Origin of the sequence: Vibrio sp. PID23_8, from assembly GCF_003584965.1 — a bacterium.
GTDB lineage: Bacteria > Pseudomonadota > Gammaproteobacteria > Enterobacterales > Vibrionaceae > Vibrio.
The window spans coordinates 1-57,671 of the sequence record NZ_LIXE01000014.1; the positions used below are offsets into that span (position 1 = coordinate 1).

Below are 57,671 nucleotides of genomic sequence, written 5' to 3' on the forward strand. Positions count from 1 at the left end.
CAACAAATCCCCCGAAGGTTCAATGTTGTCGCTGCCGCTCGACTTGCATGTGTTAGGCCTGCCGCCAGCGTTCAATCTGAGCCATGATCAAACTCTTCAATTTAAGATTTTGTTCGGCTCAATGAATACTGACTTCAAAACTACTAATGTAATTTTAAAGCTATTATCGTTCCAACAGAACGATAATGAATTGACTGTGCCAAGTCTTGCGACTTGATTGGTCACTCAGTTCATTGAAACCTAATTTGATACCAAGGTATCTAATTGGATTATCATCAACGAGTGCCCACACAGATTGATAGGTCTATATTGTTAAAGAGCTTTCCTATTGAGCTTTGCTCAAATCGGACGGCCATTTTAGCGAGTTAAAGTTTAGTGTCAACCACTTTTTTCAAACTTTTTTCAAGCGTTTCCACTTGGCTAATTGGCTTACCAACTCAACTCCGCCTCTTTCGAAGACGTTGCCGTGTCAGCGAGGTGGCATTATAGAGATTGCGATCACATTGGCAAGCCCTTTTTCACGTTTTTTTTGATTTTTTTATCGTTTGAGTGTTTTTTATTCCAAACGGCTAGTTTTTACTACTCTTCTCACCAGATATCACCATTATTAACACTTTGTAAGGAGTAAACATGAGTTCTATTAGAAGTTATAAAGGTATGAGTCCCAGACTGGGTGAGCGCGTATACGTCGACTCAACCTCTGTTTTAGTTGGTGATATACGAGTTGGTGACGACTCGAGTGTTTGGCCCTTAGTTGTTGCACGAGGGGATGTAAACCATATTCACATTGGCAAACGAACTAATATCCAAGATGGCAGTGTTTTACATGTCACACACAAGAACGCCGAAAACCCTAATGGCTACCCACTTATTATAGGCAATGATGTCACCGTTGGGCACAAAGTGATGCTGCATGGTTGTGAGATTCACGATCGTGTACTAGTCGGTATGGGCGCAATTGTGTTAGATGCCGTTGTAATTGAATCAGATGTAATGATTGGTGCTGGCAGTTTAGTACCACCAGGGAAGAGATTAGAAAGCGGCTATCTATATGTAGGCAGTCCGGCAAAACAAGCTCGTCCGCTATCGGAGAAAGAACGAACTTTCTTACAGAAGTCTGCCAATAACTATGTACAAAACAAAAATGACTACTTAAATGAAGTCGAAGACATCATCAACGAGTTAACTAGTCGATGACGATATGGCCTTCTTCATCGAAGGCTTCATCTTTTATTAGCTCTTCTGCCATTTCTTCTATATCAAATCGATAATCGACAAACGCTTCAATTGCAGCTTGCTCGGTTTTAATAACAGAACCCGTTAACTTTTCTAGTTTTGGCTTTGTTATGTAGCACTCAATCAGCGCACCCGCTTGCTGCGCTGCAAAATTAACTGATTGTGATGCTTCGTCCCACAACTGCATGTCTGGGAATAAGATGGATTGATTCATTGTTTACTAACCTTCAAGGTTCTTTCTTAATTCTCTGAGAATTTGTTTTGCGCCGGGACGTAAACCACGCCATAACATAAAACTTTCAGCCGCCTGTCCAACCAACATTCCAAGACCATCGTAAGCATGGGCCGCACCGTGCTCTTTCGCCCATAGATTAAAACTAGTCAAGCCCCTGCCATACATCATGTCGTAGCTAGTACTGTTACTGGAAAAGATAGCAGAAGAGATAGCGGGCAACTCGCCGCTTAAGGAAGCAGAAGTGGAGTTAATAATCACATCGTATCCCTCTTCTATCGTAGCCATCTCTTTGGCTACAATAGTACCGTGTGAGACAAATAGCTCTGCAAGCTCTTGTGCTTTACTAAAGGTACGGTTGGTTATAGTTAAAGAAGCAGGCTTCTGATCAAGAAGTGGTTTAATCACTCCTCGCGCCGCACCACCAGCACCAATGACTAAGATGCGAACCCCTTCTAATACCACCTGATGCTGGAGTAAGTCTTGCACTAAACCCGCACCATCGGTGTTATCACCTATGATTTCACCGTCATCGAGCTTCTTAAGCGTATTTACCGCACCAGCTAACTCTGCTCGCTCGGTAAGACGGCTAGCAAATTGACAAGCGTCTTCTTTAAAAGGTAATGTCACATTACACCCTTTCCCGCCGTCAGCGAAAAAAGCTTTCGCCGCTTCAACAAAGCCATCAACAGGAGCGGTTTCTGCAGTGTACACCAAAGACTGATTGGTTTGACGAGCAAACAAGGTGTGAATGAATGGCGACTTGCTGTGTCCAATCGGATTACCAAACACAGCATAACGATCAATTTGCGGAGTCATTTCCTTACCTTTATTCCTTAGCTATATAGAGAAAAACAGGGCCACCTGATTACAGATGACCCTATCACTATCTATCTATATAGAAAAGGAGATTCAACGCTTACCACTCTCGTGGCGTTAGGTATCGCTCGTAAAGCTCGGCTTCTGGAGAACCAGCTTGTGGCTCGTAGCTGTATTCCCATCGCGCAAGCGGCGGCATTGACATAAGAATCGACTCTGTACGACCACCACTTTGAAGACCAAATAGCGTACCACGGTCATACACTAGGTTGAACTCAACGTAGCGGCCACGACGGTAAAGTTGAAACTCGCGCTCGCGCTCGCCGTATTCGATATTTTTACGACGAGAGACAATAGGTAGGTAAGCTTGGCAATAACCCTCACCCACCGCTTTGATGTAGTCAAAACACCTGTCGAACTCCCATTGGTTTAGATCATCAAAGAACAAACCGCCAATACCACGAGTTTCATTGCGATGAGGTAGGAAGAAGTATTTGTCACACCACGCTTTATGTTCTGCGTAAACGTCGTCACCAAATGGCGCGCAAAGCTGCTTTGCGGTGTCGTGCCATGATTGGCAATCTTCTTCAAATGGGTAGAAAGGAGTTAGGTCAAAGCCACCACCAAACCACCAGATAGGGTCTTCACCATCTTTCTCGGCAATAAAGAAGCGGACGTTGGCGTGAGACGTTGGCACATAGGGGTTTTTAGGGTGAATAACCAGAGAAACGCCCATCGCCTCAAAACGGCGACCAGCTAACTCTGGACGATGCGCCGTCGCAGATGCAGGCATTTTCTTACCTTCCACATGAGAGAAGTTCACTCCCCCCTGTTCAAAGATGTCACCATCACGTAATACGCGGGTGCGACCACCGCCACCAAGGCGCTCTCCTTTTTCACGTTGCCATGCATCTTCGACAAAGACGGCCTTTCCATCTTCTTGTTCTAATTGCTGACAAATGGAATCCTGAAGCGACATCAGGAACTGCTTTACCGCGTGCTTATCGATTGCTGACATACGTGTATTACCTATTGATTGCTGACTAGCAGGGTTAGCCCTGTCTTAATATTTGCGAGGTTTTAGCATCACGAATTTCACTTGGTTTATCACGACCGCAGGTCTCACCACGTAAGATAGCCACCAATCGGTCACCCAATTGCTCTTCAACTTCTTGCGTCGTCATGCAGGGAGGAAAACCGGTAAGATTCGCGCTAGTAGAGGTTAACGGCTTTCCAAATGCATTACACATCTTTTGAACTAAAGGATGATCGGTCACACGTACAGCAATCGAATCAAATTGACCCGAGACCCAACTTGAAACTTTATCACTCGCTGGCATGATCCAAGTGTATGGACCCGGCCACGTTGCGTGTACTTTATCTAACTGTTCTTGAGTCAGTTGCGATTCATCAATGTAAGGCAGAAGCTGCTCATAACTCGCCGCAATAAGGATCAAACCTTTTTCTACCGGACGCTGCTTTAGCTCTAACAATTTCTGAATCGCCTCTGGGCTATCTGGATCACAGCCAACACCAAATACGCCTTCTGTTGGATAGGCAATCACTTCACCTTTTTGTAGTGCTTCGAGCACCTGTTCAAAGTTCTCCACCGATTACTTCCTGATAGTCTTGTCTGTTGTGTTTGCACTAAGTGTACAAATATTCATTCTCAGAGACTAAAGCAATTTGTTTATAAAATGTATCAGGAGCAGTCACAAATGCACGCAAACGTTTGCTTGGGGTAAAAATCCCCGTATAATGCGCACAAATAAATCAGCTCACCTAATTTTGCAGCTTGAAGGAGTTTGAGATGAAAGTCGGTATCATCATGGGTTCTAAATCAGATTGGCCAACCATGAAACTAGCAGCGGAGATGCTGGATCAATTTGGCGTGTCTTACGAAACGAAGGTGGTATCAGCTCACCGTACTCCTCAACTATTGGCTGAATACGCAAGCTGCGCCAAAGAGCGCGGTATTAAGGTCATCATCGCCGGTGCCGGTGGTGCTGCTCACCTACCAGGCATGGCTGCCGCATTTACCAGCGTTCCGGTACTTGGCGTTCCGGTGCAGTCTCGTGCACTGAAAGGCATGGACTCATTGCTTTCTATTGTGCAAATGCCAAAAGGTATTGCAGTCGGCACACTGGCTATCGGTGAAGCAGGCGCAGCAAATGCTGGCATTTTAGCCGCTCAAATCCTTGGTACACATGATGAAGCAATCATGGCAAAAGTCGAGGCGTTCCGTAACGAACAGACGGAAACCGTATTGGCGAATCCAAACCCTGCAGAGGATTAATCAGATGCATGTACTGGTTCTTGGTGCGGGTCAGTTGGCGCGTATGATGTCTCTGGCTGGTGCGCCACTGAATATCCAAATCTCAGCTTACGATGTGGGTAGCGGCAATATTGTTCATCCTCTGACTCAACATGTGCTAGGCCATGGTCTAGAGAACGCGATTAAGCAAGTGGACGTGATCACCGCTGAGTTCGAGCACATTCCACATGATGTGCTCGATATGTGCGAAGCGAGTGGTAAGTTCCTTCCAAGTACACAAGCGATCAAGGCGGGTGGTGATCGTCGTATTGAAAAGGCATTGCTTGATGACGCTGGCGTGCGTAACGCGAAGTACTATGTGATAGAAACTCGCGAAGACTTCGACCGCGCAATTGAACACGTTGGCATGCCTATGGTACTGAAAAGTGCGCTAGGTGGTTACGATGGTAAAGGCCAGTGGCGCTTAAAAGAAGCCTCTCAAGTCGACGCAATTTGGGCAGAAATGGCCGAGTGCATCGCAACAACGCCTACTCAGGCTATTGTCGCTGAAGAGTTTGTCCCTTTTAACCGTGAAGTCTCATTAATCGGTGCACGCAGCAAAGATGGCAGTGTTGAAGTTTACCCACTTGCAGAAAACGTCCACACCAATGGTGTGCTGAGCCTATCGACTGCGATTGATGCGCCTGAACTGCAAGAACAAGCGAAGCAAATGTTCACGGCAGTCGCCAACAGCCTTAACTATGTTGGTGTATTAGCCTTGGAGTTCTTCGATGTTGATGGCACTTTGCTCGTCAATGAGATCGCGCCGCGCGTGCACAACTCTGGTCACTGGACCCAACAAGGCGCTGAAACCTGTCAGTTTGAAAACCACTTACGCGCAGTGTGCGGCATCCCTTTAGGCAGTACTAAGTTGGTTCGTGAAACCTCGATGATTAACATCCTAGGTGAAGATACCTTGCCAGAAGCATTATTTGCGATAGATGGTTGCCATATTCATTGGTACGGCAAAGAGAAGCGTGTCGGTCGTAAGATGGGCCACATCAACGTTTGCGGTGATTACACCGGTGAGCTCAACCGTAAGCTGTGTGCATTGGCAGACGTTCTTGATGAGCAAACCTTCCCTGCCGTGCATGAGTTTGCAAAGCAGTGGCAAGTGTAAAATCCATCTGAATAAATAGTAAAAGGGTCGTCATGTGCGACCCTTTTTAATTTGTACTTAACCTTACTGTGATGGGGTGTGCTGACATTTACGGCTCGCGCATTGCAACTTCACACCGCTGGCGAGCTTCTTTTCTACCAATAAGGTGAAGCCGCAAGCTTCACAGCGCCCTTTTACTGGTGGTAGATTCACCGCAAACTTGCACTTGGGGTAGTTATCGCACGCATAGAAGGTTTTACCAAAACGCGTTTTACGTTCGACCAAGTGCCCTTTTCCACATTCTGGGCAAGCATGTTGCTCTTTCGATTGCTGTTCCGATTCAGGCTGATTGATCGATTCAATATGATGACAAGCAGGGTAATGACTGCAACCAACGAACATGCCGTAGCGTCCTTGACGCAACACCAATTCATTGCCGCACTCAGGGCAAGGCACACCCAGCTCTTTAACGATGTGACCATCATTGTTGTGCAGCGGCTTAATATAATCGCAACTTGGGTATTGGCTACAACCTAAGAAAGGGCCATGTTTGCCGTGCTTAAGCGTGACTTCCCCGCCGCATTTTGGGCAAAGTTCGCGCTCGAGTGCATGCTCATGGGCCGAGAAAAGGTTGTGATCGATTTTACTACTCATAGTCACCACTAGATACTTAGTGCAAAATACCTTGTTCCTTGGTGTACAGCAGCTCTTCCATCAGCGTGTAGGCATTTTCGTTGCCCGGAACATTAAACAGCACCATCAGAATGATCCATTTAAGGTCCTCAAGCTCAAACTCATTGGTTTCTAGCCCCATCACACGGTCGATAACCATCTCTCGCGTTTCTGTGGTTAGGACGTTAATTTGCTCTAGGAACAACAAGAAACCACGACTTTCAATATCCAAACGCTGCATCTCTGACGATGTATAGATACGTGTCGATGCCGATGCAATGCTGGTTGAAATCGCCGAATGTGCATCGCTTTGTTGCAACGCGGCCAGCTCTTCTAACCAGACAAGGGCTTTGTAGATGTCTTTTTGCTGGAAGCCCGCACGAAGCAGCTCATCTTCCAACTCGTCTTGATCGACCTGTAAATCTGCATCGCTATGGATGTAGGTTTCGAATAGATACATAAGTATATCCATCATCATAGCTAGCCCCTCCCCTTTCGAATATAGCCACCGGATACTGCAACAACATGCCCTGAAAGCTCAAGCTCTAAGAGCTGCATCATGACTTCTTGGACAGGTATATTGGTCATGTTTGCAAGAATGTCAACTGGTGTAGCCTTATTTCCTACGTTAGCGAACAGCTGAGGAAATGGCAATTCTTCTTCATCAATTGCAACAGAAAATAAATCCATACTCTGATTAATAGACCAATCGAGCAATGACTGTATTTCATTTAACACATCTTGAGTATTTTGTACGAGGCAAGCTCCGTTACGAATCAATTGATTGCCGCCACTGGCATTCGGCGTACTAATCGAAGCCGGCAGAGCGAAAACTTCTCGCCCTTGTTCAAGAGCATAACGCGCAGTAATCAGAGAACCACTCTTTTCTGCCGCTTCTACGACTAAAACACCGAGCGACAAACCACTAATAATCCGATTACGACGCGGAAAGTTCTCTGCGCGCGGTTTGGCATCAGGGCGAAACTCCGAGACTAATGCGCCGTTTTCCATCACTCGCTGCGCTAACCCTCGATGCCTTGCTGGATACACTTGATCTAATCCAGATCCCAACACCGCAACAGTTTTACCGCCTGCGTGGAGAGCACCATCATGAGCATGTCCGTCAATACCCAAAGCCAAGCCACTGGTCACAATCAGATCATGCTGTACGAGTTCTGAAGCAAAGCTGCGAGCATGTTGCAAACCATCCACACTAGCATTGCGACTGCCAACCATGGCGATTTGCGGTTGAGACAAAAAACTCGGCTCTCCTTTTACAAATAACAAAGGAGGTGGCGCGACCGTTTGTTTAAGAAGTGGCGGATAAAGCGGATTCGCCAAGGTGAGAATAGAGTGATGGGAAGATAATGCTAACCAAGTTAAACAAGCCTCGACTTCTTTATCGACCTTAGACCATGCTTGTAACTGTTTCGTCGTAAACCCAAGGCTGAGAAGCTGCTCAGTCGAGTACTGGACAATGTTATTCGGCGTGTCTTTGCTCAGCAGCTTATTCATCTTAACCCCACCAATGCCTGGTAAGCAGCTTAGTTTTAACCAGGCAGCGAGGTCGGTATCATTGTGTGATTTCATTGGTGGTCGATTCCTCTGCCAGAGGAGAAACCACAGAGACCTCTTTATTGATAGGTTTAGTGCTATTGGTGATCAAAGCAAGACTGAAATACTCATACGGGCGGATCACTAACAACTCCCCGACCTTGCTTTGTGGCAAGGTTATTTTCGTATCAAGCACACCATTATCTTTGGCAAAGTCATCACCATATTTGAATACTGGGTGTGCGTCTTCTTTCAAATCAAACACACTACCTTGGCGAAGCGCATCCGATGTGCCTTTATCTATCACCACAACTTGGTTGGTCGAGCTATAACGAATGCCTTCAATATTCCCCAATAATTTTGCAGAAGAGCCTTGTGGTGATGGCAACGGAGAGAATGTCGCGGTGAAATCACCGTTATCAAGAACTTGAACTGGCAAAGCAATGTCGTTACGGACAATCTCTTGCAGTTGTGTGGTGATTTTCAAACCAGAAAACTGACTTGATGCTTCAACAAGTTCTCCTTTAGCAATCAAACGCAGCGCCGTGATTTGTTGTGATACATCATCACGTGAAAAGGTCCCCACAGGCCGATAGATTGCCCATCCAGTCGAAGTTTGCTCGCCACTGATGTACAGTGTGTCTTCTGTAGTCAGAAATTTATTGCCTTTGCTACTGCCCATCACTTTCGCGGCATTATCTAGTGTCTCATCATCGACTAAACGATCAGATTTCATATATGGCACCACCAACCCTTCCGCAACGCTCGGTACCGCTTTCTTCTCGGTGATACGCGCTTTTGGACTGAGCTTTTTGACTGGCTTTAAGCTTAAAACTGGCTGACCGTTAATCCACACCAGTGATAACTTATCGCCTGGGTAAATCAGATGTGGGTTATCAATTTCTGGGTTTACCTGCCATAGACGAGGCCACAGCCAAGGGCTATCCAGATACATCGCCGAAATATCCCAAAGCGTGTCACCTTTGACCACAACGTAAGTTTTGGGTGCATCATCTTTAACGGTAAGTGGTTGGGAGTCCGTGTTTGCTACGGCACTGAAAGAGAAAAGTAACGGCAACGTATTACGAGAAACGTTGCGGAAAATTCGATTCATGACCCTCGTCCTTGGCCTGTTAGACAGTTACCAGAATGGAAATTGGTATCAGGATGCTGTCATTTAGGTCATAAAATGTCTAGAATTGAGCCAACAAGGTTTGTGCTGTTACGGCACAGTTCAATATTTCGAGTGAATATGTCTGTATTACAAGTATTAACATTCCCAGATGATCGCCTGCGTACCGTTGCAAAGCCTGTAGAAGCGGTGACACCTGAGATTCAAAAAATTGTCGATGACATGATTGAAACCATGTACGACGAAGAAGGTATTGGTCTGGCTGCAACGCAGGTTGATATCCACCAACGTATCGTAGTGATTGATATTTCAGAAACTCGCGATGAGCCAATGGTGCTTATCAACCCAGAGATTCTGGAAAAGCGTGGCGAAGATGGCATCGAAGAAGGCTGTCTATCGGTACCAGGTGCTCGTGCACTTGTACCTCGCGCTGCTGAAGTGTCGGTTAAAGCCCTAGATCGCGATGGCAAAGAATACACCTTTGAAGCCGACGATCTGCTAGCAATTTGTGTTCAACACGAACTAGACCATCTCATGGGCAAACTGTTCGTTGATTACCTATCGCCACTGAAGCGTAAGCGTATCCAAGACAAGTTAGCAAAAATCAAACGCTTTAACGAGAAACAGCAAAGCGCGTAATCTCGATACAATTTAATTAGAAGGAAGCCTACCTTGAGTCAGTCTTTACGTATTGTCTTTGCAGGTACTCCGGATTTCGCCGCCCGTCACTTGGCGGCGTTGTTGTCTTCGGAGCACGAAGTAATTGCGGTTTACACTCAACCAGACCGCCCGGCAGGTCGTGGTAAGAAGCTTACTGCTAGCCCAGTAAAAACCATCGCGCTTGAGCACGACATTCCGGTTTACCAACCAGAAAACTTCAAATCAGACGAAGCCAAGCAAGAGCTTGCCGATCTGAACGCCGACATCATGGTGGTCGTGGCTTACGGTCTATTACTTCCGCAAGCCGTGCTAGACACACCTAAGCTAGGTTGTATCAACGTTCACGGTTCAATTCTTCCTCGCTGGCGCGGCGCGGCACCTATCCAGCGCTCTATTTGGTCCGGTGACGCTGAAACTGGCGTCACCATTATGCAAATGGACATCGGTCTAGATACTGGCGACATGCTAAAAATCGCAACACTGCCGATTGAAGCAACCGACACCAGCGCGTCAATGTACGAGAAGCTCGCAGGCTTAGGTCCTGATGCTTTGATTGACTGCCTATTAGACATCGCAGCAGGCAAAGCAGAACCAGTGAAGCAAGAGGATGAGCTAGCAAACTACGCGAAGAAGCTAAGCAAAGAAGAAGCGCGCATCGATTGGAATAACGACGCCGCGCACATCGAACGTTGCGTTCGCGCATTCAACCCATGGCCAATGAGCCACTTTGAAACGGCTGAAAACAGCATCAAAGTATGGCAAAGCCGTGTTGCTGAACAAATCAGTAACAAGCCTGCTGGCACCATTGTGCAGGCAGATAAAACTGGTATTTATGTTGCGACTGGCAACGGCGTACTGGTATTAGAACAATTGCAAGTTCCAGGTAAAAAAGCCATGTCAGTTCAAGATATTCTGAACTCACGTGCATCTTGGTTTGAAGTTGGCACTCAATTGGTTTAAAACCAAACAATAGTGTCAAAGACCAATAATACGAACTTTTAGAGGGCAGAGATGCCCTCCTTTACTTTAAGGTACTCATCATGAATGTTCGCGCTGCGGCTGCCAACGTCTTGTATCTTGTCGTCGACAAGGGTCACTCACTTTCAAGCGCTCTTCCAGCGGCTCAACAAAACGTACGACCTCGTGATCACGCTCTGCTGCAAGAGATCTGTTACGGCGCTCTACGTTACCTCCCTCGCCTAGAAATCATTGCTAACCAACTGATGGACAAGCCACTCAAAGGCAAGCAACGCGTATTCCACCACTTGATTCTGGTTGGTATTTACCAACTGAGTTTTATGCGTATTCCTGCGCACGCGGCTGTAGGTGAAACGGTTGAAGGTACGAAAGAGCTGAAAGGCCCTCGTCTACGTGGTCTGATCAACGCGGTATTGCGTAACTACCAACGCAACCAAGAAGAATTAGACCAAATGGCAGTCAGCAATAATGCGGGCAAATATGGCCACCCAAGCTGGCTGCTAAAATTGCTGCAAGACGCTTACCCTGAGCAATGGGAAAGCATTGTTGAAGCCAACAACCAGAAAGCGCCAATGTGGCTACGAGTCAACCACCAGCACCATACCCGTGATGAGTATCAAGCGCTGCTCAATAATGAAAACATTGATAACACGCCACACACACAAGCAATGGACGCCCTAAAATTGGCGGCGCCATGCGATGTGATGAAACTACCAGGCTTTGAAAAAGGTTGGGTATCGGTGCAAGATGCGGCGGCGCAGCTGTCGATTAATTATCTTGAGCCAAAAGATGGCGAGCTAATCCTAGACTGCTGTGCAGCACCTGGTGGTAAGACGGCGCACATTCTTGAACGTACGTCCGGCAGTGAAGTCGTTGCCATTGACTGCGATGACACTCGCCTTAAACGTGTGCACGAAAACCTGAAGCGTCTCAACCTTCAGGCAAAAGTGGTTTGCGGCGATGCGCGTCATCCTCAAGAATGGTGGCAAGGCGAACAATTTGATCGCATATTGCTGGATGCACCGTGTTCTGCGACGGGCGTCATTCGTCGTCACCCAGACATCAAATGGCTACGTCGTGCTGATGATATTACCGCCCTTGCTGAGCTACAAAGCGAAATTTTTGACGCTATGTGGGCACAATTAAAACCTGGCGGCACCATGGTTTACGCGACTTGCTCAATCACACCACAAGAAAACGTGGAACAAGTAAAAGCGTTCTTGGTACGTACTGCGGATGCGCAATTGGTGGACTCCGATCCAAAACAACCTGGTCGTCAGATTCTGCCAGGCGAAGAAGATATGGATGGTTTCTACTACGCAGTGCTAACAAAAAAACACGCATAACAGCATGCTAAATAGGGCGATTGAAATGAATTCAATCGCCTTTTTCAGATAACGAGTAAAGAGTATGAAAATCATTATTCTTGGTGCTGGTCAGGTTGGCGGCACGCTGGCGGAAAACCTAGTTGGTGAAAACAACGACATCACCATCGTCGACAAAAATGGCGACCGACTGCGTGAGTTACAAGACAAATACGACCTACGTGTTGTCAATGGTCACGCAAGCCACCCAGACGTTCTGCATGAAGCGGGTGCGCAAGACGCCGACATGCTCGTCGCAGTAACCAACACCGATGAGACCAACATGGCCGCCTGTCAGGTTGCGTTCACTCTATTCAATACACCAAACCGCGTTGCGCGTATTCGCTCTCCAGAGTATTTGGCAGAAAAAGAAGCCCTGTTTAAATCAGGTGCCATTCCTGTTGATCACCTTATCGCACCAGAAGAGTTGGTAACCAGCTACATCGAGCGTCTTATCCAATACCCAGGCGCCCTGCAAGTAGTGAGCTTTGCCGAACAAAAAGTCAGCTTAGTTGCGGTAAAAGCCTACTATGGCGGCCCATTGGTTGGTAACGCACTGTCTGCTCTGCGTGAGCACATGCCGCACATTGATACCCGTGTTGCGGCGATTTTCCGTCAAGGCCGCCCAATTCGCCCGCAAGGCACCACCATTATTGAAGCCGATGATGAAGTGTTCTTCGTTGCGGCAAGTAACCACATTCGGTCGGTAATGAGTGAGCTTCAGCGCCTTGAAAAGCCTTACCGTCGTATCATGATTGTTGGTGGTGGTAACATTGGTGCCAGCTTAGCGAAGCGCTTAGAGCAAACTTACAGTGTAAAGCTGATTGAGCGTAACTATCAACGTGCAGAGCAACTGTCTGAGCAGCTTGAGAACACCATCGTCTTCTGTGGTGATGCGGCTGACCAAGAGTTGCTGACCGAAGAAAACATCGATCAAGTTGACGTATTCATCGCACTGACTAACGAAGATGAAACCAACATCATGTCTGCAATGTTGGCAAAACGCATGGGCGCGAAAAAGGTCATGGTACTGATCCAACGTGGCGCTTATGTCGACCTCGTACAAGGTGGCGTGATTGATGTGGCAATCTCACCACAGCAAGCGACAATTTCCGCTCTACTGACGCACGTTCGTCGTGCTGACATCGTGAATGTTTCTTCTCTGCGTCGTGGCGCAGCAGAAGCTATCGAAGCCATTGCGCATGGTGACGAAACCACATCCAAAGTGGTTGGCCGCGCGATTGGCGATATCAAACTCCCACCAGGAACCACCATTGGTGCCATTGTTCGTGGCGAAGAAGTGCTTATCGCACACGACCGTACTGTTATAGAACAAGATGACCACGTTGTGATGTTCCTAGTCGACAAAAAGTACGTACCAGACGTCGAAGCGCTGTTCCAGCCGAGTCCATTCTTCCTTTAGGCCTTTCCTATGGTCAATTTACGTCCCGTACTGTTTGTTATCGGGCTAGTTTTATCCAAACTGGCCCTTTTTATGTACGTACCGACGATTGTCGCATTCGTCACTGGCACAGGTGGATTCCTTGATTTCGCTCAAGCGGTGGTGATCACCCACCTTGCCGCATTTATCTGCTTAACAATTGGTCGAACCGCAAATTTCAAACTCAGCGTACGCGATATGTTCCTTATCACGAGTTTGGTATGGACCATCGCCAGTGCCTTCGCCGCGCTGCCGTTTATTTTCATCAACCATATCAGCTTTACCGACGCCTACTTCGAAACCATGTCAGGTCTAACGACCACGGGATCCACCGTACTGAGTGGTTTGGATGACATAGCACCAAGCATCTTGCTATGGCGTTCGATCTTGCAATGGCTGGGGGGCATTGGCTTTATCGTGATGGCGGTAGCAATTCTACCGATGCTAAACGTGGGTGGTATGAAGCTATTCCAAACCGAATCCTCCGATTGGCCAGACAAAAGTAGCCCAAGAGCCAAAACCGTCGCCAAGAACATTGTATTGGTGTACTTAATGCTGACTGGGCTGTGCATCATCGGTTACTTACTAACAGGCATGAATCTGTTTGAAGCGATCAACCATGCTTTCACCACCTTATCAACAGGGGGGTACTCCACCTCGGATAGCTCAATGAACTGCTTCTCCCATGGCGCACATTGGGTAGCGACGGTATTCATGTTCTTGGGCGGTTTGCCTTTCTTACTGTTTGTCGCGGCTTTGCGCAAACGCAGCCTCGATGCTTTGCTAAAAGACGCACAAGTGCGTGGGTTTGGTTATCTATTTTTATTCTCAAGTTTAACCGTAGCCGCTTGGTTGGTCATACATAACGGCTACACTGTTCTTGACGCACTGCGCGTCTCGATGTTCAACGTTGTCTCTGTGGTTACCACTACCGGTTTTGGTCTCGACGACTTTACCGCTTGGGGAGCATTACCTGCGACGCTATTTGCTTTCCTATTAATGGCAGGGGCATGTTCCGGCTCTACCTCTGGCGGCATAAAAATCTTCCGTTTCCAAATCGCGATGACACTGCTCAACAAGCAGATCATGAAGCTGATTCACCCCTCTGGAATATTCGTTCAACGCTATAACCAGCGCTCTGTGAATGACGATATCGTACGCTCTGTGATGGCATTTGGGTTAATGTTCTTTATCATCATCATCGCTATCGCTGGTAGTTTAAGTGCGCTTGGTCTTGATCCTGTAACCAGTATCTCGGGGGCCATCACGGCTGTCGCAAACGTTGGACCAGGTATGGGCACTAGGATTGGCCCGACAGGCAACTTCGCCTCACTGCCAGACACCGCAAAATGGCTGTTGAGCTTTGGTATGTTGATGGGTCGCCTGGAAATTCTGACGATTCTTGTTCTGTTCTTCCCTGCGTTCTGGCGCCGTTAAACCGACTCAGTTAAAAAGGTATCACAATGAAACTATGGATAACTCTAGCCACCCTACTGGCCGCTTCTTCAGTCTACGCGGAAGAAGTAGTGAAACTGGCGGATGGTCGCGAAGTGAAACTAAACGATGATTTCACCTGGGAATACGTTATTAAAAAAGCGACACCAAAAGCTACAGAAACGACATTGGAGAAAGTCGAAGCGGTTGCAGCACCAGCAATTGCGGCCATTCCTGTGATAAACAAAAAAGTAGGTACGACAGTGGTCGTTAATGCTAAGAAACCAACCATGCAGCTATCGGATTCTGGCGTAGATATCTTGATTGGGTCAGCCAGCTATGAAGATGGTGAATTGGCTTTAACAACCTCTATCACCAACCAAAGCTCACAATCGGTGATTCAGGTTGAAGTGGAAGTACAGGTATTCGATATGTCTGGCAAACCGTTAGCAAAAGAGAATGTCACCGTTTGGCAATCTATCAAACGCATGGCAGACACTTACTTACGTCCACAGCAAGCAGAGCAAGGTAAAGCTATCAAACTGGCAGTGCCACAATCTCAGCAATACCAATTCTCTGCAGAAATCTTAGAAGTGAAAACTCGCTAATACGATAGCGCGCACTTTGTCGAGTTTATTTCTATCAATTAGATAGGCTCGACAAAGTAGTAAATCGCGAAGAAGTGACACACACAGCCAGCCAATACAAAACCATGCCAAATCGCATGGTTAAATGGAACCCGTTTAGCAACGTAGAAAATCACCCCTATCGAATACACCAACCCACCCGCAGCCAATAGCGTCAAGCCGCCGATATCTAAATTTATCGCGAGCTGATAAATCACAATCAGCGACAGCCACCCCATCACCAGATACGTCATCAATGACAACTTCTTAAACCGGTACACAAACGCGATTTTCATTATAATGCCAGCCAGTGCAATGGACCAAATCACGATCATTAATCCTATCGCCAATGGTGTGCGCAAACTCACTAGCAAAAATGGCGTGTAGCTACCTGCAATTAAAAGATAGATAGCACAGTGGTCGAAGGTTTTTAGCCAACGCTTGGCTTTTGGATAGGAGATTGCGTGGTAGAGCGTGGATGCCAGAAACAGCACAATCATGCTCGAGCCATAGATCGCCATGCTGGTAATGGTCAGAGTGTCCGCTTGGTGATCAACCGCTTTAATCAAGAGCAGTACTAGACCAACAATGCCAAAGATCATCCCAATTCCATGGGTAATGGCATTAGCGAATTCTTCGCCCTGACTGTATTGTGCTTTCTGTTGTGAGGACATCAATGCGCCTATACTAGAGTGTTTGAATATTCGCTCTAGTATGGCATATTAGGCTTACACGCGTAAGCTTAAATTAAGCTTCACGAGCAGCAGTAGTTTGTTCAAGGTAATTAAGCACCAGTGAACCCACTTCTTCCAGTTTAGTATTCACCGGAATGCTCAGCTCACGCTTGAGTTTACCGCTTCCTAGTAAGCTCGCCAGCATCCCACCAGCACCAGTGCGGGTACGGTCAAGTTCAAACCATAAGTGAAGGTTTTGTTCATCACGATGAGCAACAAACTCTAGCTCACGCCATACACCATGGTATGGGCCGTCAATTGGCACCATTTCAAACTCTTGTACAAATGGTAGACCGAAGCCTTTCACTTCTTCACACTCCACTTGGCGAATGCGTAAGCCTTGCGCTTCAAAAGCAGACAAAATGGCATCCATCAGCGGGTCGGGTCTAACGGTGAGAATATCTTTGTCGGTTGGGTCGAGCGCCATGGCAATATCTAAGCCCGTCTCTAGCCAAACTTTCGCATCACCGATGGTAACAGGCGTGTTCCACGGCACATCAAGTTTGGCCTTAAAGATGCGGTCTTCGCCAGGGTGGATACTAAATGCGTATGGGAGGTTCCACTTCGCCAGTACGTGCGTTTGTGGTACGCGACGCATGCTGTGACCTTCACGCGCACCTCGATCGTTTGGCGCTTCAGCGATATAACGACAGCAAAGCTTAAGATCGATGTTATCGATCACTTGTTCCGTTGCTCCGCCGTAGACATGGATAGAGACATCCACACTCTGACCAGGATAGAGCACATCCTGGTTCAGAACCGAATCCACGTTGGCACTGCCTATGCCAAAACTCGCAAGTGTCTTCTTAAAAAATGACATATGCACCTCCTTCTGTCGAAATCTCATACTACTACTGCTGATCATGGGATCAAAACAAATTTTTACGTCGATCTAGGTGCCAAATTGACAAATACGAGATAATTCAATTGCTCAACTATCGACCACTTATAGCAACAGTGCTAACCTATAGATGATATGTATGCATATCGTTATTCCTGATTCTCTATTTGGATTGGCGAAAGCCAGAAGAGCCACCCTTCAAGTTGTTGAAGCTCAACTCATAGTGATTCAGGCCATTACATTGGCAATGGATATGCCTGACAGTTAGGTACCTTAATGCGCCCAACAACCGTCAGGTTCGCACATACAAATCGTAGTGCAATGCGCCGCCGCAGTGGTTTCACTTCTGCGTTTAAGGCGAAACAAGTTGCGTCAACTATGACTCTGGTTGAGAAGACAGCGGCCGAACCAAGTGTTCCAACCAAAGTAGTTAAAGCGGCTTAATTAAAAAGCGCAGCGATTGCTGCGCTTTTATCTTTACTCTCCCCCCTTTTCCCATTTGGTGTTCGCCAAGCAATTTGATACCTTTAGTAGCAAATAACACCTATAAATTCTGTGGAGAAAGAAATGAAGTGTCATCGTATTGAAGAACTACTTGAACTGCTTGAACCTGAGTGGCACAAAGATCAAGAAATGAATCTACTGCAGTTCATTGTAAAACTAGCAAATGAAGCGGGTTATGAAGGTAAGTTGGAAGATTTAACCGATGACGTGCTGATCTACCACCTTAAAATGCGTAACAGCAGCAAAGACGAGATGATCCCTGGTCTCAAGAAAGACCAAGAAGATGACTTCAAAACCGCAATCCTACGTGCGCGTGGCATCATCGAATAAACAGCTCAATACCCCCCTTCTAAGCGGCTCATCCGAGTCGCTTTTTTATAACAACATCAAGTAGATTCAAGTAACTACTATCACTGTTCACTCATTTATCAAGTTAACTGCACTGACTTTTGTTGTTAAACGTTGACTGCGTTAAAGAAACGCAATTGTTATTAATTGTATAATCCTCCGTTCATCAGTGTTTACTAAAATAATTTGTCCTGTCATGGTTCATGACATGGGTATAGCAACGATGTTATCGAGTGGCATCAACAGAAGTGTCGCCGCACATGATAAAAAGCCTAAAGAAGGAAATGTCCATGAGTCAGGATAAAATCGATATCAAAGATGTGACTCCCAAAAGCTATAATCCGAAAACCCACAAAGGGAAAGGCGATCGGTTCAATCCTAGCAATCGAATTTATGTTCGTGAAAGTAAAGGAACCTACCAAAAACTGCGCCGCTACGGTGGTTGGTTCTTGCTACTGCTGTTCGCGATTACGCCATGGATTCCTTATGGCGAACGTCAGGCCATTTTACTTGATATTGGCAACCAGCAATTTAACTTTGTCGGTACCACCCTTTACCCTCAAGACCTAACCTTACTCGCTTTACTGTTTGTCATCGCGGCATTTGGATTGTTCTTCATTACTACCTTTTTAGGTCGGGTTTGGTGTGGGTATCTGTGTCCACAAACCGTATGGACCTTTATGTACATCTGGTTTGAAGAAAAGTTAGAGGGCAGCGCAAATAAACGCCGCAAGCAAGACGCCAATAAAATAACTGCCAATTTAGCGATGCGCAAAATGCTCAAACACATCGCTTGGTTTGCTATTGCGCTCGCGACTGGCTTCACTTTTGTTGGGTACTTTGTCCCCATTAAACAACTGGTACTGGGCTTTTTCACGTTAAGTTCCAGCTTTTGGCCTGTTTTTTGGGTGATGTTTTTTGCCATCTGCACCTACGCCAATGCAGGTTGGATGCGATCCATCGTCTGCTTACACATGTGTCCATATGCGCGCTTCCAATCAGCAATGTTTGATAAAGACACTTTTATTGTGGGCTACGACACCACACGTGGTGAGCAACGCGGACCTCGCTCTCGTAAAGCCGATCCAACACAGCTTGGTTTAGGTGACTGTATCGACTGTGATCTGTGTGTTCAGGTGTGCCCAACAGGTATAGACATTCGTGACGGCTTACAGTACGAATGCATCAACTGTGGGGCCTGTATTGATGCATGTGACCAAACCATGGAGCGTATGGGCTATGAGAAAGGCCTGATCAATTACACCACCGAGCACCGCTTATCCGGTAAACAAACCAAGGTTCTGCGTCCGAAACTACTTGGCTATGGCGCAGTGTTGTTGGTGATGATTGGCTTGTTCTTCCTTCAAGTCACCTCCGTTGACCCAGCCGGCATGAGCGTACTGCGTGATCGTAACCAGTTGTTCCGCGTGAACAGCTCTGGCGAAGTGGAAAACACCTACACCCTGAAAATCATCAACAAAACCCAACAAGTTCAAGAATACAACTTGGATGTGGAAGGGTTGAGCAACGTCAGTTGGTACGGCAAACAGACCATTGAGGTACAGCCGGGCGAAGTCTTCAACTTACCAATGAGCCTAGGCGCAGATCCTGACAAGCTAAACTCTGCGATCACGACAATTCAGTTTATACTCAGCGATAAGAGCAACGAATTCACTATCGAAGTGGAAAGCCGATTTATCAAGAAGCTATAACTTCGATAACTAATGGAACAAGGCTCAGCAATGAGCCTTTTTATTTATATGTCCCAAGGTACTTTCAACTTTGATGCCCTAACGCCCGACTTTATGTGGTATGCACTAGAGAGCATCGGTATTCGTGCAGAATCTGGTTTTCTTCCTCTCAACAGTTACGAAAACCGCGTTTACCAATTCACTGACGAAGAGCGCCAACGCTACGTGGTGAAGTTTTATCGCCCTGAGCGTTGGAGAAACGAGCAGATTCAGGAAGAGCACAACTTCACGCTTGAACTGATCGACAACGAAATCCCCGTCGCTCCCCCTATATGCATCAATGGCCAAACCCTACATCATTACCAAGGTTATGGCTTTGCTCTATTTGAAAGCGTGGGTGGTCGTCAGTTTGAAGTCGACAACCTTGAACAACTGGAAGGCGTTGGCCGTTTTCTTGGACGTATCCACAAAGTGGGCAGCAAAAAAGCATTTCAGCATCGTCCGACAATTAGCTTGCAAGAATACCTCTACCAACCCCGTGAGATTCTGCAAAGTTCAGACATGATCCCAATGCATTTAGAAAACAGCTTCTTCAATGATTTGGACATACTTATCAAAGCGATCGAAAGTCACTGGCAAGAAGGCTTTAACACTATTCGCCTGCACGGTGACTGCCACCCAGGTAATATTCTATGGCGCGATGGCCCGATGTTTGTCGATTTGGATGACTCACGTAATGGCCCTGCCGTGCAAGATTTGTGGATGTTACTGAATGGTGAACGCCAAGATAAGTTAATGCAGCTCGATATTATCCTCGAGGGATATCAAGAGTTTTGCGATTTTAACGCGACAGAATTGAAACTAATTGAGCCACTACGCGGTCTACGAATGGTCCACTATATGGCATGGCTAACAAAACGCTGGCATGACCCCGCATTTCCGCTCGCTTTTCCATGGTTTAATGAGCCAAAATACTGGGAAGGTCAGGTACTTGGATTTAAAGAGCAGATTGCCAGTTTAGAAGAAGCACCACTGTCTTTAATGCCCCAATGGTAAGTTAGGCCAAACAATAAAAAAATGGAGATATTTAGATGAAAAAGCTGTTCGCACTGTTTTCTATGCTCATGCTAAGCCTATCGGCACATGCTGCACAATTTAAAGAAGGGGAGCATTACAAGGTATTGGATCTGGAGGCATCTAAAAAGCCACTCGTGACCGAGTTCTTCTCTTTCTACTGCCCTGCCTGTAATCGATTTGAGCCGATCATTCAGCAACTGAAAAAGCAGCTGCCAGAAAACGTAAAACTACAAAAGAACCACGTGTCATTCATGGGTGGCAACATGGGGATCTCAATGAATAAAGCATACGCCACGATAGTTGTGCTGAACGTCGAAGACAAAATGGTGCCAGTGCTCTTTAACCGCATTCATAACATGGGTAAAGCTCCTCGTGACGAAGTAGAACTGCGCCAAATCTTCATTGATGAAGGTATTGATGCAAAGAAATTCGACGCGGCATTTAAAGGCTTCGCGGTCGACTCTATGGCTCGCCGTATGGATAAGCAATTTGAAAACAGCGGCATCACTGGCGTTCCAGCGGTTGTCGTTAACAACAAGTACCTGATTCAAGCGCAAAGTATCAAATCAACCGATGAATACTTTGCTCTAGTGAATTACTTGCTTACGCTAAAGTAATTCACACCAAACGCCAAAAGGGGAGCTGGTGTTCCCCTTTGTTATTTATGAATGCCTTGCAACAACTGGTCTTTCTCTTGCCACACATCACCAAGCCACTGCTGGAACTGACGCTTGTAAAGCTTGTCGTTGAAGTAATCCCCCAGAACACGCTCATCCACGGGTAGTACACTGACCCGCACGACAATCTTGTTCATCCGTCCCATCAATATGTCTTTAAATGGCTTATCGGTGTTTTCTGGGTACGCCAAGGTCACATCAATGATGTTCTCAAACTGATCGCCCATCGCCGCTAGCGTGTAAGCAATACCCCCAGATTTTGGCTGCAACAAATGTTGATAACCCACACGGCTCTTGCGTTGCTTTTCCTCGGTGAAACGAGTGCCTTCGACGTAATTTACCACCGTAGTTGGCGTGTGTTTGAACTTGGCACATGAGCTGCGCGTGGTTTGCAAATCTTGACCACGCTTGTGCGGATTGCGGATCAAATACTCTCGAGAATAGCGACGCATAAATGGCATATCCAGCGCCCAACAGGCCATACCAATAAAAGGCACATACAATAATTGCTGTTTTAAGAAAAATTTTGGCATTGGAATGCGATCTTTAAATACACAACACAGTACAACAATATCAGTCCAACTAAGATGATTACTGATCAGCAGGTACCAACCGTCCTTCTTTAGATTGTCGCCACCTTGAATATCCCACTCAACGCGGTTGAACAAGGCAAGAATGCCAGCATTGACAGTGGCCCAAACCCACATCATTTTGTTGGCAGCCTCTGTGCCTTTGGCTTTAAGCTTCGCAGTTGGAAGCAACCGCTTAAAAATAGCGATGATACAAATTGCGATAGAGCAAAGAGCAGAGTTTAAAATCACGAAAAAAACGGTAAAAATAAATATTAGGTATGCCAACATCTTCATCAAACAATAGCTTAAAGTGCGTGAGTAATAAAACAGCGTGTAATTATACAAGTCCATGGTCACATTGAAACATTTGTAACAATGGTCAGATTTGTTTTCACAATAAAAAAGTGAACTCATGCTCAAAAACACTCTTCATTCGACAAACAAGGAGAAAGCGAATGAATCCAAGGATCACCTTATTGCCTTTGGCCTTTATCGTCAGTTCAGCACAAGCTCAACTTGCAGAAACCGCCGGTTTTAGCGGCGAGATTTCATTGAATACTGGCTTCGTCTCATCAGAGTCCAACTTCAACACCGATGGCAATAGCACAATTACGTCACTCAACCAGCGTGCCGAAAGTGATGAATCTTTTATCGTAGCTCCTTTGGGCAGCGCCGCGTATACCTTGGGTAACAAACTCAATCACCAAGTGTACGCTGGTACTACGCGCTCCGATATCGCGATCGGTACTCTCGCCTTCCAGCTTGGTTATAAATACCAACTCGCTTCGGACACTGTGCTCGACTTTTCCTATCTACCGACCATCTTGAAAGGAGAGACATGGCAAGACCCATACCTAACTGGGCAATCGAGAAAAACCACCGATGAAGGCGGCAATGCGTTTCGTCTCCAAATCAACCGCTTCTTAGACAACAACTTTAATCTTGATTTGGCTTACGCAGAGAAAAACGTAGAGAAAGATACCGTGACCGATTCTTCCCTGCTGCGTGATGCAAAGATCTACTATATCAAAGGTGACTACCGCATTCCACTTAGCCGCACGTCGATACTGCAACCCGCACTTACCTACGTCTACCAAGATGCGGATGGCGATGCTGAATCCTTCGACTCCTACCGATTCGAACTCAGTTGGTTCAAGTTCGTTAATCGCCATCGTTTTGCGGTTACGGCAGGCTACACATTGAAAAACTACGAAGCAGCAAGTGACACGTTCGATAAAATACGTGATGACGGCAAACTCAGTTTATTCGCCGCCTACGAGTATAAGAATGTGTTCGATTGGCAAAATTGGTCGCTCATTTCTCTGGCAGGTTATGGGCACAACGACTCCAACATCACCTTCTACGATGAAAAAGAGTCCCTACTGACTGTCGGTTTGAACTACGCTTTCTAATCGCTTTAATCGCAGCAAGTGACGTTTTCTCGCTGCGATTTTCTACTCATCTACACGGCTTGCGCGGTCAACTGTTTGAGCAATCTATCCATCGCTCGATAACCTAATGCTTCGGCAAGATGGGGACGCTCAATTTGTGGCGATCCTTCAAGGTCAGCAATGGTACGCGCCACTTTGATGATCCGGTGATAAGCCCGAATAGAAAGCCCAAGGCGATGAAGTGCATTTTCCAAAAACTCCGCATCGCTTTTCTGCAGCGGGCAGAAAGCTTCTATCTCACGACTCCCCAGCAGTGCATTTACTTTACCACTGCGATTGAGCATGCAGCCACGCGCTTTATTCACCCGCTCTTTAACGACAGCTGTCGGCTCTCCCCTATCTCCCCCTTCAGCCAGTGTGCCTTTGGGTAGTGCTGGAATTTCTAGCGACATGTCAAAGCGATCGAGCAAGGGCCCGGATAAGCGACCAAGATAACGCAATATCGCCTGTGGGTTGGTTCGCGCTTGGTTGCCTTCGTAATAACCTGTTGGACTTGGATTGAGTGCACCGACCAATTGAAAGCGGGCTGGAAAGCGAGTTTTACCTTGTGCGCGTGAGATAATAATCTCCCCAGACTCTAAAGGCTCACGCAAAGAATCAAGCACTTTTCGGTCAAACTCTGGCATCTCATCTAAGAACAATAAGCCGTTATGAGCTAACGAGATCTCTCCCGGCCTTGGGATGGAGCCTCCGCCAACCAATGCCGCCATGGAGCTAGAGTGATGCGGCGCGCGAAGTGGCCTTGTCTTCCAGTTGTGTTCATTGATTTCACTTTGAGTTAGCGATGCAACAGCGGCCGTTTCCATCGCTTCTTCATCGCTCATTTCAGGTAATAAGTCACACAAGCGAGAAGCCAACATGGTCTTGCCGGTACCTGGAGGGCCAAGAAAAAGGAGATTGTGATTCCCTGCAGCTGCAATCTCCAGCGCTCGCTTACCCTGCTGCTGACCAATAATGTCCTGCAAGTCACGACGGTGTGTCTTAACCTCTTTTTTCTTAAGTGTTTGGTACAAATTTAATTGATGTTGGCCACAAAGCTCAGCACAGACTTCCAATAATGATTGGGCTGATTTGTGCTGATCTTTACCGACTAACGCCGCCTGATCGCCATTGGCATGGGGCACCACTAAACAGCGCTGTTTCTTATTCGCAGCAAGCGCCGCTGGCAACACACCTTTTACCGCTCTCAATCCACCAGAAAGCGCTAATTCACCGACAAACTCATAACTTTTGAGCTTATCTGTCGCGATCTGCTCTGAAGCAGCCAAAATCCCTAATGCAATCGGCAGATCAAAGCGCCCCCCTTCTTTAGGCAAATCCGCTGGTGCCAGATTGACCGTAATACGCTTGGCAGGAAACTGAAAATTTGAATTGACGATCGCACTGCGAACGCGATCTTTCGATTCTTTTACTGTGGTTTCTGGTAATCCAACCAGCGTAAAGCCTGGCATCCCATTACTGATGTGAACTTCCACGCTAACTGACGGCGCTTGCACACCCACACTTGCCCGACTATGAATGATTGCCAGCCCCATAAATTCCTCAATTTTGTATACGTTATATGATCATAGATTACCTATCTGGATAGGTTATATAGCGCGTACAGATTGGAACTAAATGTGAAAAAAGAATGAGTTTTTGCTTGTCATGCAGCAGATTTGTGTGTTACCACTAGTGACGCAAACATTTTCGTAGAACATTACACAATACTTTTTAACGAAAACAGAACGACAGACAGATGAACTTAATCGCTCACATCAACTCACTGCTAGCCCTGATTATCGTGGTCATTATTGGCACCGCACGGGGTATTGTGGGCGAAAGATAACCACAAATTACAAAAAACCCCCGCACTGAGAAGTCCGGGGGTTTTTTTACAACTACACGTTGTCATCTGTCTAACCCTCAGACAGCTTAACGGGAAGAATGGGAGTGCACATGAAGTGCAAAACGCATGGCGATAGCTACGAGCCACAACGTAGCAAAGGAGGTTTACGATGACCGGTGCAGAACTAGTCGTAGCCGCTTTAAGGCAGCAAGGTATCAAGACGGTGTTTGGGTATCCGGGGGGAGCCATCATGCCAATCTACGATGCGTTGTATGACGGAGGTGTCGAGCACATCTTATGCCGTCATGAGCAAGGGGCTGCGATGGCCGCTATCGGGATGGCTCGCGCGACACAAGACGTTGCGGTTTGTATGGCCACTTCCGGCCCAGGCGCCACCAACCTTGTTACTGGCCTTGCCGATGCCTTCCTCGATTCCGTTCCTCTCGTCGCCATCACAGGTCAGGTTGCTAGCTCTCATATCGGTACCGACGCATTCCAAGAAATAGATGTGATCGGAATATCCCTAGCTTGTACCAAACACAGCTATCTAGTGACCGACATTAAAGACCTTGCCCCAACACTCGCCGAAGCGTTCGAAGTGGCAAAAGCCGGTCGCCCGGGCCCTGTGATTGTCGATATAGCCAAAGACGTTCAGCTTGCACAGGCGCCAACCGAGCTCCTGCCTCCATATATTCCACCAGCTATCCCTCAAGTGAGCGATAAAGACATCAAACGCGCACAACAAGTACTGGCCGCTTCTACCCGCCCTGTATTATACGTCGGCGGTGGTGTTCAGCTAGCGAAAGCAACAGGAGCAGTACGTGAGTTCCTACGTTTAAACCCAATGCCAGCGGTAAGCACGCTAAAAGGCTTAGGGACAATTGAACGCCATGACCCGCACTACCTGGGTATGTTGGGTATGCACGGCACCAAAGCGGCTAACCTTGTAGTTCAAGAATGTGACCTTTTGATTGTGGTTGGGGCTCGTTTTGATGACCGCGTGACAGGTAAGCTTGATACCTTTGCCCCACATGCGAAAGTGATTCATATCGATATCGATGCGGCAGAAATCCATAAGCTGCGCCACGCCAATGCACCACTGCGCGGCGATATCAATACCATTCTTCCTCAGTTAGAATTAACCCAAGATATTTCACCTTGGGTGCATCACAGTGAAAGCCTACGTAGCGGATTCAAATGGCGCTACGACCACCCAGGCGAACTTATCTACGCACCGTTATTACTTAAGCAACTGTCAGATATGATGCCGGATAGCTCAATTGTCTCAACCGACGTAGGTCAGCATCAGATGTGGGCTGCACAGCATATCCAACCGCGAGCTCCACAAAACTTCATAACCTCTGCAGGTCTTGGCACCATGGGGTTTGGCTTACCAGCTGCGATGGGCGCAGCTGTCGCTCGAGCGGATGATCAGTCTATTCTTATTTCTGGTGACGGCTCATTCATGATGAACGTGCAAGAACTCGGCACGCTGAAACGTCGTCAGATCCCCGTGAAGATTGTTCTCCTCAACAACCAGCGTCTTGGCATGGTTCGTCAGTGGCAGTCATTGTTCTTTGATGGTCGCCACAGTGAAACCATTCTTGATGACAACCCAGACTTCGTCATGCTGGCAAAAGCGTTCGATATTCCGGGGAAAACCATCACCAAGAAAGAAGAAGTCGAACCGGCGCTCAAAGAGATGCTGGAAAGCAAAACTTCATACCTGCTTCACGTTTTGATCGATGAAGAAGAGAACGTGTGGCCACTTGTACCACCTGGCGCATCAAACAGTGATATGTTGGAAAACACCTAGGAGACCATCACATGGACAGATATTTACTCGACATCAAAGCCGATGACAAACCGGTACTGTTAGAGCGCGTTCTTCGTGTGATTCGTCACCGAGGCTTTGTGATCAAACAAGTGGCTGCAACGCAAAACCACGCAAGCAGAGTCGCCAGCGTAGAGATCATCGTCGACAGCGATCGACCGATCTCTTTTTTGGTCAATCAAATTGAGAAGTTGTGGGATATCCGTACTGTTGAAGTACTTAAGATCTGCAACGATGAACTCCCAAATCACAACTTACAACAACACGTGAGTGCATAAGGAAGGCAATAAATGGCAATGAACACTGCAGATTTTATTTGGTTTAATGGTGAGATGGTTCCGTGGGCAGAGGCGAACGTTCACGTTCTTACTCATGCGATGCATTACGGCACCTCTGTTTTTGAAGGCGTACGCTGCTACAACACGCCAAAAGGGCCAATTGTCTTCCGTCACCGTGAACACGCACAACGTTTAAAAGACTCTGCCAAGATCTACCGCTTCCCGATCCCATACTCCGTAGAAGAAATCATGGAAGCAACACGCGAAACACTACGCCAGAACAAACTCGATAGCGCTTACATTCGCCCATTGGGTTTTGTCGGTAATGTCGGTTTGGGTGTGTGCCCACCTGTTGGTACAGAGATGGACCTAATCATTGCAGCGTTCCCTTGGGGTTCATACCTAGGCGAAGAAGCGTTAGAAGCAGGCGTTGATGCAATGATTTCTAGCTGGAACCGCGCCGCACCAAATACCATCCCTACCGCAGCAAAAGCAGGCGGCAACTACCTTTCCTCACTGTTGGTTGGTGGTGAAGCGCGTCGCCACGGTTACGATGAAGGCATTGCTCTAAGCGTTGATGGTTATCTATCGGAAGGTGCCGGTGAAAATATCTTTGTCATCAAAGATGGCGTGATCACCACACCACCAGCAACCAGCGCGATTCTCCCGGGCATCACTCGTGACTCGATCATGACCATTGCACGCGATAAAGGTTATGAAGTACGTGAAGCGAATATTGCTCGTGAAGCACTTTACCTTGCCGATGAAGTATTTATGACAGGTACCGCGGCCGAAGTTGTGCCAGTGGCAACCATCGACAAAATTGAAGTGGGCACTGGCAAACGCGGCCCAATTACTAAAGAACTGCAAACGGCCTACTTTGGCCTATTTAACGGCACCACCGAAGATAAGTGGGGTTGGTTAGACTATGTGTACCCAGAGCAAAAGTAAGAAGGATTAGGAAATGCCAAAATATAGATCAGCTACCACCACACATGGTCGCAACATGGCGGGGGCGCGTGCATTATGGCGTGCAACAGGCGTAAAAGATGAAGACTTCGGTAAGCCAATCATTGCCGTCGTAAACTCGTTTACTCAATTTGTTCCGGGTCACGTACATCTCAAAGACATGGGTCAACTTGTTGCCCGTGAAATCGAAAAAGCAGGCGGTATCGCCAAAGAATTCAACACCATCGCGGTAGATGATGGTATCGCTATGGGTCACGGCGGCATGCTCTACTCGCTGCCATCTCGCGAACTGATCGCAGACTCTGTGGAGTACATGGTTAACGCGCATTGTGCCGATGCAATGGTGTGTATCTCTAACTGTGACAAAATCACTCCGGGAATGTTAATGGCATCCATGCGCCTCAACATCCCTGTCATCTTCGTGTCTGGTGGTCCAATGGAAGCGGGTAAAACCAAGCTTTCTGATCAGATCATCAAGCTAGACCTTGTTGATGCAATGATCCAAGGCGCGGATCCAAAAGTGTCTGATGAACAAAGCGAGCAGATCGAACGCAGCGCATGTCCAACCTGTGGATCGTGTTCAGGAATGTTCACGGCAAACTCAATGAACTGCCTAACTGAAGCGCTGGGTCTATCTCAACCAGGTAATGGTTCAATGCTAGCAACTCACGCTGACCGTGAGCAGCTATTCCTTAATGCAGGTCGTCGCATTGTTGAACTGACTCGTCGTTACTACGAGCAAGATGACGAATCGGCATTGCCACGCAACATCGCAACCTTTGATGCCTTTGAAAACGCAATGGCACTGGATATCGCGATGGGTGGCTCAACTAACACCATTTTGCACCTATTGGCAGCCGCACAAGAAGGTGAAGTGGATTTCGATATGGAAGATATCGATCGTCTGTCTCGCCAAGTACCACACCTATGTAAAGTAGCACCATCCACGCAAAAATATCACATGGAAGACGTACACCGCGCTGGTGGTGTCATGGCTATCCTTGGTGAACTAGACCGTGCAGGTCTACTACACAATCAAGCTCGCACTGTACTTGGTCTTTCAATGAAGGAGCAGTTAGCGAAATACGACATCATCCAAACGGAAGATGAAGACGTACTAAAGTTCTTCCGAGCAGGTCCTGCTGGCATTCGTACCACTCAAGCTTTCTCACAAGATTGTCGCTGGGATCGCCTTGACGACGATCGTGTAGAAGGTTGTATTCGTGCCATCGATCATGCCTTTAGCCAAGAAGGCGGTCTAGCGGTTCTATCAGGCAACATCGCATTAGACGGCTGTATCGTTAAAACCGCAGGCGTTGATGAGAGCATTCTTAAATTCACTGGCCCTGCAGTGGTATTTGAAAGCCAAGAAGATGCGGTAGAAGGCATCTTGGGCGGTAAAGTCAAAGCTGGCGACGTGGTTGTTATCCGTTACGAAGGCCCTAAAGGTGGTCCGGGCATGCAAGAGATGCTTTACCCAACCACTTACCTAAAATCGATGGGACTTGGTAAAGAGTGTGCGCTTCTGACTGACGGTCGTTTCTCTGGTGGTACATCTGGTCTGTCTATCGGCCACGCCTCTCCTGAGGCTGCCAACGGCGGAGCTATTGGCTTGGTTAAACAAGGCGACATGATCGCAATTGATATCCCAAACCGTTCGATTTCACTCGAAGTGTCGGAACAAGAACTTGCTGAGCGCCGTGCAAAACAAGACGAATTAGGCTGGAAGCCAGTTGACCGTCAACGTGAAGTTTCATTTGCACTCAAAGCGTACGCAAGTATGGCGACCAGTGCTGACAAAGGTGCAGTACGAGACAAATCTAAGCTAGAGGGCTAGCTTATGACCGACTCTCTATTTTCAGGGCAAGAGCCTCAAACTGGCGCAGACTATCTGCGCCAAATCCTCCGTGCGCCTGTGTATGAAGTCGCGACGGTGACACCACTACAAGATATGCCTCGCCTTACTGAGCGTATCGGCAACCATGTGCAAATCAAACGAGAAGATCGTCAGCCCGTGCACTCATTCAAGTTGCGCGGCGCATACAACATGGTGGCAAGTTTATCTGAAGCGCAAAAAACCGCGGGCGTGATTGCTGCATCCGCTGGCAACCACGCACAGGGCATGGCACTTTCAGGCACTAAGCTTGGCATCAAAACCACCATTGTGATGCCAAAGACAACACCTGACATTAAAGTCGATGCGGTGCGCAGTTTTGGTGGCAATGTGGTGCTGCACGGCAGCAACTTTGATGAAGCAAAAGCCGAAGCCGAACGCCTTTCAGGGCTACATGGTTACACCTTTGTTCCGCCATTCGACCATCCACTAGTGATTGCAGGTCAAGGCACCATCGGCATGGAAATGCTGCAGCAAAATGGTCACCTTGATTACATCTTCGTTCCTGTCGGTGGCGGTGGTTTAGCCGCTGGTGTTGCAGTACTGGTGAAACAACTAATGCCGGAAATCAAAGTGATTGCCGTAGAACCGGAAGACTCATCATGCCTAAAAGCGGCACTGGATGCCGGAGAGCCTGTCGTGCTTGACCAAGTCAGCATGTTTGCCGATGGTGTGGCAGTAAAGCGTATTGGTGAAGAGACATTCCGTTTATGCCAAAAGTACATTGATGGCCATATTGCGGTCTCCAGTGATGAAATCTGCGCGGCAGTCAAAGACATCTTTGAAGACACCCGTGCGATTGCAGAGCCTTCGGGAGCACTTGCTCTGGCGGGTTTGAAGAAGTTTGCAGAACAGAACAAACTGGAAGGCAAGAATCTAGGCACTGTGCTGTCTGGTGCCAACACCAACTTCCATGGTCTGCGTTATGTTTCTGAGCGTTGTGAACTTGGTGAGAAACGTGAAGGTCTGCTTGCGGTCACCATCCCTGAGCGTCAAGGCGCATTCTTTGAGTTCTGTAATCTCATTGGCGGCCGCGCGGTGACGGAGTTTAACTATCGCTACAACGATGACGCATTAGCAAATATCTTTGTCGGTGTGCGTTTGCAAGGCGGTCAGGAAGAGCTAGAAAACATCATTCATGATTTACGTGATGGTGGCTACCCTGTGGTTGACCTGTCTGAAGATGAAATGGCGAAGCTGCACGTACGCTACATGATTGGTGGTAAGCCATCTAAGCCACTCAAAGAACGCCTCTACAGCTTTGAGTTCCCGGAGTACCCAGGAGCACTGCTTAAGTTCTTAAGTACACTCGGAACCCATTGGAATATCAGCTTGTTCAACTACCGCAACCACGGTGCGGACTACGGACGCGTTTTATGTGGTTTCGAGTTAGATGAAAGCGATTTAGCTCAGTTTTCTGCGCATTTACGCGAACTTGGCTATCAATGTAAAGACGAAACAGACAACCCGTCTTACAAGTTCTTCTTGTCCTAGAACCAACAAAGCCACTTTCCTTGAAAGTGGCTTTTTATTAGTACTGTAACCAATCTTGATGTAACTGGTTTGGAGCACCTAAGTAATCCACCATCCATTGGATCAACTTATGGTTGTCATCTTTACGCCATACCAAACAACACTGGCTTAGTGGCTTGTCATCCTGCAGCACCTTTTCCACCAGCACACCCTCATGGATAAGAGGCATAGCAATAAGACGTGGCATATAACCGACCCCGACCCCATTTTTTAAACATCCAATCGTAGTAAACCGTGCATTAGCGAGTGCGAAGCAAAGTGCAGCAAGCGCTGCAGTGATGGCACCTTATATAGACAACAAAGCCGCTCATAATGAGCGGCTTTGGTTTATATTGTTAAAAACTTACTTCTGTTTTACTGGTCGCTGCCAACCCGTAATTTTGCGCTCTTTCACGCGAGTGATCACAAGCTCACCTTCTCCCACGTCTTTGGTCAACGTGGTGCCAGCACCAATGGTTGCGCCATCAGAGATAGTAACAGGAGCCACTAACTGGCTATCAGAGCCGACAAACACATCGTTACCAATGATGGTTTTAAACTTGTTTGCACCATCGTAGTTACAAGTGATGGTACCCGCACCAATGTTAGTACGTTGACCGATCTCTGCATCCCCGAGATAAGTGAGGTGATTGGCTTTAGAACCTTCGCCGATACGTGCATTTTTCACTTCAACAAAGTTACCCACGTGAGAGTCATTGCGCATCTCAGCCCCTGGACGAAGGCGCGTAAATGGACCAACGGTACACTCTTCACCGACGGTCGCCCCTTCAATCACACTGTAAGGGCGAACGATGGTATTGTCATCGATTTCGCAATCTTTCAATACACAACCAGTACCGATGACGACGTTATCACCTAAGGTTACTTTGCCTTCAATAATAACATTGACATCAATTTCACAATCCATACCGCATTGCAGTTCACCACGCAAATCAAAGCGAGCTGGATCACGCAGCATCACGCCTTGCTCTAACAGTTTTTGCGCTTGCATTGACTGGAATGCACGCTCTAGACGAGCCAATTGTGCACGGTCGTTCACACCTTCCACTTCAATTGGATTGACTGGATGTACCGCCTCGACAGCACGGCCTTCATCATGCGCAGCGGCAATGACGTCCGTTAAGTAATATTCGCCCTGTGCGTTTTGGTTGTTTAAGCCTGACAACCAACGCTTCAGATCGCCACCTGTCGCAACCATCACGCCCGTGTTGATCTCTTTAATTAATTTCTGCTCATCTGTCGCGTCTTTTTGCTCGACGATTGCAATCACAGGCCCATTTTTACGCACGATGCGGCCATAGCCCATCGGGTTGTCTAATACCACCGTCAATAAGGCAATGCCACCCGTTGGCTGTGCATCCAGTAGCCCCTCAAGTGTCTCTTCGGAGATCAATGGCACATCACCGTAAAGTACTAAGATCTTTTCATCATCTTCAAATTGAGGTGATGCTTGATCAACGGCATGACCCGTACCCAGTTGCTCAGCTTGCAGTACCCAGTTTACCGACTCTTCTGCCAGTGTTTCCTGCATCTGATTCCCACCGTGACCGTAGACCAAATGAATATTTTGCGCGCCTAATCCATTGCAGGTATCAATTACGTGTTTCACCATTGGCTTGCCAGCTAAAGTGTGCAACACCTTCGGTTTATTGGAATACATGCGAGTCCCTTTGCCCGCTGCGAGGATAACCGCACTAAATTTCATTAAGTAACCTATACGTTGTATAAAAACTGGGGCTATTTTAGACACTAATCGTCAATTAGTTAATTGCAGAGGAAAAATTTCCGTCAAAAAAAAAGCAAAAAGGCGGTCATATGACCGCCTTTATCACTATTGAAACAACGCTGTTGATTAACGACGCTGTTTTGTCAGCTCGATAACTCGTAGCTGAGCAATGGCTTTAGCCAGTTCGCTGGCCACTTGTGCGAAGTCCATGTCACCATGCTGATTCTGGATTTGCTCCTCAGCGCGGCGCTTGGCTTCTTCAGCCTTAGCTGCGTCTAGATCTTCACCACGAATCGCTGTATCAGCCAGTACTGTCGCAGTACCAGGCTGAACTTCGACCATACCACCAGAGACATAAATGAACTCTTCGTGGCCGTGCTGTTTCACAATACGCACCATACCAGGCTTAATAGCGGACAACAGCGGAGTGTGGCCATGGAAAATACCCAGCTCACCCTCGCTACCGGTCACCTGGAACGTTTCAACGCGACCAGAGAAAATTTGTTTCTCTGCGCTTACCACGTCTAGGTGAAAGGTTATTGGTGCCATATCGCCTCCTAGTTAGCCTTATAGCTTCTTCGCATTCTCGATAGCATCGTCAATCGTACCGCAGTACATGAACGCTTGCTCTGGAATGTCATCGTATTCACCAGCTAGTAGACCTTTAAAGCCACGTAGAGTCTCTTTAAGAGGTACGTAAATGCCTGGGTCACCAGTAAATACTTCCGCTACGTGGTAAGGCTGAGTTAGGAAACGCTCAATCTTACGTGCACGAGATACGACTTGCTTATCTTCTTCAGAAAGCTCGTCCATACCTAGGATCGCGATGATGTCTTTCAGCTCTTTGTAGCGCTGAAGCGTCTGCTGAACACCGCGAGCCACGTCGTAGTGCTCTTGACCTACAACCAATGGATCTAGCATACGAGATGTAGAATCTAGTGGGTCGATCGCTGGGTATAGACCCATCGCTGCGATGTTACGGTTAAGTACAACCGTTGCATCCAAGTGCGCGAACGTGGTTGCTGGAGACGGGTCAGTCAAGTCATCCGCAGGTACGTATACCGCCTGTACAGACGTGATAGAACCTTGCTTAGTTGACGTGATACGCTCCTGAAGTACACCCATCTCTTCTGCTAGCGTTGGCTGGTAACCTACCGCAGAAGGCATACGACCTAGCAGTGCTGATACCTCAGTACCTGCAAGCGTGTAACGGTAGATGTTATCAATGAACAGAAGTACGTCACGACCTTCGTCACGGAACTTCTCTGCCATTGTTAGACCCGTCAGTGCAACACGTAGACGGTTGCCTGGTGGCTCGTTCATCTGACCGTAAACCATCGCTACTTTTGATTCTTCAGGCTTCTCAACGTTTACAACGCCCGCTTCCTGCATTTCAAAGTAGAAGTCGTTACCCTCACGAGTACGCTCACCAACACCAGCAAATACTGATAGACCAGAGTGTTGAAGTGCGATGTTGTTGATAAGTTCCATCATGTTAACGGTCTTACCTACACCTGCACCACCGAATAGACCGATTTTACCACCCTTAGCGAATGGACAAACCAAGTCGATTACTTTAACACCGGTTTCTAGAAGTGCTGTTTCGTTTGATTGCTCTTCGTAGCTTGGCGCTTCACGGTGAATAGAGTAAGTCTCTTCTGCACCGATCTCACCACACTCATCAATCGCGTCACCTAGGACGTTCATGATACGACCTAAAGTTTTAGTACCTACTGGTACTGAAATTGGAGCGCCAGTGTTAACCACTTCAACTCCACGACGTAAACCATCAGAGCTACCCATTACGATACAACGAACTACGCCACCGCCTAGCTGTTGTTGAACTTCAAGAACAAGACGCTCTTTTGAGTCCGTTACGTTTAGAGCGTCATATACACTTGGTACATCGCTCTGTGGGAACTCTACGTCGACTACCGCACCGATGATCTGTACGATCTTACCTGTAGCCATCGTTAATCCTCTAAACTGTTTCGTTTTACCTAAGCTTAAACCGCAGATGCACCACCAACGATTTCCGATAGTTCTTGTGTGATCGCAGCCTGACGGGCTTTGTTGTACACAAGTTCTAGATCTTCAATCAAGTTGGTTGCGTTATCCGTTGCAGCCTTCATCGCAATCATTCGAGCCGCTTGCTCACAAGCAAGATTCTCTACCACACCTTGGTATACCTGAGACTCTACGTAACGCACTAGTAGCGTATCCAGTAGAGGTTTTGGCTCAGGCTCATAGATGTAGTCCCATGAGTGCTCACGCTGCATCTCTTCGCTGTCCGATTTAGGCAAAGGTAGCAATTGATCGATCGTTGGTTGCTGAACCATGGTATTTACAAATTTGTTGAATACCACGTATAGACGGTCCAGTTCACCTTCATCGTATTTCTTAAGCATTACGCCAACAGAACCAATGAGGTCTTCTAAGCTTGGGTTGTCGCCAAGACCAGAGACCTGTGCCGCAATTTTTGCGCCACCATGTCGGAAGAAGCCAGTTGCTTTAGAGCCAATCACTGCTAACTCAACTTCAGCACCTTTCTCTTTCCATGCTTGCATGTCTGTTACGGCTTTTTTGAACACGTTAATGTTCAAACCACCACACAGACCGCGGTCTGTTGAAACGATGATGTAACCAACACGTTTAGCTTCACGCTCTTCTAGGTACGGATGACGGTACTCTAGATTTGCGTTCGCCACATGACCGATCACTTTACGCATTGTTTCAGCGTATGGACGAGAAGCTTGCATTGCGTCTTGAGAACGACGCATTTTTGAAGCTGCTACCATTTCCATCGCTTTCGTAATTTTCTGCGTGCTTTTAACACTACCGATTTTATTACGTATCTCTTTTGCGCCGGCCATCGTTACTCTCCGTTAGTTGGTGGCAGAACCTGCCACCGACCTAATTACCAAGTTTGGGTTGCTACAAAATCGTCGGTCAGCTTCTTCAACTGAGCTTCGATTTCATCGTTGTATGCACCCGTCTTGTCGATCTCAGCTGCCAATTCAGCGTATTGACCGCGAGCGAACGATAGTAGAGCCGCTTCAAAATCTAGCAGTTTGTTCAATTCAACATCTGCTAAATAGCCGCGCTCTGCCGCGAAGATAACTAGCGCTTGGTCAAATACAGACATAGGAGCGTACTGCTTCTGCTTCATCAGTTCTGTTACTTTTTGACCATGGTTTAGCTGTTTCTTCGTTGCTTCATCAAGGTCAGATGCGAACTGTGCAAATGCTGCTAGTTCACGGTACTGAGCTAGAGCAGTACGGATACCGCCAGATAGCTTCTTGATGATTTTCGTCTGAGCTGAACCACCTACACGAGATACTGAGATACCAGGGTCAACGGCTGGGCGGACACCCGCGTTGAATAGCTCAGTTTGTAGGAAGATCTGACCATCGGTAATCGAGATTACGTTAGTCGGTACGAATGCTGAAACGTCACCTGCTTGAGTTTCGATGATAGGAAGCGCAGTTAGAGAACCGGTCTTACCTTTCACTTCACCATTAGTGAAACGCTCTACGTACTCTTCGTTTACACGAGCTGCACGCTCTAGTAGACGCGAGTGTAAGTAGAATACGTCACCCGGGAATGCCTCACGGCCTGGTGGACGTTTTAGTAGTAGAGAGATCTGACGGTAAGCTACCGCTTGCTTAGATAGGTCATCGTAAACAATCAGTGCGTCTTCACCGCGATCGCGGAAGTATTCACCCATCGCACAACCTGCGTATGGCGCTAGGTATTGTAGCGCTGCAGATTCAGAAGCAGATGCAACAACAACGATAGTGTTTGCTAGCGCGCCGTGCTCTTCTAGTTTGCGAACTACGTTAGCGATAGTCGATGCTTTCTGACCGATTGCTACGTAGATTGAGAAAATACCAGAGTTTTTCTGGTTGATGATCGCATCGATCGCCATTGCTGTTTTACCAATCTGGCGGTCACCGATGATAAGTTCACGCTGACCACGACCGATTGGGATCATTGAGTCAACAGACTTATAACCAGTTTGCACAGGTTGATCTACCGATTTACGGTCGATTACGCCTGGTGCGATCACTTCTACAGGTGAAGTCAGTTTCGCTTCGATTGGACCTTTACCATCGATAGGCTCACCCAGCGTGTTTACTACGCGGCCTAGTAGTTCTGGACCAACTGGCACTTCAAGAATGCGGCCAGTACCTGTAACTTTCATGCCTTCCTTAAGGTCAGCATATGGGCCCATTACTACCGCACCAACCGAGTCACGCTCAAGGTTAAGTGCTAGTGCATAACGGCCACCCGGTAATTCAATCATTTCACCTTGCATCACGTCCGCTAGGCCGTGGATGCGGATGATACCATCGCTTACCGATACGATAGTACCCTCGTTACGAGCTTCACTAACAACGTCGAAAGATTCGATACGTTGTTTGATCAGATCGCTAATTTCCGTGGAATTAAGTTGCATGCTCCAATCCCCATTAAGACTGCAATGCATCGCTCAGGCGGTTCAAACGACCACGCGCTGAGTTATCGATGACTAGGTCTCCGGCTCGAATAATAACCCCACCAAGTAGGGTCTCATCTACACTGCAATTCAGCTTCACTTTGCGTTCAAGACGCAGTTCAAGTTTGCTGCTGATGTTTGCTTGTTGTTCATCAGAAAGCTCGCTTGCTGAAATGACTTCAACATCGATTTCTTTCTCATGCTCTTGTTTCAGAGCAAGGAACTGTTCACAGACATCAGGAAGGGCCGCTAAACGACCATTCTCAGCCATCACCTTAATCAGGTTTTGACCGTGCGCATCAACTTGTTCACCGCAAACGGCAACAAAGATTTCTGCCATTTTCTCGGCAGAGATAGAGCCAGTTAACAGCTCTTTCATTTGTTCGTTCTTAGCTACTTCTGCAGCAAAAGACAGCATTTGACCCCATTGGTCTAACTGATCTTTGCCCACTGCAAAGTCGAAGGCTGCTTTAGCATAGGGGCGTGCGATTGTAGTCAAATCAGACATATGCGCCCCCAGACTTAAAGTTTTGCAGTAATGTTGTCGAGAATATCTTTCTGAGCGTCTTTATCGATCGCACGCTCTAGGATTTTCTCAGCACCAGCTACAGCCAGAGTAGCAACTTGTTTGCGCAGATCATCGCGTGCACGATTACGTTCAGCTTCAAGTTCTGCTGCTGCTTGCGCTAGGATTTTCTGGCGTTCTGCCTGAGCTTCCTCGCGTGCTTCATCAATAATTTGAGCTTTGCGTTTATTCGCTTGTTCGATGACCTCAGTTGCTGTGCGCTTCGCTTCTTTCATCTGATCAGAAGCGTTGGCTTGTGCCAGATCCAAGTCTTTCGCAGCACGTTCAGCTGCTTGAAGACCATCAGCAATTTTCTTCTGACGTTCTTCAATCGCTTGCATGATAGGCGGCCATACATACTTCATGCAGAACCACACAAACAGTGCGAACGAGATTGCTTGACCTAGCAGAGTTGCGTTTATATTCACAACAGCTACTCCCTTTTAAGAATCAACTACAAAAATACAATTAACAGAGTTGTTAATTAGCCTGCTAGTTGACCCACAAATGGGTTTGCGAAAGTGAATAGTAGCGCGATTACGATACCGATCATTGGAACCGCATCAAGTAGACCCGCGATGATGAACATCTTAACTTGTAGCATAGGAGCCATTTCTGGTTGACGTGCTGCACCTTCTAGGAATTTACCACCTAGCAGTGCGAAACCAATCGCTGTACCAAGAGAAGCAAGACCGACGATAATACCTACGGCGATTGCAGAAAAGCTCAGTAAAGTTTCCATTACTATCTCCAATTTATAGTTGTTGGCTTAGTGCCCAAATAAAAAGCTTAAAAAATTAATGATCAGAATCTTCGTGTGCCATTGACAGGTAAACAATTGTCAACATCATAAATACGAAGGCTTGAATCGTAATAACCAAGATATGGAAGATTGCCCACGGTAGTGAACCCATCCATTGCAAGTACCATGGTAGCATTGCCGCACAAAGAATGAATACAACCTCACCCGCAAACATGTTACCGAATAAACGCATACCAAGAGAAAGAGGTTTCGCCAATAGCGATACCACTTCGATTAGTAGGTTAAACGGAATCATCAGTGGGTGATTGAATGGATGTAGTGCAAGTTCTTTTGCGAATCCACCTAGACCTTTCACTTTGATGCTGTAGTAGATCATCAATGCAAAAACGCCTAGAGCCATAGCCATGGTGATATTCACATCAGCAGACGGTACAACCTTAAGATAAGGGATACCTAGCCAATGCTCTGCTGGGTAAGGCAAGAAGTCGATCGGGACTAGGTCCATCACGTTCATCAAGAATACCCAACAAAAGATAGTCAGTGCTAAAGGCGCGATCAGTGGGTTGCGTCCATGGAACGTGTCTTTGACGTTTTCCGCGACAAATTCAACGATCATTTCTACAGCACACTGAAGCTTACCCGGTACACCTGCTGTTGTTTTCTTTGCTACTTTGTAAAAAATTCCAAGGAAAATTAAACCCGTAAACCAAGAAAAAAACAGGCTATCGATATGTACGTTCCAGAAACTTGCTTCATCCGCTACCAAGCCTAATTTCGCAAGCGATAGGTTTGATAAGTGGTGGGCAATGTATCCGGACGATGTTAGCGCTTCACCTGGCGCAGCCATAACTCATCCTATTTTTTGTTGTTAATGAATAGCACTGGTGCACAGATATTAATACCTAGTACCAGCAAATAGGTTAGTTTGAGGGGAACAAGTTCCACCTGCATATACATGTAGGCAACATAGAACAGTGCAACCGTGATAAGGATTTTCAGTACTTCACCCATGTAGAATGATGCCGCGACGCGCTTGGCAGCACGAGCTCCACTAAACATAAAAGCACAAAGCGCGAATACTGCATTGGCAACGACAAAAATACCGCCACCAACCAACGCTGAAAGTCCCCATACAGGATTCACGGCCACCGCCATCCCTGCCGCCACAAAAATAACCGCGCCAGACTGGATCATTAACAATTGCTTTGCGAGCTCTCGTCCTGGTCTAGCTAACGCAGCTACCATGTATTCGTACCTCTAGTAATATCCACTTTGCACTAAATCTCGATGTGCAGGGGAATTGGCGAAAATTATACGGTCAGAGCAACTGAATGCAATTATATTGCAGCAAAAACTTACAGTTTTGTTTACAATCCGACAACTTTCACACAAAATTCGATTTATTTAATTAATTGACCTAAATCAATTATCTCATTTAGGCCTCGAGCTTGGCAATTAGTTGCTCTAATTTGTGAGGCTCATCAATACTTATCGTTAGTTTGGCTTTTCCGCCAACCGAGCGGGTCAAAGAAACCTTTGCATCAAGCAGCTGACTCAATTTATGCGACATTTGCTTTGCTTCGATATCTTCTTGTTGGGCTTTTTGTTCATTTTGTGGCGCTAAGCACTTTTTTACTAACTGTTCGGTTTGGCGAACGGTCATTTTCTTCTTAGCGACTTGCTGAGCAACTTCGATCTGCTGCTCACCTTCAAGTGCCAACAGTGCTCGAGCATGACCCATTTCAAGCTTTTTATCCGCAACCAGACCCTTTACATCCGTTTCGAGCTGATTTAGGCGTAATAAGTTACTTACCGTGGTTCTTGATTTACCAATCACATCCGCAACTTGTTGATGAGTCAGGGTGAATTCATCTTGCAGACGCTCAAGCGCTTGCGCTTCTTCAATCACATTCAAGTCTTCACGCTGAATGTTCTCAATCAACGCCATGGCAATCGCAGCACGGTCCTCAACCTTTTTCACCAAACAAGGGACTCGCTTAAGACCGGCTTGTTTGGCAGCACGCCAACGACGCTCACCGGCAATGATTTCAAATTGACCGCTCGCCACTTGGCGCACCACGATCGGCTGAATAATGCCTTGTGATTGAATCGATGCAGCAAGCTCTTCTAGCCCTTCCGGTGTCATATCTTTACGTGGTTGGTACACACCCGGTTGCAACTGACCGATCGATAAGTCAATCAACTCACCGTCTGCCGATAATGCCTGACTATGCGATGCAATATGCTGTTTTTCACGTGCTAACGAACTGGTCGACAGCAACGCATCCAGTCCTTTTCCTAGACCACGCTTAGACATGGGATGAATTCCTTAGAGTAGAGTTAAACTGGGATTTCTTCGCGGCGGAGCATTTCGCCCGCTAGAGCAAGATAGGCTTTGGCGCCTGCGGAGTACTTGTCGTAGTACATCGCTGGTTTACCGTGACTTGGCGCTTCAGCCAAACGCACATTGCGTGGGATCACGGTACGGTAAACTTTACTGCCAAAGTGTTTTTTTAGTTGATCGGATACTTCATTAGACAGGCGGTTACGTGGGTCGTACATGGTACGTAGTAAACCTTCGATTTTAAGGTTCTCATTGACCACGGCCGCTAACTTGCTGATGGTATCCATAAGAGCAGTTAAACCTTCTAACGCAAAGTATTCACATTGCATCGGCACCAGCACAGAGTCAGCTGCAGCCATCGCATTGATTGTAAGAAGGTTTAGAGATGGAGGGCAATCAATAAAGATGAAATCATAGTTATCGCGAACGGACGCAAGCGCGTTCTTTAAACGCACTTCACGAGCGAACACTTCCATCAATTTGATTTCTGCAGCGGTCACGTCGCCGTTCGCTGCAATGAGATCGTACTTTCCTGTGGTCTGGGTGCAGACCACTTGATCAAACGGGGTATCTTCTACCAGAAGATCATACGCCGTGGCATCAACCATATATTTGTCGACGCCACTGGCCATCGTAGCATTGCCTTGAGGATCGAGATCGATCACCAAAACCTTGCGCTTTGTTGCCGCCATCGAAGCTGCTAAGTTAATGCACGTTGTTGTTTTGCCGACCCCACCTTTCTGGTTGGCGATTGCTACAATTTTACCCACGATTACCTCGCTAATTTTCCTTGCGCGATAAGATTACTAGATGACGATCGCCTTCTAACTCAGGAACAGCTAAAGATATGATCTCTGTCACACTGCACCATTCAGGAAGCAGATCCATTTCATCTTTAGGGTGTTGTCCTTTTAGCGCTAGGAACACCCCATTATCTTGTTTAGGCAGATGATGACACCATTCCACCATATCGGTCATTGAAGCAAAAGCTCGGCTCAGAACGCCATCAAATTTTTCTTCTGGTTGGAACTCTTCAACGCGACTTTGAATTGGTGTCACATTTTTCAGTCCTAAGCTATGCACCACTTGCTTGATAAAGCGAATACGCTTACCGAGGCTATCGAGCAAAAAGAAAGTCTTCTCTGGGTTCATGATCGCCAGCGGAATACCCGGCAATCCAGGGCCAGTCCCTACATCGATAAAACGTTCACCTTGCAAGTGAGTACTAACCACTATGCTATCAAGGATATGTTTTACTAACATATCAAGTGGATCACGAACCGATGTGAGGTTATAGGCTTTGTTCCACTTGTCGAGCAGTTCGACATAACCGACCAACTGCTCACGCTGTTTGTCTGAGACTTCCAAATCAGTTTGTACGATCAGCGAGTCCAGTTTAGTGCGTAATGCGCTCATTATTCTTCCTCACCTTTTTTCAGCAAACCGTGCTTCTTCAGGTGAACAAGCAGAATGGAAATCGCGGCAGGTGTAATACCCGAAATGCGTGATGCAATACCGATGCTTTCTGGTTTTGCGTCTGTCAATTTTGCGACGACTTCGTTAGACAGACCTTTCACGTCTTTGTAATCCAAATCGACGGGCAGCTTGGTGTTTTCATGACGTAAAGACTTTTCGATTTCTTCTTGCTGACGCTTGATGTAACCATCGTATTTTACTTGAATTTCAACTTGCTCAGCGGCTTGTTGATCTTCCAGCGTCGGAGCAAAAGCATCCAGTTGCGTCAATTGTGAATAAGTGATCTCTGGACGACGCAAAAGATCCTCACCGCTTGCTTCACGCGCCATTGGGGTTTTTAACAACTTGTTTAGTTCGTCAATACCTGCCGAGTTTGGATTCATCCAAGTCGACTTCAGACGCTGACGCTCGGTTTCCATGTTGTTAATTTTCTCGTTGAAACGCGCCCAACGAGCATCATCAATCAAACCAAGTTCACGCGCTTTTTCTGTCAGACGTAGGTCGGCATTGTCTTCGCGCAGCAACAAACGGTATTCCGCACGAGAAGTGAACATACGGTACGGTTCTTTGGTACCCATGGTCGACAAATCGTCAATTAACACCCCCATGTAGGCTTGGTCACGACGAGGACTCCAACCTTCTTTGTCTTGGCTGTGCAAACTTGCGTTTAGGCCAGCCATCAGACCTTGTGCTGCCGCTTCTTCGTAGCCGGTTGTTCCGTTGATTTGGCCAGCAAAGAACAAACCGCTAATGAATTTCGTCTCGTAAGTGTGCTTCAAATCGCGAGGGTCGAAGAAATCGTACTCAATCGCGTAACCAGGACGAACGATATGTGCATTCTCAAAACCTTTCATTGAGCGCACAATTTGCACTTGAACGTCAAACGGCAAACTGGTGGAAATACCATTTGGGTATAACTCATGCGTCGTTAGGCCTTCTGGCTCGATGAAGATTTGGTGACTGTTCTTATCCGCAAAGCGCATCACTTTGTCTTCGATAGACGGGCAGTAGCGCGGGCCAATCCCTTCGATCACACCAGCATACATTGGGCTGCGATCAAGATTATTACGGATCACTTCATGCGTTTGCTCATTGGTGTGCGTAATGAAACACGGAATTTGGCGTGGATGATGATCACGTTTCCCCATGAAAGAAAACACAGGGGTTGGATTATCACCATGTTGAGCTTCAAGCACTGAGAAATCAACGCTGCGAGCATCAATGCGTGGCGGTGTACCCGTTTTTAGACGATCCACGCGGAACGGCAGTTCTCGCAGTCGATCCGCTAACGCGATCGATGGTGGATCACCAGCACGGCCACCAGAAGAGCTTTCTAAACCAATATGGATCTTACCGCCCAAGAAGGTGCCCACGGTTAATACTACGGCTTTTGCTTGGAATTTAAGCCCCATTTGAGTAACGACACCCACGACGCGATCCTGCTCGATGATGAGATCGTCCACCGATTGTTGAAATAGCGTTAGGTTTGGTGCATTTTCAAGTGCATCACGCACGTAAGCTTTGTATAACGCGCGATCAGCTTGAGCACGTGTTGCTCGAACTGCTGGCCCTTTTGAAGCATTGAGTGTTCGAAATTGAATACCTGCGTGATCAATAGCTTGCGCCATCAAACCGCCCATAGCATCCACTTCTTTAACTAAGTGACCTTTACCAATACCACCAATGGCTGGATTACAAGACATCTGGCCTAATGTATCGATGTTATGGGTAAGGAGAAGTGTTTTTTGTCCTGTGCGTGCAGATGCAAGTGCGGCTTCCGTTCCTGCGTGTCCGCCACCGACAACAATGACGTCAAAGTTTTCGTGATAAAGCATGAACTGACCTCAGGTATTCAAAGGATTTAATAGACAGATAAAAAAGAGCGGCATTTTACCTTTTTTCTCTGTAGGAGAGAATTGTTTTCTCTCTTTTCATATTTTAGTCTTCAAGATTATATATATAAGATCTATATATATGATCTTTTATTAGATCTATTATTAGGATCGAGTGCTTCTGTGGATAAGTGGAAAATGATCAACAAGAACATGGATCTTTTTTGGATCATATCTTGTGATCATGGTTTGATCTACATGCGAGTATCCTGGGATCAAAATCGGTAGTTATACACAGGGGGAGGACGAGGACAAAGTTGTTAGTTGGATAACTAAAGGAAATTAACCGGATCTTACTATACTTATCCACAGTTCGATTGGGTGAATTTTGAGCGGTTGAGCATTAGGTTTTGCAAAAAGTTATTCACTCGGTTGGGAATAGAGCCGCAAAGCGACTCTGAAAAGAGGGTGTTTGGCCGTTAGAAGCGATCGATATGTTCGTTTAGCCATGCTTCAGCGGCGTCTTCAGGTACGGCATGACTGAGTACATCAATCTTTAAGCAATCTGCGATTGGTGTTGCACCAATGTCTTCTAGCAGGTCATGCGCGTGTTGGCCTGCAGCACAGAAGGTATCGTAGCTTGAATCACCAATTGCAATCACTGCAAACTTCACGTCTGCCATCTTAGGTGGTGTGTTCTGCAGTGCCGCAATGAAAGGCTGGATGTTATCTGGGTAATCTCCGGCACCGTGCGTGGAAGTGATTACTAGCCATGTGCCTTGGTTGTCGATTGAGGCCAATTCTGGTTGGTTGTGGGTCGTGGTTTCAAATCCCTTTTCATTGAGTAGATCACTAAGGTGATCACCGACGTATTCTGCGCCACCTAGTGTACTACCTGTAATAATATGGATCATATTTCTTCCTTATAAAGCTATACCAACGCCTTGTCGGTTTTACGCTTAAGCGTCAGTACAAAAAGAAACGCGGTGGTAAGCTTTAGCCTAACACCGCGCGTTTTATTATTTACCGATACAGAATGAGGAGAAGATTCGGCCGAGGAGGTCATCAGAGCTGAATTCACCGGTAATCTCATTCAAGTGCTGCTGAGTAATACGCAGCTCTTCTGCCAAAATTTCCCCAGCCATATAGCCTTCAAGCTGCTCTTGGCCGATTTGAAGATGCTGAGCAGCACGCTCTAGCGCATCTAGATGGCGACGGCGAGCCATAAAGCCGCCTTCTGTATTGCCTGAGAAGCCCATGCACTCTTTTAAGTGAGTGCGTAAAGCATCCACACCCGCGCCTGTTTTCGCAGAAAGGCGAATCAACGTTGGAGCATTCACATGGCAGATCCCCATCTCTTCACCGGTTTGATCCGCTTTGTTGCGGATCACTGTCATGCCGATGTTGTTTGGCAGGCGATCAACAAAGTCAGGCCAGATGTCCTTTGGATCCGTTGCATCAGTTGTCGTGCCGTCTACCATGAACAGTACACGGTCAGCTTGAGCAATTTCATCCCATGCGCGTTCGATACCGATTTTTTCAACTTCATCTGAAGCGTCACGCAGACCTGCAGTGTCAATGATGTGCAGCGGCATACCATCAATATGGATGTGCTCACGTAGCACGTCACGGGTGGTACCCGCGATATCCGTGACGATAGCCGACTCTTTGCCTGACAGTGCGTTCAGTAGGCTCGATTTACCCGCATTAGGACGGCCAGCAATCACGACTTTCATGCCTTCACGCATGATAGCGCCTTGGTTTGCTTCTTTGCGTACTGCATCGAGGTTATCGATGATCATTTGTAGGTCGCCAGACACTTTACCATCGGCCAAAAAGTCGATTTCTTCTTCAGGGAAGTCAATCGCAGCTTCCACGTAAATACGTAAGTGGATCAGCGATTCCACCAGCGTTTGGATGCGTTGTGAGAACTGACCTTGCAGTGATTGCAGTGCTGATTTTGCTGCTTCTTCTGAGCTTGCATCAATCAGGTCGGCAATCGCTTCTGCTTGAGTTAGGTCCATCTTATCGTTCAGGAAGGCGCGCTCTGAGAACTCACCAGGACGAGCGGCACGTACGCCATCAATGCCGAGAATACGCTTCATCAGCATGTCCATTACCACTGGGCCGCCGTGACCTTGCAGCTCAAGTACGTCTTCGCCTGTGAACGAGTGTGGGTTAGGGAAGTACAGTGCAATACCTTGGTCCAGTACGGAGCCATCTTCTGCTTGGAATGGCAGATACTCTGCGTAGCGAGGCTTTAGCGTTTTACCAGTGACTTCTTGCGCCACTTGATTGGCCTTAGGGCCAGAAACACGAATAATGCCAACACCGCCACGACCCGGTGCGGTTGCTTGAGCGACAATCGTATCTGTAGTCATAATCTTGCCTTTTGAGCTGGGCTATAGGGTTTACACCCCTAGGGAGCCAGAACCAATTAATTAGCTGAATTGTAATCAGCCAAAAACAAAAAGGCGACCTTTTGGCCGCCTTTCTTATGCTTTTCTATCAAGGTTACTTAGTGTGTAAGCCTTTTTTCTCCAGTGCTTTGTAAATCAAAGTCTGCTGGATAAGCGTAACGATGTTCGACACCAACCAGTATAGAACGAGGCCTGATGGGAAGAACAAGAAGAAGAAGGTAAACATAACCGGCATAAAGGTCATGATCTTCTGCTGCATTGGATCCGTTACGGTTGTTGGACTCATCTTCTGGATTAGGAACATAGACGCACCCATCAGTAGAGGCAGGATGTAGTATGGGTCCTGCGCTGAAAGGTCATGAATCCAACCGAAGAATGGTGAGTGACGTAGCTCAACCGATTCCATTAGTGCCCAGTATAGTGCGATGAAGATAGGCATCTGTAGAAGAAGAGGTAAACAGCCACCCAGTGGGTTTACTTTCTCTTTCTTGTACAGTTCCATCATTTCTTGGCTCATGCGCTGACGGTCATCACCGATGCGCTCACGCATTGCTTGCAGCTTAGGCTGTAGCATGCGCATTTTGGCCATAGATGTGTATTGCGCTTTTGTTAGTGGGTACATGGCACCACGAACAATGAATGTCAGTAGAATAATCGCCACACCCCAGTTGCCAACAAAGCCGTGAATCGTATCGAGCAACCAGTGTAGTGGCTGAGCAATAAACCATAACCAACCGTAATCTACGGTAAGGTTAAGATTAGGTGCGACTTGCGCCATCTGGTCTTGCAGTTTTGGACCAACCCAAAGTGTCGCAGTAAAGTTTGCACTGCCACCATCTGCGATAGTCTTATTCGGCATGCGAATACCGATATCACCCAGATTACCAATCACTCGAGTGTAGATAGTCGTACCTGGCTCATCACGTGGGATCCAAGCTGATGCAAAGTAGTGTTGAATAATAGCAGCCCAACCTTGTCCATTTGGTAGATTTACCGACAGATTGCGATCTCGCATGTCATCAAAGCTGTACTTTTCGTACTTAACATTTTCTGTTGAGTAAGCGCCACCAAGGTAAGTTGGCATGGTGATACTACCACCCGCGTCCATTAAGTTATGGCGTAAATGCGCGTACATACCTAGTGCCGCATTGTTGCCTGACTTATTGACAATATCGTACTCAACGTTCATGGCATAGCTACCACGTTTAAGTACGTAAGTCTTGGTATAGTCTATGCCATTTGCAGTAAAGGTCATTGGAACGCGCAGTTCGTCTTGGCCTTCAGCGAGCGTAAAGCTATCTGCACTCACGTTGTAGTGAGGGCGGTTAGTGCTGCTAACATCGATACCTTGAGGGCCCACGAGACCGCTTTGAGCGATATATTGGTGACCTTGGATATCTTGTAACAGAACGAATGGGTCTGATGAGTCGAGCTCAGCAGCGTATTGGTTTAGATCGGCATGTACCACATCGCCACCAATGGTGTCGATCGACAGAGTTAAAACATCAGTCGTTACTGTGATAGTTTTTGCTGATGCTTGTTGTTGACCCGGAACTGGATCAAGCTCATCCGCAAAAGATGGTGCAGGTAGAGTACTGCTTGATTGAGCCTGTTCAACCGCTTGAGGTGCTGGATTCTTTGCGACTTGCCATTGTTGGAATAGCAAGAAAGAAACCAGTGCCAGAGCGATGAGCAGGATATTACGTTGAGAATCCATCGTTATTTATCTCTGTCTTGTTTTTGGACTGGTGGAATGGGGTCATACCCCCCTTCATTCAAAGGGTGGCATTTTAATAGACGTTTGCCTGATAACCAACACCCTTTTACAAAACCGTGAGCTCTCAGAGCTTCTAAAGCATAAGTTGAGCAGGTTGGAGTAAATCGGCATCGAGGACCAATCAGAGGGCTTATAAACCAACGGTAGAGATAAATGAGCCCAATGGCTATCCACGAGAGGGGCGAGACAGGCGATGCCATAGCTTATCAAACAACTTTAAAATTTCCTCATTGCTTAAATCTTGCGCGCTTTTCTTAGCAATCACAACAAAATCTTTGTTTGGAAGCTGATGTTGTTTGTTACGAAAGCTTTCACGAGCCAAACGTTTAAAACGGTTTCGGCCAACGGCGGTTTTGATTTGCTTTTTCGGAACGGCTAAACCTAGTCGAGGATGAGATAGGTCGTTATTACGAGCAATGATGGTGAAATGAGGCGAACCAGCACGATGAGCTTGCTGGAAGACGTTTTGATAATGCTCGGGAGTTAACAAACGTAACTCCCGATTAAACGCGAACGTGTTCAAAATAAACTAATGATTATTTTGATAGGCGCGCACGGCCTTTTGCACGACGTGCGTTAATAACTTTACGACCGTTCTTAGTTGCCATGCGAGCACGGAAGCCGTGAGTACGCTTGCGCTTTAGAACTGTAGGTTGAAAAGTGCGTTTCATGATAATTACCTTTACTGATCAGTAGTTTTAGGTTCTTGTTAAACCCGGCGTGGGCAATATGCTTTCTTTATATAAAGAAGCTCTTTATATAGAGAAGAACAACCGACGCCTCTCAACAAAGAGGCGGAATTGTAATCACACTCACATAATGTGTCAATGACTCATGAGTATGAAATTCCGGCCGGGCGATTATACGTAGTGTGAGTAAAATCTCAAGGATCGATTGATCTTGATGCTTGATCTTTACTCGATTCCCCCTTGGTTAAGGAATTTTTGTAATCTTGGATCCTGTGGATTGTCGAAAATATCCTGTGGAGAACCTTGTTCGACAATGTTACCTTCAGCCATGAAGATCACTCGATCCGCGACCTCTTTAGCGAATTGCATTTCGTGTGTGACCACTAGCATGGTTTGGTGCTGATTGGCTAACTTCTTCATTAATGACAATACTTCGCCAACCCACTCAGGGTCGAGTGCGGAGGTCGGTTCATCAAAAAGCAACAGTTCTGGTTGTAAGGCCATTGCGCGACCAATACCGACACGTTGCTGCTGACCACCTGAAAGGGCGGCAGGGTAGCTATCTCCTTTGCTCCCAAGACCGATATCATCGAGGATTTGCTGGGCGCGCTTCATTGCTTGGTCTTTTTTCCAACCGCGCACCGTGATCAAGCCTTCAGCGATGTTCTGACGCGCATTCATATGAGAAAATAACGCATAATTCTGGAAAACAAACCCAGTGCGGCGGCGCAGAGCTAATACTTCGGCTTTGGTATGCTTTTGTGTATCAACTGAGATGTCATCGATGGTGATGCGACCTTCATCCGCTTGCTCAAGGAAGTTAATGGTGCGCAGCAGTGTCGATTTACCCGTACCGCTAGATCCGATAATCACAATGATCTCACCTTGTTTAATATCGAGATCAATGCCTTTGAGTACTTCAGTCTCGCCAAAGCGCTTGTGGATATTTTCTAATTTGATCATCGTACGTATGCCTTATTCAATTTCACTTCTGCCCAAATTTGCACGCGAGTCAACACCACCACGACGCCCCAATAAATCAGTGCGACAGCTAAGAAGGCTTCAAAGAAACGGAAACTCGATGAGGCTTCCATTTGTGCTTTGGCCATGATTTCTGCCACACCAAGTGTGAAGGCGAGGGATGTCGACTTAATCATATCAATGAAGTAATTCATTAATGATGGCAAAGCAACGCGTGTCGCTTGAGGCAAAATGACGCGGCGCATCGCTTGTGTGGTCGTCATACCCACTGACAAGCTGGCTTCCATTTGGCTACGATCAATGCCGATAATAGCGGCACGAATACTCTCTGCCATGTAAGCGGCAAAGTGTAGAGTTAAGCCAATGACCGCCGCAGAAAAGGCATCGAGTCCGACCATGAAAGGGAACACTTGCGGCAAGCCATAGTAAAGCAAAAACAGTTGCACCAACAACGGAGTGCCACGGAAGAAACTGATATATAGCTGACTCAATTGATCAAGAACTGGGAGCTTAAAAACACGAATATTGGCTAAAATGACGGCTAAAATCAGTGAAAAGATTAACCCCCATGTGGCCATTTCCATGGTTGTGCCAAGGTACTTGAGTAGTATCGGCAGTAGCTCTAACATGTAATTAAAATCAAATCCCATACGACTTACCTTGAGAAAAGAAAAGGTGGAATACGAAGTTCCACCTTGTCATTGAGTTAAAAGGATGCGAGATAAAGCGCTGCGTCCTACAAAGAAGAGAAGTTTATTTCGTGATGTCAGCACCAAACCATTTCACCGAAATCTTCTCTACTGTACCGTCGGCACGCATTTCAGTGAGCGCTTTGTTGACGTGTTCCTGTAGAGTACGACCTTTCTCGTTGTCGACGAATGGCCAAGCATTTTCAATGGTTTCAAACGGTTCGCCTGCTAGTTCTAGTGGCAGACTAGTTTTCTTAATCAACTCTAACGCAGACAAGCGATCCATGATGAAGGCATCAGCGCGGCCAAGTGCGACATCGTGCTCGATACCCGTGTCGTAAGTTTTGATATTGATCTTGCCGTCTTTATCGTGGCTTCGTAATAATTGCTCAAAGTTTGAACCTAAATTCACCGCGACGGTTTTTCCTGCTAGATCTTCGATGCCTTTGATGTTGTCGTTACCTTTACGTACCGTAATTTGTGCACCATCTACCACATAAGGGTCTGCGAAAAGATATTTGGCTTTACGTGCGTCGGTCATGGTTATTTGGTTTGAGATGGTATCAATGCGGCCCGTTTCTAACAGGCCAAATAACCCGGAAAAGTTCGCAGTCACGTACTCGATCTTGTAGCCGTTACGTTTACCAATCTCATCCCACATATCCACTTCAAAGCCTTGAAGCTTGTCTTGTTTAACAAAAGTGAATGGGAAGTAGCGACCTGACATACCCACTTTAACTTCCGTCGCGGCAGTATCGACAGCGGCTTGAACGGTGGCAGCAGATAAAGCGAAGGCGGCGACGGCAACCTTAATCCAGTTTTTCATAATGCATCTCCAAATTTTTATAGTTGGAAATACTACTGGTAATGTACTCAGTTAGATAAATAACCAAGTGAAATAACCTATAAGTTAGAGTAATAAGCTGCTTTTTATGGTTAAAAATCAAACCGAGGAAATGTTAGAGATTTAAGGGGTCCCCTACTTGATGTGATACAACAATCCAGTAAAAAAGCTCGAACGATCGATCTGCTGAGAAAATTCATGCACAGAGTTATCACCAATTTGATGATCGACGGCTTTATGCCCAAATGTGGATCATTGTGTGGGCAACTATGGGGCAAGGTGTGTTGATCTCATCAAGTTTGGGGGAATAATTGTGAATAAGTTAGATCTTATTCACTGGATCACCGATCAATTGCTAGCGATCTTGGTTATCAACAGGTAAAATTGCCAGTCTTTTCCGATAATTCAAATATTCAGTGGGGGCACCGTGTCATCTTCGCTTTGGTTGCAATGTTTGCAGCAGCTTCAAGAAGAGCTACCAGCTACAGAATTCAGCATGTGGGTTCGTCCGTTACAAGCGGAGCTCAATGACAATACTCTCACTCTTTTTGCGCCTAACCGCTTCGTGTTGGATTGGGTTCGTGATAAGTACTTAAACAGTATTAATCGTCTGTTGCAGGAATACTGTGGCAACGATATTCCTAATCTGCGTTTTGAAGTGGGCAGTCGTCCTGTGGCTGCACCAAAACCGGCACCGACACGTACTCCGGCGGATGTTGCTGCAGAATCGTCTGCGCCAGCACAACTGCAAGCGCGCAAACCTATCCATAAAACGTGGGATGACGATGCTCAAGCGATCGCAAACATCAATCACCGCTCGAACGTCAACCCGAAGCATAAATTTAATAACTTTGTTGAAGGTAAGTCCAACCAACTAGGTTTGGCCGCTGCGCGTCAGGTATCGGATAATCCAGGCGCGGCGTACAATCCACTATTCTTATATGGCGGTACGGGTTTAGGTAAAACCCACCTTTTACACGCGGTAGGTAATGCGATTGTGGATAACAATCCTAACGCCAAAGTGGTGTACATGCACTCTGAGCGTTTCGTGCAAGACATGGTGAAAGCACTGCAAAACAATGCGATTGAAGAGTTCAAGCGCTACTACCGCAGTGTGGATGCGTTACTTATCGATGACATTCAATTCTTTGCCAATAAAGAGCGTTCACAAGAAGAATTCTTCCATACTTTCAACGCGCTACTGGAAGGCAATCAACAGATCATCCTGACTTCTGACCGTTATCCAAAAGAGATCAACGGTGTTGAAGATCGTTTGAAATCTCGTTTTGGTTGGGGCCTAACGGTTGCGATCGAGCCGCCTGAGCTTGAAACGCGTGTAGCGATCTTGATGAAGAAAGCCGAAGACCACCAAATTCATCTCGCGGATGAAGTGGCGTTCTTTATTGCTAAGCGTCTGCGCTCTAACGTTCGTGAGCTGGAAGGGGCGTTAAACCGCGTTATCGCCAACGCGAACTTTACTGGTCGTCCAATTACGATTGATTTCGTTCGTGAAGCGCTGCGTGATTTGTTGGCTCTGCAAGAGAAGTTGGTGACTATCGACAATATTCAGAAGACGGTTGCGGAATACTACAAAATTAAAGTGGCCGATCTGCTGTCTAAACGTCGCTCTCGCTCGGTTGCTCGTCCTCGCCAGCTGGCCATGGCTCTAGCAAAAGAGCTGACCAACCATAGTTTGCCGGAAATTGGTGATGCATTCGGAGGTCGTGACCACACCACGGTACTGCATGCTTGTCGCAAGATTGAGCAGCTGCGTGAAGAGAGCCACGATATTAAAGAAGATTACTCTAACTTGATTCGCACCCTGTCTTCGTAATCGGTTAGAATGAGAGTAATCTAAGCAAATCATTAATTGAGCTGACAGCGTAAAGAGCCAAGCATGAAATTTACCATTGAACGTAGCCATTTAATCAAACCGCTACAACAGGTTTCGGGCGCACTAGGTGGCCGACCAACCCTGCCAATTTTGGGTAACCTACTGCTTAAAGTAGAAGAGAACGTGTTATCCATGACCGCGACCGATTTGGAAGTGGAATTGGTGAGCAAAGTGACTCTGGAAGGGGATTTTGAAGCAGGCAGCATTACGGTTCCTTCTCGTAAGTTTCTCGATATCTGCCGTGGTCTACCAGATGATGCCATCATCACCTTCGTATTAGAAGGCGATCGCGTGCAAGTTCGCTCTGGTCGTAGCCGTTTCTCTTTGGCAACCCTACCAGCGAATGATTTCCCGAACATTGAAGATTGGCAAAGTGAAGTCGAAGTCTCACTAAGCCAAGCAGAACTGCGCACTCTGATCGACAAGACTCAGTTCTCAATGGCGAACCAAGACGTACGTTACTACCTAAACGGTATGTTGTTTGAAATCGATGGTACGACACTACGCAGTGTTGCAACCGACGGTCACCGTATGGCGGTATCTCAAACTCAGTTGGGTGCGGATTTTGCGCAGAAGCAAATCATCGTGCCACGTAAAGGTGTGCAAGAGCTGGTTAAGCTTATGGATGCACCGGAGCAACCTGTTGTGCTACAAATCGGTAGCTCAAACGTACGCGCAGAAGTAAATAACTTTATCTTCACTTCTAAGCTTGTTGATGGGCGTTTCCCAGATTATCGCCGCGTAATGCCGCAAAGTACCAACAAAACACTAGAAGCAAGCTGTGATGAATTACGTCAAGCATTCTCACGCGCCGCGATTCTTTCAAACGAAAAATTCCGTGGTGTACGTGTGAATCTTGCGGGTAGCGAAATGCGCATTACTGCCAACAACCCAGAGCAAGAAGAAGCAGAAGAAATGCTCGACGTGACCTTTGAAGGTGACGCGATCGAAATCGGCTTTAACGTAAGCTACGTACTTGATGTGCTCAATACACTGCGCTGTGAAAATGTGCGCGTGTCGATGTCGGATGCCAACGCCAGTGCGTTGATTGAAAATGCAGACGACGACAGTGCCATGTACGTGGTGATGCCAATTCGTCTATAAGCCATCTGAATGCCACTTTCTCGTCTCATCATTCAGCAGTTTCGAAACATTAAAGCCTGTGATATTGACTTATCAGCAGGCTTTAACTTTCTTATAGGGCCAAACGGCAGTGGAAAAACCAGTGTCTTAGAAGCCATTTACTTACTCGGACACGGTCGATCGTTCAAAAGTTCACTGACCGGTCGAATCATCCAAAATGAGTGTGCAGAGCTGTTTGTCCATGGTCGTTTTTTGAACTCGGATCAATTTGAGCTACCTATCGGCATTAATAAGCAGCGTGATGGCTCAACAGAGGTTAAAATAGGCGGCCAATCTGGACAAAAATTGGCACAACTCGCACAAGTTTTGCCTTTGCAGTTGATACATCCGGAAGGGTTTGATCTACTAACGGATGGCCCAAAACATCGCCGTGCATTCATCGATTGGGGCGTGTTTCACACCGAGCCTGCTTTCTATGATGCATGGGGACGTTTCAAGCGTCTTAACAAGCAACGTAATGCACTGCTTAAAACTGCCAGAAGTTATCGCGAACTCAGTTATTGGGATCAAGAAATGACACGTTTGGCGGAAAACATCAGTCAATGGCGAGCACTATACATCGAACAGATGAAAACCGTAGCGGAAGCCATCTGTCAGACATTTTTGCCAGAATTTGAGATCCAATTGAAGTATTATCGTGGTTGGGATAAAGACACGCCCTACCATGAGATACTAGAAAAGAATTTTGAACGTGATCAGTCATTGGGTTACACCTTTAGCGGTCCAAACAAGGCTGATTTGCGGATTAAAGTGAATGGAACGCCCGTTGAAGACGTTCTGTCCCGCGGTCAATTAAAGCTCATGGTGTGTGCACTGCGTGTGGCGCAAGGGCAACATCTTACCGAGATGACCGGAAAACAATGTATTTACCTAATTGACGACTTTGCGTCGGAATTAGACAGCCAACGTCGAAAGCGTCTTGCGGACTGCTTTAAAGAGACGGGCGCACAAGTATTTGTAAGCTCTATCACTGAAAGCCAAATCGCCGATATGTTAGACGATACTGGCAAAGTGTTTCATGTGGAACATGGCAGGATAGAGTCAAACTAAAAGAGAGAAACTCATGTCTGAAAATTACGATTCATCGAGTATTAAGGTACTGAAGGGTCTGGATGCGGTACGTAAGCGTCCAGGTATGTACATCGGCGACACGGACGACGGCACCGGTCTTCACCATATGGTTTTCGAGGTGGTGGATAACTCAATTGATGAAGCGTTGGCAGGTCACTGTAAAGACATCGTTGTGACAATTCATGAGGACAACTCGGTTTCAGTTACAGATGATGGTCGTGGCATTCCAACAGAAATGCACCCGGAAGAAAAAGTATCAGCAGCAGAAGTTATCATGACGGTACTTCACGCGGGTGGTAAGTTTGATGATAACTCATACAAGGTATCAGGCGGTCTTCACGGTGTCGGTGTCTCGGTAGTGAACGCACTGTCTGAGAAAGTAGTGCTCACTATTCATCGTGGCGGCCACATCTATACCCAAACTTACCATCACGGTGATCCTCAAGCACCGCTTGCAGTGGTTGGTGATACAGATCAAACGGGGACACAAATTCGTTTCTGGCCAAGTGCCGAGACTTTCACCAATATTGAATTCCATTACGATATTCTAGCGAAACGTCTGCGTGAGCTTTCTTTCCTAAACTCTGGTGTTTCTATCAAACTGATTGATGAGCGTGAAGCAGACAAACATGATCACTTCATGTTTGAAGGTGGTATCCAAGCATTTGTTCAGCACCTAAACACCAACAAAACGCCAATTATCGAGAAAATCTTCCACTTCGACTATGAACGTGAAGATGGCATCGCCGTTGAAGTGGCAATGCAGTGGAACGACGGCTTCCAAGAGAATATCTTCTGTTTCACTAACAATATTCCACAGCGCGATGGTGGTACTCACCTTGCAGGTTTCCGTGCGGCATTAACGCGGACGCTAAACACCTTCATGGACAAAGAAGGCTTTTCTAAGAAAGCAAAAACAGCAACATCGGGTGATGATGCACGTGAAGGTCTGACTGCAGTTGTTTCGGTTAAAGTGCCGGATCCAAAATTCTCAAGCCAAACCAAAGACAAGCTAGTTTCTTCTGAAGTGAAATCAGCGGTTGAATCGGCGATGGGTGAAAAACTGTCTGAGTTCCTAGTAGAGAACCCATCTGAAGCGAAGATGGTATGTTCAAAAATCATCGATGCAGCTCGCGCTCGTGAAGCCGCGCGTAAAGCGCGTGAGAT

61 protein-coding genes and 1 pseudogene (1 of these 62 running past the window's edge) are annotated in these 57,671 nt (G+C 46.9%); 26 read left to right on the forward strand and 36 right to left on the reverse strand.

Annotated features, from left to right (window positions below):
• Both AK966_RS20015 and AK966_RS17195 read left to right on the forward strand, forming a co-directional pair.
• Positions 1–217: hypothetical protein (locus tag AK966_RS20015; protein ID WP_220473359.1), on the forward strand; the 217-nt coding region annotated here is incomplete at its 5' end.
• A 413-nt stretch (positions 218–630) separates the two neighbouring features.
• Positions 631–1,197 (forward strand): gamma carbonic anhydrase family protein, encoded by a 567-nt coding sequence (locus AK966_RS17195; protein ID WP_099080449.1) that lies wholly within the window; start codon positions 631–633, stop codon positions 1,195–1,197.
• Here the strand turns inward: AK966_RS17195 and AK966_RS17200 are convergent.
• The 4 genes from AK966_RS17200 to AK966_RS17215 form a co-directional block, all read right to left on the reverse strand.
• Positions 1,187–1,450: a DUF1488 domain-containing protein gene (locus tag AK966_RS17200; protein WP_099080450.1), complete on the reverse strand. Its 264-nt coding sequence runs from the start codon at positions 1,448–1,450 to the stop codon at positions 1,187–1,189. The genes AK966_RS17195 and AK966_RS17200 overlap by 11 nt on opposite strands.
• Before the next feature lie 6 nt (positions 1,451–1,456).
• Positions 1,457–2,287, reverse strand: a complete 831-nt coding sequence (gene aroE / locus AK966_RS17205) for a shikimate dehydrogenase (protein ID WP_099080451.1) — start codon at positions 2,285–2,287, stop codon at positions 1,457–1,459.
• Between the two features lie 100 nt (positions 2,288–2,387).
• Positions 2,388–3,305: an oxygen-dependent coproporphyrinogen oxidase gene (gene hemF / locus AK966_RS17210; protein ID WP_119464591.1), complete on the reverse strand. Its 918-nt coding sequence runs from the start codon at positions 3,303–3,305 to the stop codon at positions 2,388–2,390.
• A 34-nt stretch (positions 3,306–3,339) separates the two neighbouring features.
• Positions 3,340–3,897, reverse strand: coding sequence for an L-threonylcarbamoyladenylate synthase (locus AK966_RS17215; protein ID WP_119464592.1), 558 nt, complete (start codon positions 3,895–3,897; stop codon positions 3,340–3,342).
• A gap of 200 nt (positions 3,898–4,097) precedes the next feature.
• Here AK966_RS17215 and purE point away from each other — a divergent pair, with 200 nt between their 5' ends.
• A complete protein-coding gene (purE, locus tag AK966_RS17220) occupies positions 4,098–4,583 on the forward strand; it encodes a 5-(carboxyamino)imidazole ribonucleotide mutase (protein ID WP_119464593.1) in 486 nt (161 codons plus the stop codon).
• A 4-nt stretch (positions 4,584–4,587) separates the two neighbouring features.
• Positions 4,588–5,721: a 5-(carboxyamino)imidazole ribonucleotide synthase gene (locus AK966_RS17225; RefSeq protein ID WP_119464594.1), complete on the forward strand. Its 1,134-nt coding sequence runs from the start codon at positions 4,588–4,590 to the stop codon at positions 5,719–5,721.
• A 63-nt stretch (positions 5,722–5,784) separates the two neighbouring features.
• Here the strand turns inward: AK966_RS17225 and AK966_RS17230 are convergent, their stop codons facing one another.
• The 4 genes from AK966_RS17230 to AK966_RS17245 are packed head-to-tail and all read right to left on the reverse strand — an operon-like array spanning position 5,785 to position 9,040.
• Positions 5,785–6,354 carry a type I DNA topoisomerase gene (locus tag AK966_RS17230; protein WP_099080456.1) on the reverse strand — a complete coding sequence of 190 codons (570 nt, stop codon included), beginning with the start codon at positions 6,352–6,354 and terminating at the stop codon, positions 5,785–5,787.
• A gap of 16 nt (positions 6,355–6,370) precedes the next feature.
• Entirely contained in the window at positions 6,371–6,850 is a 480-nt protein-coding gene (locus AK966_RS17235) for a DUF494 family protein (protein ID WP_099080457.1), read from the reverse strand.
• Positions 6,851–6,852: 2 nt separating this feature from the next.
• Positions 6,853–7,962 (reverse strand): DNA-processing protein DprA, encoded by a 1,110-nt coding sequence (gene dprA, locus AK966_RS17240; RefSeq protein WP_119464595.1) that lies wholly within the window; start codon positions 7,960–7,962, stop codon positions 6,853–6,855.
• On the reverse strand, positions 7,946–9,040 hold the full coding sequence (locus AK966_RS17245) for a LysM peptidoglycan-binding domain-containing protein (protein ID WP_119464596.1): 1,095 nt from the start codon (positions 9,038–9,040) through the stop codon (positions 7,946–7,948). Before AK966_RS17245 ends, dprA begins: the two co-directional genes overlap by 17 nt.
• 138 nt (positions 9,041–9,178) lie before the next feature.
• On the opposite strand from AK966_RS17245, the gene def reads away from it, so the two are divergent.
• From def to AK966_RS17275, 6 genes are all read left to right on the forward strand, one after another.
• Positions 9,179–9,697 (forward strand): peptide deformylase, encoded by a 519-nt coding sequence (def, locus tag AK966_RS17250; RefSeq protein ID WP_216360618.1) that lies wholly within the window; start codon positions 9,179–9,181, stop codon positions 9,695–9,697.
• Positions 9,698–9,730: 33 nt separating this feature from the next.
• Positions 9,731–10,678, forward strand: a complete 948-nt coding sequence (gene fmt, locus AK966_RS17255; protein ID WP_099080461.1) for a methionyl-tRNA formyltransferase — start codon at positions 9,731–9,733, stop codon at positions 10,676–10,678.
• 80 nt (positions 10,679–10,758) lie between these two features.
• Positions 10,759–12,042: a 16S rRNA (cytosine(967)-C(5))-methyltransferase RsmB gene (gene rsmB / locus AK966_RS17260; protein ID WP_099080462.1), complete on the forward strand. Its 1,284-nt coding sequence runs from the start codon at positions 10,759–10,761 to the stop codon at positions 12,040–12,042.
• A gap of 64 nt (positions 12,043–12,106) precedes the next feature.
• The gene (gene trkA / locus AK966_RS17265) at positions 12,107–13,483 is read left to right on the forward strand and encodes a Trk system potassium transporter TrkA (RefSeq protein WP_099080463.1); all 1,377 of its coding nucleotides are present in this window, start codon (positions 12,107–12,109) and stop codon (positions 13,481–13,483) included.
• Between the two features lie 9 nt (positions 13,484–13,492).
• Entirely contained in the window at positions 13,493–14,938 is a 1,446-nt protein-coding gene (locus AK966_RS17270; protein ID WP_119464597.1) for a TrkH family potassium uptake protein, read from the forward strand.
• Between the two features lie 26 nt (positions 14,939–14,964).
• Complete coding sequence (locus AK966_RS17275; RefSeq protein ID WP_119464598.1) at positions 14,965–15,543, forward strand: DUF3157 family protein; 579 nt, start codon at positions 14,965–14,967, stop codon at positions 15,541–15,543.
• 38 nt (positions 15,544–15,581) lie between these two features.
• On the opposite strand, the gene trhA is transcribed toward AK966_RS17275, so the two are convergent.
• Together trhA and AK966_RS17285 are read right to left on the reverse strand one after the other, a co-directional pair.
• A complete protein-coding gene (gene trhA, locus AK966_RS17280; RefSeq protein WP_172438170.1) occupies positions 15,582–16,235 on the reverse strand; it encodes a PAQR family membrane homeostasis protein TrhA in 654 nt (217 codons plus the stop codon).
• Between the two features lie 73 nt (positions 16,236–16,308).
• Entirely contained in the window at positions 16,309–17,115 is an 807-nt protein-coding gene (locus AK966_RS17285) for a sporulation protein (protein ID WP_172438171.1), read from the reverse strand.
• Between the two features lie 160 nt (positions 17,116–17,275).
• Between AK966_RS17285 and AK966_RS20215 the strand changes: the two genes are divergently transcribed.
• The 6 genes from AK966_RS20215 (at position 17,276) to AK966_RS17310 (ending at position 21,373) form a co-directional block, all read left to right on the forward strand.
• On the forward strand, positions 17,276–17,404 hold the full coding sequence (locus tag AK966_RS20215) for a hypothetical protein (RefSeq protein ID WP_259343781.1): 129 nt from the start codon (positions 17,276–17,278) through the stop codon (positions 17,402–17,404).
• An 8-nt stretch (positions 17,405–17,412) separates the two neighbouring features.
• The gene (locus AK966_RS17290; protein WP_099080468.1) at positions 17,413–17,580 is read left to right on the forward strand and encodes a hypothetical protein; all 168 of its coding nucleotides are present in this window, start codon (positions 17,413–17,415) and stop codon (positions 17,578–17,580) included.
• Between the two features lie 123 nt (positions 17,581–17,703).
• The gene (locus tag AK966_RS17295) at positions 17,704–17,970 is read left to right on the forward strand and encodes a YihD family protein (RefSeq protein WP_099080469.1); all 267 of its coding nucleotides are present in this window, start codon (positions 17,704–17,706) and stop codon (positions 17,968–17,970) included.
• A 308-nt stretch (positions 17,971–18,278) separates the two neighbouring features.
• Positions 18,279–19,700 (forward strand): cytochrome c oxidase accessory protein CcoG, encoded by a 1,422-nt coding sequence (ccoG, locus tag AK966_RS17300; protein WP_099080470.1) that lies wholly within the window; start codon positions 18,279–18,281, stop codon positions 19,698–19,700.
• Positions 19,701–19,748: 48 nt separating this feature from the next.
• Positions 19,749–20,735 carry a serine/threonine protein kinase gene (locus tag AK966_RS17305; protein WP_119464607.1) on the forward strand — a complete coding sequence of 329 codons (987 nt, stop codon included), beginning with the start codon at positions 19,749–19,751 and terminating at the stop codon, positions 20,733–20,735.
• 35 nt (positions 20,736–20,770) lie between these two features.
• Positions 20,771–21,373 (forward strand): thiol:disulfide interchange protein DsbA/DsbL, encoded by a 603-nt coding sequence (locus tag AK966_RS17310; RefSeq protein WP_099080471.1) that lies wholly within the window; start codon positions 20,771–20,773, stop codon positions 21,371–21,373.
• Between the two features lie 41 nt (positions 21,374–21,414).
• Here AK966_RS17310 and AK966_RS17315 read toward each other — a convergent pair whose 3' ends face one another.
• Positions 21,415–22,293, reverse strand: a complete 879-nt coding sequence (locus AK966_RS17315; RefSeq protein WP_119464608.1) for an acyltransferase — start codon at positions 22,291–22,293, stop codon at positions 21,415–21,417.
• Positions 22,294–22,460: 167 nt separating this feature from the next.
• On the opposite strand from AK966_RS17315, the gene AK966_RS17320 reads away from it, so the two are divergent.
• Complete coding sequence (locus tag AK966_RS17320; RefSeq protein WP_099080472.1) at positions 22,461–23,417, forward strand: DUF2860 domain-containing protein; 957 nt, start codon at positions 22,461–22,463, stop codon at positions 23,415–23,417.
• Positions 23,418–23,467: 50 nt separating this feature from the next.
• Here the strand turns inward: AK966_RS17320 and AK966_RS17325 are convergent, their stop codons facing one another.
• Positions 23,468–24,991, reverse strand: coding sequence for a YifB family Mg chelatase-like AAA ATPase (locus AK966_RS17325; RefSeq protein WP_119464599.1), 1,524 nt, complete (start codon positions 24,989–24,991; stop codon positions 23,468–23,470).
• Positions 24,992–25,453: 462 nt separating this feature from the next.
• Here AK966_RS17325 and ilvG point away from each other — a divergent pair, with 462 nt between their 5' ends.
• From ilvG to ilvA, 5 genes are read left to right on the forward strand one after another with little or no spacing between them, the layout of a single operon-like run.
• Entirely contained in the window at positions 25,454–27,100 is a 1,647-nt protein-coding gene (ilvG, locus tag AK966_RS17330) for an acetolactate synthase 2 catalytic subunit (RefSeq protein ID WP_099080474.1), read from the forward strand.
• An 11-nt stretch (positions 27,101–27,111) separates the two neighbouring features.
• The gene (ilvM, locus tag AK966_RS17335; protein ID WP_099080475.1) at positions 27,112–27,396 is read left to right on the forward strand and encodes an acetolactate synthase 2 small subunit; all 285 of its coding nucleotides are present in this window, start codon (positions 27,112–27,114) and stop codon (positions 27,394–27,396) included.
• Positions 27,397–27,408: 12 nt separating this feature from the next.
• Complete coding sequence (gene ilvE / locus AK966_RS17340) at positions 27,409–28,347, forward strand: branched-chain-amino-acid transaminase (RefSeq protein WP_099080476.1); 939 nt, start codon at positions 27,409–27,411, stop codon at positions 28,345–28,347.
• 13 nt (positions 28,348–28,360) lie between these two features.
• The gene (gene ilvD / locus AK966_RS17345; RefSeq protein WP_099080477.1) at positions 28,361–30,202 is read left to right on the forward strand and encodes a dihydroxy-acid dehydratase; all 1,842 of its coding nucleotides are present in this window, start codon (positions 28,361–28,363) and stop codon (positions 30,200–30,202) included.
• 3 nt (positions 30,203–30,205) lie between these two features.
• Positions 30,206–31,753: a threonine ammonia-lyase, biosynthetic gene (gene ilvA, locus AK966_RS17350; RefSeq protein ID WP_119464600.1), complete on the forward strand. Its 1,548-nt coding sequence runs from the start codon at positions 30,206–30,208 to the stop codon at positions 31,751–31,753.
• A 37-nt stretch (positions 31,754–31,790) separates the two neighbouring features.
• Here the strand turns inward: ilvA and AK966_RS17355 are convergent.
• The 24 genes and pseudogenes from AK966_RS17355 to AK966_RS17470 all read right to left on the reverse strand — a co-directional run.
• A pseudogene (locus AK966_RS17355) lies at positions 31,791–32,024 on the reverse strand (LysR substrate-binding domain-containing protein); the annotation flags it as partial.
• 111 nt (positions 32,025–32,135) lie between these two features.
• Complete coding sequence (glmU, locus tag AK966_RS17360) at positions 32,136–33,497, reverse strand: bifunctional UDP-N-acetylglucosamine diphosphorylase/glucosamine-1-phosphate N-acetyltransferase GlmU (protein WP_099080479.1); 1,362 nt, start codon at positions 33,495–33,497, stop codon at positions 32,136–32,138.
• Between the two features lie 147 nt (positions 33,498–33,644).
• Complete coding sequence (locus tag AK966_RS17365; protein WP_099080480.1) at positions 33,645–34,067, reverse strand: F0F1 ATP synthase subunit epsilon; 423 nt, start codon at positions 34,065–34,067, stop codon at positions 33,645–33,647.
• A gap of 18 nt (positions 34,068–34,085) precedes the next feature.
• Positions 34,086–35,489 (reverse strand): F0F1 ATP synthase subunit beta, encoded by a 1,404-nt coding sequence (gene atpD, locus AK966_RS17370; RefSeq protein ID WP_119464601.1) that lies wholly within the window; start codon positions 35,487–35,489, stop codon positions 34,086–34,088.
• Positions 35,490–35,524: 35 nt separating this feature from the next.
• On the reverse strand, positions 35,525–36,391 hold the full coding sequence (gene atpG / locus AK966_RS17375; RefSeq protein WP_099080482.1) for a F0F1 ATP synthase subunit gamma: 867 nt from the start codon (positions 36,389–36,391) through the stop codon (positions 35,525–35,527).
• A gap of 44 nt (positions 36,392–36,435) precedes the next feature.
• A complete protein-coding gene (gene atpA / locus AK966_RS17380) occupies positions 36,436–37,977 on the reverse strand; it encodes a F0F1 ATP synthase subunit alpha (RefSeq protein WP_099080483.1) in 1,542 nt (513 codons plus the stop codon).
• Between the two features lie 13 nt (positions 37,978–37,990).
• A complete protein-coding gene (gene atpH / locus AK966_RS17385) occupies positions 37,991–38,524 on the reverse strand; it encodes a F0F1 ATP synthase subunit delta (RefSeq protein WP_099080484.1) in 534 nt (177 codons plus the stop codon).
• Positions 38,525–38,538: 14 nt separating this feature from the next.
• Positions 38,539–39,009 carry a F0F1 ATP synthase subunit B gene (atpF, locus tag AK966_RS17390; RefSeq protein WP_099080485.1) on the reverse strand — a complete coding sequence of 157 codons (471 nt, stop codon included), beginning with the start codon at positions 39,007–39,009 and terminating at the stop codon, positions 38,539–38,541.
• Positions 39,010–39,065: 56 nt separating this feature from the next.
• Positions 39,066–39,323, reverse strand: a complete 258-nt coding sequence (atpE, locus tag AK966_RS17395; protein ID WP_005372317.1) for a F0F1 ATP synthase subunit C — start codon at positions 39,321–39,323, stop codon at positions 39,066–39,068.
• 55 nt (positions 39,324–39,378) lie between these two features.
• Complete coding sequence (gene atpB / locus AK966_RS17400) at positions 39,379–40,191, reverse strand: F0F1 ATP synthase subunit A (RefSeq protein WP_010444751.1); 813 nt, start codon at positions 40,189–40,191, stop codon at positions 39,379–39,381.
• An 8-nt stretch (positions 40,192–40,199) separates the two neighbouring features.
• Positions 40,200–40,589, reverse strand: coding sequence for a F0F1 ATP synthase subunit I (locus AK966_RS17405; protein ID WP_099080486.1), 390 nt, complete (start codon positions 40,587–40,589; stop codon positions 40,200–40,202).
• 190 nt (positions 40,590–40,779) lie between these two features.
• Positions 40,780–41,661 (reverse strand): ParB/RepB/Spo0J family partition protein, encoded by an 882-nt coding sequence (locus tag AK966_RS17410; protein WP_099080487.1) that lies wholly within the window; start codon positions 41,659–41,661, stop codon positions 40,780–40,782.
• Between the two features lie 23 nt (positions 41,662–41,684).
• Positions 41,685–42,458: a ParA family protein gene (locus AK966_RS17415; protein WP_099080488.1), complete on the reverse strand. Its 774-nt coding sequence runs from the start codon at positions 42,456–42,458 to the stop codon at positions 41,685–41,687.
• 10 nt (positions 42,459–42,468) lie between these two features.
• Positions 42,469–43,104 carry a 16S rRNA (guanine(527)-N(7))-methyltransferase RsmG gene (gene rsmG, locus AK966_RS17420; RefSeq protein ID WP_099080489.1) on the reverse strand — a complete coding sequence of 212 codons (636 nt, stop codon included), beginning with the start codon at positions 43,102–43,104 and terminating at the stop codon, positions 42,469–42,471.
• Positions 43,104–44,999, reverse strand: a complete 1,896-nt coding sequence (mnmG, locus tag AK966_RS17425) for a tRNA uridine-5-carboxymethylaminomethyl(34) synthesis enzyme MnmG (RefSeq protein ID WP_099080490.1) — start codon at positions 44,997–44,999, stop codon at positions 43,104–43,106. The genes rsmG and mnmG overlap by 1 nt, the downstream gene beginning before the upstream one ends.
• A gap of 476 nt (positions 45,000–45,475) precedes the next feature.
• Positions 45,476–45,910: an FMN-binding protein MioC gene (gene mioC / locus AK966_RS17430; protein ID WP_119464602.1), complete on the reverse strand. Its 435-nt coding sequence runs from the start codon at positions 45,908–45,910 to the stop codon at positions 45,476–45,478.
• 105 nt (positions 45,911–46,015) lie between these two features.
• Positions 46,016–47,377 carry a tRNA uridine-5-carboxymethylaminomethyl(34) synthesis GTPase MnmE gene (mnmE, locus tag AK966_RS17435; protein WP_099080492.1) on the reverse strand — a complete coding sequence of 454 codons (1,362 nt, stop codon included), beginning with the start codon at positions 47,375–47,377 and terminating at the stop codon, positions 46,016–46,018.
• Positions 47,378–47,510: 133 nt separating this feature from the next.
• The gene (gene yidC, locus AK966_RS17440; RefSeq protein WP_119464603.1) at positions 47,511–49,133 is read right to left on the reverse strand and encodes a membrane protein insertase YidC; all 1,623 of its coding nucleotides are present in this window, start codon (positions 49,131–49,133) and stop codon (positions 47,511–47,513) included.
• Between the two features lie 2 nt (positions 49,134–49,135).
• Positions 49,136–49,393, reverse strand: coding sequence for a membrane protein insertion efficiency factor YidD (yidD, locus tag AK966_RS17445; RefSeq protein WP_099080494.1), 258 nt, complete (start codon positions 49,391–49,393; stop codon positions 49,136–49,138).
• The gene (gene rnpA, locus AK966_RS17450) at positions 49,360–49,683 is read right to left on the reverse strand and encodes a ribonuclease P protein component (protein ID WP_241214344.1); all 324 of its coding nucleotides are present in this window, start codon (positions 49,681–49,683) and stop codon (positions 49,360–49,362) included. Before rnpA ends, yidD begins: the two co-directional genes overlap by 34 nt.
• 46 nt (positions 49,684–49,729) lie before the next feature.
• On the reverse strand, positions 49,730–49,864 hold the full coding sequence (gene rpmH / locus AK966_RS17455; RefSeq protein WP_005378825.1) for a 50S ribosomal protein L34: 135 nt from the start codon (positions 49,862–49,864) through the stop codon (positions 49,730–49,732).
• 243 nt (positions 49,865–50,107) lie between these two features.
• Positions 50,108–50,845 (reverse strand): amino acid ABC transporter ATP-binding protein, encoded by a 738-nt coding sequence (locus AK966_RS17460; protein WP_099080496.1) that lies wholly within the window; start codon positions 50,843–50,845, stop codon positions 50,108–50,110.
• Positions 50,842–51,513: an amino acid ABC transporter permease gene (locus tag AK966_RS17465; RefSeq protein WP_099080497.1), complete on the reverse strand. Its 672-nt coding sequence runs from the start codon at positions 51,511–51,513 to the stop codon at positions 50,842–50,844. The genes AK966_RS17460 and AK966_RS17465 overlap by 4 nt, the downstream gene beginning before the upstream one ends.
• Positions 51,514–51,616: 103 nt before the next feature.
• Positions 51,617–52,378, reverse strand: coding sequence for an amino acid ABC transporter substrate-binding protein (locus AK966_RS17470; RefSeq protein WP_099080498.1), 762 nt, complete (start codon positions 52,376–52,378; stop codon positions 51,617–51,619).
• A 445-nt stretch (positions 52,379–52,823) separates the two neighbouring features.
• On the opposite strand from AK966_RS17470, the gene dnaA reads away from it, so the two are divergent.
• The 4 genes from dnaA to gyrB form a co-directional block, all read left to right on the forward strand.
• On the forward strand, positions 52,824–54,230 hold the full coding sequence (dnaA, locus tag AK966_RS17480) for a chromosomal replication initiator protein DnaA (protein WP_099080500.1): 1,407 nt from the start codon (positions 52,824–52,826) through the stop codon (positions 54,228–54,230).
• Between the two features lie 63 nt (positions 54,231–54,293).
• Positions 54,294–55,394: a DNA polymerase III subunit beta gene (dnaN, locus tag AK966_RS17485; protein WP_099080501.1), complete on the forward strand. Its 1,101-nt coding sequence runs from the start codon at positions 54,294–54,296 to the stop codon at positions 55,392–55,394.
• 9 nt (positions 55,395–55,403) lie between these two features.
• On the forward strand, positions 55,404–56,483 hold the full coding sequence (gene recF / locus AK966_RS17490; RefSeq protein ID WP_099080502.1) for a DNA replication/repair protein RecF: 1,080 nt from the start codon (positions 55,404–55,406) through the stop codon (positions 56,481–56,483).
• A 13-nt stretch (positions 56,484–56,496) separates the two neighbouring features.
• A protein-coding gene (gene gyrB / locus AK966_RS17495; RefSeq protein ID WP_099080503.1) for a DNA topoisomerase (ATP-hydrolyzing) subunit B crosses the window boundary here: on the forward strand, positions 56,497–57,671 show its 5' portion. 1,243 nt of this gene lie beyond the right edge of the window; 1,175 of the gene's 2,418 nt are visible here — the first part of the coding sequence; its start codon is at positions 56,497–56,499; the stop codon falls past the right edge of the window.

Bases quoted from the DNA above. Each gene is read 5' to 3' on its own strand.
- AK966_RS17195 (WP_099080449.1), top strand. From the start codon at position 631: ATGAGTTCTATTAGAAGTTATAAAGGTATGAGTCCCAGACTGGGTGAG.
- AK966_RS17200 (WP_099080450.1), bottom strand. From the start codon at position 1,450: ATGAATCAATCCATCTTATTCCCAGACATGCAGTTGTGGGACGAAGCA.
- aroE (WP_099080451.1), bottom strand. From the start codon at position 2,287: ATGACTCCGCAAATTGATCGTTATGCTGTGTTTGGTAATCCGATTGGA.
- hemF (WP_119464591.1), bottom strand. From the start codon at position 3,305: ATGTCAGCAATCGATAAGCACGCGGTAAAGCAGTTCCTGATGTCGCTT.
- purE (WP_119464593.1), top strand. From the start codon at position 4,098: ATGAAAGTCGGTATCATCATGGGTTCTAAATCAGATTGGCCAACCATG.
- AK966_RS17225 (WP_119464594.1), top strand. From the start codon at position 4,588: ATGCATGTACTGGTTCTTGGTGCGGGTCAGTTGGCGCGTATGATGTCT.
- AK966_RS17230 (WP_099080456.1), bottom strand. From the start codon at position 6,354: ATGAGTAGTAAAATCGATCACAACCTTTTCTCGGCCCATGAGCATGCA.
- AK966_RS17235 (WP_099080457.1), bottom strand. From the start codon at position 6,850: ATGATGATGGATATACTTATGTATCTATTCGAAACCTACATCCATAGC.
- dprA (WP_119464595.1), bottom strand. From the start codon at position 7,962: ATGAAATCACACAATGATACCGACCTCGCTGCCTGGTTAAAACTAAGC.
- AK966_RS17245 (WP_119464596.1), bottom strand. From the start codon at position 9,040: ATGAATCGAATTTTCCGCAACGTTTCTCGTAATACGTTGCCGTTACTT.
- def (WP_216360618.1), top strand. From the start codon at position 9,179: ATGTCTGTATTACAAGTATTAACATTCCCAGATGATCGCCTGCGTACC.
- rsmB (WP_099080462.1), top strand. From the start codon at position 10,759: ATGAATGTTCGCGCTGCGGCTGCCAACGTCTTGTATCTTGTCGTCGAC.
- trkA (WP_099080463.1), top strand. From the start codon at position 12,107: ATGAAAATCATTATTCTTGGTGCTGGTCAGGTTGGCGGCACGCTGGCG.
- AK966_RS17270 (WP_119464597.1), top strand. From the start codon at position 13,493: ATGGTCAATTTACGTCCCGTACTGTTTGTTATCGGGCTAGTTTTATCC.
- AK966_RS17275 (WP_119464598.1), top strand. From the start codon at position 14,965: ATGAAACTATGGATAACTCTAGCCACCCTACTGGCCGCTTCTTCAGTC.
- trhA (WP_172438170.1), bottom strand. From the start codon at position 16,235: ATGTCCTCACAACAGAAAGCACAATACAGTCAGGGCGAAGAATTCGCT.
- AK966_RS17285 (WP_172438171.1), bottom strand. From the start codon at position 17,115: ATGTCATTTTTTAAGAAGACACTTGCGAGTTTTGGCATAGGCAGTGCC.
- AK966_RS20215 (WP_259343781.1), top strand. From the start codon at position 17,276: ATGCATATCGTTATTCCTGATTCTCTATTTGGATTGGCGAAAGCCAGA.
- AK966_RS17290 (WP_099080468.1), top strand. From the start codon at position 17,413: ATGCGCCCAACAACCGTCAGGTTCGCACATACAAATCGTAGTGCAATG.
- AK966_RS17295 (WP_099080469.1), top strand. From the start codon at position 17,704: ATGAAGTGTCATCGTATTGAAGAACTACTTGAACTGCTTGAACCTGAG.
- ccoG (WP_099080470.1), top strand. From the start codon at position 18,279: ATGAGTCAGGATAAAATCGATATCAAAGATGTGACTCCCAAAAGCTAT.
- AK966_RS17305 (WP_119464607.1), top strand. From the start codon at position 19,749: ATGTCCCAAGGTACTTTCAACTTTGATGCCCTAACGCCCGACTTTATG.
- AK966_RS17310 (WP_099080471.1), top strand. From the start codon at position 20,771: ATGAAAAAGCTGTTCGCACTGTTTTCTATGCTCATGCTAAGCCTATCG.
- AK966_RS17315 (WP_119464608.1), bottom strand. From the start codon at position 22,293: ATGTTGGCATACCTAATATTTATTTTTACCGTTTTTTTCGTGATTTTA.
- AK966_RS17320 (WP_099080472.1), top strand. From the start codon at position 22,461: ATGAATCCAAGGATCACCTTATTGCCTTTGGCCTTTATCGTCAGTTCA.
- AK966_RS17325 (WP_119464599.1), bottom strand. From the start codon at position 24,991: ATGGGGCTGGCAATCATTCATAGTCGGGCAAGTGTGGGTGTGCAAGCG.
- ilvG (WP_099080474.1), top strand. From the start codon at position 25,454: ATGACCGGTGCAGAACTAGTCGTAGCCGCTTTAAGGCAGCAAGGTATC.
- ilvM (WP_099080475.1), top strand. From the start codon at position 27,112: ATGGACAGATATTTACTCGACATCAAAGCCGATGACAAACCGGTACTG.
- ilvE (WP_099080476.1), top strand. From the start codon at position 27,409: ATGGCAATGAACACTGCAGATTTTATTTGGTTTAATGGTGAGATGGTT.
- ilvD (WP_099080477.1), top strand. From the start codon at position 28,361: ATGCCAAAATATAGATCAGCTACCACCACACATGGTCGCAACATGGCG.
- ilvA (WP_119464600.1), top strand. From the start codon at position 30,206: ATGACCGACTCTCTATTTTCAGGGCAAGAGCCTCAAACTGGCGCAGAC.
- glmU (WP_099080479.1), bottom strand. From the start codon at position 33,497: ATGAAATTTAGTGCGGTTATCCTCGCAGCGGGCAAAGGGACTCGCATG.
- AK966_RS17365 (WP_099080480.1), bottom strand. From the start codon at position 34,067: ATGGCACCAATAACCTTTCACCTAGACGTGGTAAGCGCAGAGAAACAA.
- atpD (WP_119464601.1), bottom strand. From the start codon at position 35,489: ATGGCTACAGGTAAGATCGTACAGATCATCGGTGCGGTAGTCGACGTA.
- atpG (WP_099080482.1), bottom strand. From the start codon at position 36,391: ATGGCCGGCGCAAAAGAGATACGTAATAAAATCGGTAGTGTTAAAAGC.
- atpA (WP_099080483.1), bottom strand. From the start codon at position 37,977: ATGCAACTTAATTCCACGGAAATTAGCGATCTGATCAAACAACGTATC.
- atpH (WP_099080484.1), bottom strand. From the start codon at position 38,524: ATGTCTGATTTGACTACAATCGCACGCCCCTATGCTAAAGCAGCCTTC.
- atpE (WP_005372317.1), bottom strand. From the start codon at position 39,323: ATGGAAACTTTACTGAGCTTTTCTGCAATCGCCGTAGGTATTATCGTC.
- atpB (WP_010444751.1), bottom strand. From the start codon at position 40,191: ATGGCTGCGCCAGGTGAAGCGCTAACATCGTCCGGATACATTGCCCAC.
- AK966_RS17405 (WP_099080486.1), bottom strand. From the start codon at position 40,589: ATGGTAGCTGCGTTAGCTAGACCAGGACGAGAGCTCGCAAAGCAATTG.
- AK966_RS17410 (WP_099080487.1), bottom strand. From the start codon at position 41,661: ATGTCTAAGCGTGGTCTAGGAAAAGGACTGGATGCGTTGCTGTCGACC.
- rsmG (WP_099080489.1), bottom strand. From the start codon at position 43,104: ATGAGCGCATTACGCACTAAACTGGACTCGCTGATCGTACAAACTGAT.
- mnmG (WP_099080490.1), bottom strand. From the start codon at position 44,999: ATGCTTTATCACGAAAACTTTGACGTCATTGTTGTCGGTGGCGGACAC.
- mioC (WP_119464602.1), bottom strand. From the start codon at position 45,910: ATGATCCATATTATTACAGGTAGTACACTAGGTGGCGCAGAATACGTC.
- mnmE (WP_099080492.1), bottom strand. From the start codon at position 47,377: ATGACTACAGATACGATTGTCGCTCAAGCAACCGCACCGGGTCGTGGC.
- yidC (WP_119464603.1), bottom strand. From the start codon at position 49,133: ATGGATTCTCAACGTAATATCCTGCTCATCGCTCTGGCACTGGTTTCT.
- yidD (WP_099080494.1), bottom strand. From the start codon at position 49,393: ATGGCATCGCCTGTCTCGCCCCTCTCGTGGATAGCCATTGGGCTCATT.
- rpmH (WP_005378825.1), bottom strand. From the start codon at position 49,864: ATGAAACGCACTTTTCAACCTACAGTTCTAAAGCGCAAGCGTACTCAC.
- AK966_RS17460 (WP_099080496.1), bottom strand. From the start codon at position 50,845: ATGATCAAATTAGAAAATATCCACAAGCGCTTTGGCGAGACTGAAGTA.
- AK966_RS17465 (WP_099080497.1), bottom strand. From the start codon at position 51,513: ATGGGATTTGATTTTAATTACATGTTAGAGCTACTGCCGATACTACTC.
- AK966_RS17470 (WP_099080498.1), bottom strand. From the start codon at position 52,378: ATGAAAAACTGGATTAAGGTTGCCGTCGCCGCCTTCGCTTTATCTGCT.
- dnaN (WP_099080501.1), top strand. From the start codon at position 54,294: ATGAAATTTACCATTGAACGTAGCCATTTAATCAAACCGCTACAACAG.
- recF (WP_099080502.1), top strand. From the start codon at position 55,404: ATGCCACTTTCTCGTCTCATCATTCAGCAGTTTCGAAACATTAAAGCC.